The sequence below is a fragment of the Luteimonas soli genome, assembly GCF_042648865.1.
Taxonomy (GTDB): domain Bacteria; phylum Pseudomonadota; class Gammaproteobacteria; order Xanthomonadales; family Xanthomonadaceae; genus Luteimonas; species Luteimonas soli.
Genome location: NZ_JBHRYA010000007.1, coordinates 1,903 through 58,153 on the forward strand (window position 1 = coordinate 1,903; position 56,251 = coordinate 58,153).

The window sequence follows — 56,251 nt, forward strand, 5'->3', positions numbered from 1 at the left end:
GAGCTCGCGGCTGAAGCCGCTCCCACGGGATTCGCGCCCCGCCCCGACACTGCCCCACGGAGATTCCCATGACCCTCAAGCAACGCCTCACCGACGACATGAAGGCCGCGATGAAGTCCGGCGACAAGCAGCGCCTGGGCGTGATCCGCCTGGTCAACGCGGCGATCAAGCAGCGCGAAGTCGACGAGCGCATCGAGCTCGACGACGCCGCGGTGGTCGCGGCCATGGAGAAGATGGTCAAGCAGCGCAAGGATTCGGTGAGCCAGTTCGAGGCCGCCAACCGCGAAGACCTGGCCGCGATCGAGCGCGCCGAGATCGAGGTGATCCAGGGCTACCTGCCCGAGAAGCTGGACGAAGCCGCGATCCTGGCCGCGATCGACGAAGCCATCGCCGCGACCGGCGCCAGCGGCCCGGCCGACATGGGCAAGCTGATGGGCGCACTCAAGCCGAAGCTGGCCGGCCAGGCCGACATGGGCCAGGTGTCCGCGCTGGTGAAGCAGAAGCTCGCCGGCTGATCCGGAACGCCCGCAGGAACGCAGGCGGCATCCGCTGAACGTTTTGTCCACGTTCCACGCTTATCCTGCGGCAATGCATTTCCCCCGCGAACGCATCCGCGCACGCCTGCAGCGCCTGCAGGAAAGCCTGCCCGCCGCGCTGGTCCGCCGCTTCTTCGAGACCGACCTGCTCACGCACGCCGCGGCGCTGTCGTTCTACGCGCTGCTGTCGCTGGCCCCGCTGCTGGTGCTGCTGCTGTGGCTGGCGGCATCGCTGTATCCCACGGCCCAGGACGAACTGATGCGCCAGGTCGGCGACCTGGCCGGCAGCGGCGCGCGCGACGTGGCCACCACGGTGATCGCCAATGCGCAGCGCCGGCCCGATGTCGGCTCGCTTGCCGGCCTCTGGAGCACCGGGCTGCTGTTCATCGGCGCCACCGCGGTGTTCGCGCGCCTGCAGACGGCGCTCAATCTGATCTTCCACAGCGACGCGAAGCAGCTGTCCGGGCTCTGGGCGTGGCTGCGCAAGCGCGTGCTGTCGTTCGGCGTGGTGCTGGCGCTGGGCTTCCTGCTGATCGTCTCGATGAGCCTGACCACGGCGCTGCAGGTGGTGTTCGCCTGGCTGCCGTCGATCCTGCCGGTGCTGGGCAACATGACCTCGCTGGCGCTGTACACGGTCGCCTTTGCCTTCCTCTACCACTACCTGCCCGACCGCCGCGTGCGCTGGCGCCAGTCGCTGCTGGGCGGGCTGATCACGTCCGGCCTGTTCGTGCTCGGCCGCTGGGCGATCGGCCTGTACCTGGCGCAGGCCGCGCCCGGTAGCGCGTACGGCTCGATGGGCACCCTGGTGCTGCTGCTGGTGTGGATGTACTACGCCGCCGCGGTGTTCTTCATCGGCGCGCTGATCACCGCGGTGATCGACGAGCGGATGCTCGCCGCCGACGCGCCCCCGGCGGAACCCGCCCCCGGAGGCTGAGCCGGACGGCCAACCCCGGCCGCCAGATGCGATCATGGCGGCATGGCCCGCCTGTCCGACGCCTTCATCGACGATTTGCTCGCCCGGACGGATATCGTCGAGGTGATCAACGCGCGCGTGCCGCTCAAGCGGCAGGGCAAGGAGTACTCGGCACGCTGTCCGTTCCACGACGAGCGCTCGCCTTCGTTCACGGTATCGCCGACCAAGCAGTTCTACCACTGCTTCGGCTGCGGCGCGCACGGCACGGCGATTTCGTTCCTGATGAACTACGACCGGCTCGAGTTCCTCGACGCGGTCGACGACCTCGCCCGCCGCGCCGGCATCGAGGTGCCGCGCGAAACGCAGCAGCGCAACGAGAACTCCGACGCGAAGGAGCTGTTCGGCGCGCTGGAAGCCGCCGCGCAGTTCTTCCGCAGGCACCTGGCCGCGAGCGAGAAGGCGCGCGCCTACCTCGACCGCCGCGGCGTGGACGAGGCGATCCGCGAACAGTTCGCGATCGGTTACGCGCCCGACGGCTTCTCCGCGCTGCGCGACGCGCTGGGCACCGACGCGCGGCGCATGAACCTGCTCGAGCGCGCCGGGCTGTTCTCGAAGAACGACCGCGGCAACGTCTACGACAAGTTCCGCGACCGGGTGATGTTCCCGATCCACGACCGCCGCGGCCGCCCGATCGCCTTCGGCGGCCGCGTGCTCGACGCCGACGCCTCGCCCAAGTACCTCAACTCGCCGGAGACCGCGCTGTTCCACAAGGGCCGCGAGCTGTATGGCCTGTGGCAGGTGCGGCAGGCGAACTCGCGCATCGAGCGGCTGATCGTGGTCGAGGGCTACATGGACGTCGTCGCGCTGTTCCAGCACGGCGTGACGCACGCGGTCGCCACGCTCGGCACCGCGACCACGCCCGACCACGCCGAGCTGCTGTTCCGCAACGCGCCGGACGTGTACTTCTGCTTCGACGGCGACAATGCCGGGCGCAAGGCCGCCACGCGCGCGATGGAGTCGGTACTGCCGCGCATGCGCGACGGGCGCCAGGCGTTCTTCCTGTTCCTGCCCGAGGGCGAAGACCCGGATACCCTGGTGCGCAGCGAAGGCGCGCCCGGCCTGGACGCGCGCCTGCAGCAGGCCACGCCGCTGTCGCAGTTCCTGTTCGACTCGCTGTCGGCCGACGTCAACCTGTCCACGCTCGACGGCAAGGCGCGGCTGGCCGAGCGCGCGAAACCGATGCTGGCGCAGATCCCCGACGGCGCCTTCGGCGACCTGATGCGCCAGCGCCTGACCGAACTGACCGGCGTCGGCGCCCGCAACAGCGCGCCGGGCACGCACGTTCCGGTGCAGCGCGCGCATGCAGCCCACGCCGGCGCCACGCCCAGGCGAAGCCTGGTGCGCAGCGCGATCGCGCTGTTGCTGCAGAAGCCGGCACTGGCGCTGGAACTGCCGCCGCCCTACCGCTTCGTCGCCCTGCGCCAGCCGGGCATCGAACTGTTGACCGAGCTGGTCGCGCTGGTGAGCGCGCGCCCGGACATCAGCACCGGCGCGCTGCTGGAGCACTTCGCCGAACGCGAAGAATCTGTCGCGCTGCAAAAGCTTGCCAGCCAGACCTTGCCCGGCGACGAAGCACGCTGGCGCGACGAGCTATTCGACACCATCGCCCTGCTCGACCGCCAGGTGCTGCAGCAGCGCGTCGCCGAACTGCAGGCCAAGCAGCGCGAGTCCGGCCTCGACGACGCCGACAAGGCCGAACTGCGCGAGCTTCTGCAGGCGCAACGCGCGCGCTGAAGCCCGCGCCGGGGCCGCCCCTGGCAAACGACTACCAGGCGTACCTGACCTTCCCGTAGACGAAGGCACCCTGGGAGCCGAACGGCGAACTGCTCGGATAGCGGAAGATGCCGTGGAAGTTGCTGCCTTCGGGCGCCAGTTGCGGGTAGGTGTCGAAAATGTTGTCGGCGCCCAGCGTGAACGTCCAGCGATCACGGTAGTAATCAACGGAAGCGTTGAAGATCCACTTGGCCGGGTAGACGTCGTCGTTGTCGGAGCTGGTCGAACTGAATTCGGTCACGCCGCCGTAGCGCAGGGCGGTGCCGGTGAATTTCCAGTTGTTCTTCTTGTACGTGTTGGTCCAGATGAACTTGGAACGGGGCATCTGGTCGGCGAGCAATCCCCTTGTCTGGCTGCGGGTGATGCGGTTGAAGCCGACATCGCCCAGCGCGTCGAGTACCGCGGGGTTGGGACGGACGCTGGTCACTTCGTTCTTGTGGTATGCCCAGTTCACGGTCGTCTCGAACAGCCCGCCGTTGTCGAACTTCCTGAAGTAGTTCGAGACGATCCCGATGCCCCGGATCCGCATGTCCGCGGCGTTGGTGAAGTAGGCAAGGGCCACGTACTGCGGGTTCTCGATGCCGTTCTCGCCCAGGTAGTCCAGGACCGAATCGGCCACCAGCGACATCGAGCTCGACATCACGATGCGGTCCTTCAGGTCGATCTGGTACAGGTCCACCGTCGTGGTGAAGGAGGGGACCGGGTTCCACACCGCGCCGATGGTGTAGCTGCGCGTGGTTTCCGGCTCCAGCGGTTCACTGCCGAGCAGCAGCGCCAGTTCGTTGTCGACCGGCACCAGGCCGCGCAGGTAGATGCCCTCGGGCAAGCCCAGCGAGTTGCCTTCGGGATAGGACACGGAAGTCGTCGCCGAGCCGTGCTGCTGCCCCAGGCCCGGTGCGCGGAACCCGGTGGAGACCGTGCCGCGCAGGGCGAACCCGTTGTCGAAGCCGTAGCGCCCGGATACCGCGTAGGACAGGTTGGTCCCGAAATCCGAATAGTCTTCGTGGCGCAGTGCGATGGACGTGCTCAGGCGATCGGTGATGTTGCCTTCCAGCTGCACGTACTCGGCGATGGAATGCCTCGAGTTGTCGCTCGCGTCCTGGGGCCCCCAGCCGGCGAAGCCCTGGGCGCCGCCCGTGACCCCGGAATTGCCCACGTACCATGAGGCGATGTCGCCCTCCACGATCTGGTATCGCTGGCGCAGGTATTGCGCACCGAAGCCAAGGTGCCAGTTGTCCCCAAGCGACTTGCCGACGTCGACGCCGAACGTGGCCTGCGATGAAGTCAGGGTGCCGTCGTGGATGTCGGTGGGGCTGTAGCCGAAGTCGTTCCAGTAGGCGAAATTGATCGTGTTGAACGTGCCGTAGGACACGCGGTTGGCGCCCCAGGTGGCGCTGACGTCCCAGCTCCAGCCGCTGTCCGTATCACCCCGCACCCCCATGAAGAAGCTCTTGTCCCTGGAATCGCCGTGCTCCACCGGCTGGAAGCCGTCGCCATCCGGGAAGATGTACTGCATCAGGTCGTTCTTCGGCTCCGGCGCATTGGTGCCGTAGCGGTAGAACGCCATGGGCTCGGCCACGAGCCTGCCGTAATGCGCGGAGCCGTAGAGGCTCACGTTCGGCGTGAAGTCGTACCCCCAGTTGAAGAACGTGTTGTAGCTGTACGAGTTCGGGATGCCGACCTGGAATTTCTTTCCCAGCTCGGTAAAGCCGGGCCGGTTGTCCAGGCCGGCGCGGTTGGTGGGCTCCTGGTCGGCCATCTCCGCGGACACCCGCAGCCAGCCGTTGGCGCCCAGCCCGAAGCCGATGTCGCCCTGGATCCGCGACCGGTCGCCATCGCCCGCCGAATACTTGCCGTAGCTACCCACTACCTGGCCGCCTTCGGCGCCCTTTTTCAGGATGATGTTGATGACGCCGGCAAGCGCGTCCGAGCCGTACTGCGCCGAGGCGCCGTCGCGCAGCACCTCGATGCGCTCGATGGCGCCGATCGGGATCGTGCCGATGTTCACGCCCTGGGAGCCTTGGCCGACCTGGCCGAGCGTCAGCATCAGCGCGCTCGAGTGCCAGCGCTTGCCGTCCACCAGGATCAGCACCTGGTCGCTGTTGAGGCCGCGCATCTGGAAGGGTCGCGTGAAAGCGAACGTGTCGGACATCGACGCGAGCGGGAAATTCAGCGAGGGAACGACCTGGTCGAGCGCGCTGCCCAGGTCGATGGCGCCGGACTGGGTCAGCACCTCGGCGGGAATCACGTCGATCGGTACCAGCGACTCGGCATGCGTGCGGTTGCTGATGCGCGTGCCCGTCACGACGACGGCCGACAGGTCCGTGGCCTCCGCGGGCTCCGCATCCTGCGACCCGGCGTCCTGGGCGGCAGGCGGTGCCTCGTCGCGTCCCACGTCCTGCGCGTTCGCCATGCCGGCCAGCGCGAACAGAACCGACGCGGCGAGCAAGGTAGGAATGTTTCGACCCAGCCGTTCGTTCATGCGAAGTCTCCCTCCAGCATCATGTTTCCCAAGGGCCCGTCGCGACCGAACGCTCACTCACCCCGGACATGCAACGGATGTCCCCGACAGTCGGCCATGGATTCCGGTCCACGCAGTGCGCGGACCTGCATGCGACAGCGGCCTTCCCCCGACAGGACACGCGGTCTTCTCCGTGGCACCGCCCGAGCATAGGCACAAGCCGCCGGAGCCCGCCAATCAAAAGATGGGCATGAGCCATAACCGCAGGCTGTGGGTGGTCTTGTCCGGCGGACGGCGTGCAACCGTCCGCCGCGGGCCTCACACGGGCGCGAACTGCAGCCCCGAAGCCGGCTGCAACCACGGCATCAGCCAGTGGTCGAGCAGCAGGAACGCGAACAGCGCCATCAGGTACACCACGGAATAGTTGAACACGCGCATGGCGAAGAACTCGTCCGGCGGGTCCATCAGTTTCCACGCGTACCACAGGAACATCGCGCCGAGCACGACCGCGCCGCCGAGGTAGAACCAACCGCTCATGCCGACGATCGCCGGCAGCATCGTCACAACGAACAGCAGCACGGTGTACAGCAGGATCTGCCAGCGCGTGTACTTCACGCCGTGGGTCACTGGCAGCATCGGCACCAGCGCGCGCGCGTAGTCGGCGCGGCGGAAGATCGCCAGCGCCCAGAAATGCGGCGGCGTCCAGGTGAACACGATCAGCACCAGCAGCAGCGCGTGCGCCCAGTCCCAGCGGCCCTGCATGCCGGTCACCGCGGCCCAGCCCAGCAGCGGCGGCGCCGCGCCGGCGATGCCGCCGATGACGATGTTCTGCGGCGTCGCGCGCTTGAGGAAGCCGGTGTAGATGATCGCGTAGCCGATCAGCGAGGCGAAGGTCAGCGCGGCGGTGAGCGGATTGACCAATGCGATCAGGATCGTCATCGACGCCGCGCCCAGGAACACCGCGAACGCCAGCACCTGCGCCGGCTGCAGCGTCCCGGTCGCCAGTGGCCGGTTGGCGGTGCGCGCCATGACCTTGTCGATGCGCTGGTCGATCAGGTGGTTGATCGCCGCGGCCGAGGCCGCCGCCAGCCAGATGCCGAGCAGCCCGAACACGCTCTCGCGCAGCGGCGGCAGCCCGGGCACGGCCAGGAACATGCCCACCACCGCGGTGAACACGATCAGCGACACCACGCGCGGCTTGGTCAGCTCCCAGTACTGGCCGGCGATACCCTTCATGGCGCCACCATCCACCAAACCCGCAACGCTTCCAACCCGTAGGGCGGGTCTTGACCCGCCACGCCTTGATCCGCCAAGCCAACCGCAGGCATTGCCGTGATGCGGCAAAGGCGACGGCGGGTCAAGAGTTGGCGGGTCAAGACCCGCCCTACGGCAATGCCCTTCATCAGTCGATCGCCCTCAGCCGCGCCAGCAGCGACACCAGCACGAACAGCAGCAGCACGGCGCCGGCGTTGTGCGCCACGGCCACGTCCAGCGGCAGCGACAGCTTGACGTTGGCGATGCCCAGCGCGACCTGGGTGCAGGCCAGCAGCGCCAGCAGCACCGCCCAGCCGCGCAGCCCGGGCGTGCGCAGCAGCCGGACCGCCAGCGCAATAAGCGCGCCGAAAGCGACCACCGCCATCATCCGGTGCACCATCTGGATAGCGATGCGCGAGGCGCCGTCGAGGATGCCGCCCTCGTAGTCCACGCCGATCCCGCGCCAGAGCACGAAGCCCTCGCGGAAATCGTGCGGCGGCCACCACTGGCCGACGCACTTGGGGAAATCGTTGGCGCAGGCCAGCGCGGCGTAGTTGGCGCTGGTCCAGCCGCCCAGCGCGATCTGTACCGCCAGCAGCGCGAGCACCACGACCACCCAGCGCCGCAGTGCCAGCGCATCGGCCAGCCGGATCGGCGAATGCGTCGCCCGCCACGCCATCCACAACAGCAGCGCGAACGTGGTCAACCCGCCGAGCAGGTGGCCCATGACCACGATCGGCTTGAGCAGCCAGGTCACCGTCCACATCCCGAGCAGGGCCTGGAAGATGATCACCGCCAGGGTCAGCGATGCGATGCGCGACAGGTCCAAGTTCGACCAGCGCAGCGCGGCGAACAGCAGGATCGCCTCGCCGACGATCGCGAGCGCGGATGCAGCCGCGTGCTGGCCGCGCATGTACAGCGGGATCGCCAGCGCCACCAGCACCGCGGCCGCGACCACCTGCAGCACGCCGTGCGGGCGTTTGCGCGCGGCCAGCAGGGCCAGCACCAGCACCAGCACGCCGAGCGCGCCGGCGATCATGCGATGCAACTGCTCGCGCCAGGCCTTGTGCACCTCGACCGGGCGGATCGCGGTGGCGGCGTGGTCGACCGCGTCGCTGGCTGCGGTCGGCCAGGCGGCGCGGCCGTAGCAGGTCGGCCAGTCGGGGCAGCTCAGGCCGGCGTTGGACAGGCGCACGAACGCCCCGAACACGATCACGCCCAGCGCCAGCGCCACCGCCAGCCAGGCGATGCGGTGGAAGTGGCGGTACACCGTCGGCTTCGCGTAGCCGATTCCTGTGCCTGCGGATTTCACGTCTGCATTCATGGGCAGCGCATCACATCAGTCTCAGCAGCTTGGCCAAGTCTTCGCGCAGTCCTCCCGGATCGAAGCCGGGAGCGTAACGCAGAATGACGAAGCCATTCGGATCGACCACGTAGACCGGCACGCCGGCCGGGTCGTCGACGCGCGGCAGCTTTGCGCGCAGCGCCGGATCGGCGCGCAGCACCAGCGTGGCGGCATTGCGCGTGGCGCCTTCCGGCGGCGCGCCGAGCCAGAGGATGTCGAGCTCGTCGGCCTTGTTGCCGAACAGGCGCCAGACCAGGTCCAGTTCGCGCGCGAGCTCGCGGCACGGGTCGCCGCAGTCGGCCGGTGGCGCGACCAGCACGCGCCAGCGCCGTGCTTCAGGTTTCCAGGCGTATTCGCCTCCGTCTTCGAGCCGTGGCGCGACGTCGCGCAGGTCGGTCGGCGGCTGCAGCAGTTCGCCATTGTTCTTCATTCCCGACGGCTGCCAGCCGGCAAAGCGCAGCGCGCCTGCCACCAGCATGCCGCCCAGGAAGATCCCGACGATCACGAGGAAGGTCAGCCGGTTGCGGTTGGGCCGCGGTTGCTCGTTGCTCATTGCGTCGTCTTGTCCGGTTTGCGTTTGCGGAAGGTCAGCAGCGCCGCGATCGCCAGCACTGCCAGCGCCAGGGCGAACCACTGCACGGCGTAGCCTAGGTGGCGCTCGGGCGGCAGGGTGTTGGGCAGCACGTCCAGGTCGCGTGCATAGCCCAATGGCAGGGCAGGATCGAGCCTGAGCACCCGCGGCGCCAGCGACGGCTGCCGCAGCCGGTCGCGCAGCGCGGGCGCGTCCAGGCCGGTGGCGAGCAGCTGCCCGGTCGGTTGCTCCGCCACCACCGCGGCGAGGATGCCATGCGACGGCGGCGGTGCGAGCAGGCCGGCGACCTGCACCTCACCGGACGGGCGCGGCACGCCGGGCAGCTGGCGATCACCAGGCAGCGGCAGCCAGCCCAGTTCCACCAGCAGCGGCGCGGCACCGGTCGCGGCCGGCTGGAACACGCGGTACACGCGCACGCCGGGACGGTCGTCGCGCTGCTGGTTGTCGAGCAGCACCGCGGGCGCATCGGTGAAGCGCCCGGCGCCCGATGCCCAGTCGTAATCGCGGGTGCGCGCCACATCGGCGGCGAGCGCCAGCGGCTGCGGCGTGCGCTGGTCGAGCACCTGCTGCACGGCGTCGAGCAGGGCCTGCTTCTGGTGCATGCGTCCGAGCTGCCAGGCGCCGAGCGAGGCCAGCCCGGCCGCCACCAGCAGCGCCAGCAGCCACCATCCGGCGATGCTGCGCCAACTGCTCACCCGAACCGACCCCGCGCCTGCGATAATCCGCTCATGCACCAGGCCCGGAGACCGACATGAACGATTCGCTGAAAACCCTGCTGATCGTTGCCTTCCTGCTGGTCATCCTCTGGAACCTCGGCGCTGGCCTGTACTACATGCTGGTCGACAAGGGCCAGACCAAGCGCACCGTGAACGCATTGACCAAGCGCATCGCGCTGTCGGTAGCGCTGATCCTGCTGGTGATCCTGGCGATCTACATGGGCTGGATCACGCCGCACGGGGTGGGCCGTTGAAGAGCCGGGATTGGGGATTCGGGATTGGGGGTTCGTAAAAGCGCATCCCGTTTCCGGAGACGCAAAAGCGACGGCGGGCCGTCGCTTTTGCATTTCTGACTTTGCGAATCCCGAATCCCGAATCTCGAATCCCAGCTCTTACAGCACGTACACGAACAGGAACAGGCCGAGCCACACCACGTCGACGAAGTGCCAGTACCAGGCCACCGCCTCGAACGCGAAGTGGTCGTCCTTGCTGAAGTGGCCCTTGGCGCAGCGCAGCCAGATGATCGCGAGCATGATCGTGCCCAGGGTCACGTGCGCGCCGTGGAAGCCGGTGAGCATGAAGAACGTCGAGCCGTAGATGCCCGAACCCAGGGTCAGGTTCAGCTCGGTGTAGGCGTGGATGTATTCCTCGACCTGGAAGAACAGGAACGTGCAGCCCAGCAGCACGGTCAGCCCCAGGAACACCAGCAGCTGCTTGCGGTGGCCCGCCTTGAGCGCGTGGTGGGCGATGGTCACGGTCACGCCCGAGGTCAGCAGGATCAGGGTGTTGAGCAGCGGCAGGCCCCAGGCCGGGATGGTCTGGAAGTGGCCGCCGACCTGGCCCGGGCCAGCGGTCGGCCAGGCCGAGCTGAACCCGTCCCACAGCAGGGCGTTGGTCATCACGCCGTCGCCTTCGCCGCCCAGCCAAGGCAGCGCGTACTGGCGGGCGTAGAACAGCGCGCCGAAAAACGCACCGAAGAACATCACCTCGGAGAAGATGAACCACACCATCCCCATCCGGAACGAACTGTCGACCTGCTTGTTGTAGTAGCCGGAGACCGATTCGAGGATCACGTCGGCGAACCACTTGAACAGGATCACGATCATCCCGGCGATGCCGACGAAGAACATCGTCTTGCCGTAGCTGGCCTCGTTGAACCAGCTGGCCAGGCCGGCCATCGTGACGAACAAGGCCACCGACGCGAACAGCGGCCAGCGGCTGTGGTGCGGCACGAAGTAGGCGTTGGGGTCGTGGGCGGCTTGGGCTTGGGCCATGGTCGGTCTTCCGTTCGGATCCAGCAGTGTCGGTGTCAGGGTGCCGCGCGCGCGCCGACGGACGAACCCGCCGGTGCCTCGAGCTGCGCGGTCAACTCGTTGTTCTTGAAGAACGTGTAGGACAGGGTGATGGTATGGATGTTCTCGGGCAGGTCCGGCGCGACGATGAAGCGCACCGGCATGTCGCGCGCCTCGCCTGCGGCGAGCGTCTGCGCGGTGAAGCAGAAGCATTCGGTCTTGCTGAAATACCCGGACGCGCGCGCCGGCGCGATCGAGGGCACCGCGTTGCCGACGATGGCGCGCTTGCCGTCGTTGCGGGCGTAGAACATGGTGTCGTACTGCTGCCCGGGACGGACCTTCATGGTGGCCTGTTCCGGCCGGAACGACCACGGCAGCTTCGAGTTCACGCCACCGTCGAACTGCACGGTAATGACGCGGTCGGACTTGCCTGCCCCGAGGGCGACAGCGCGATCGCTGCCGATCGCGCTGTTCTCGACGCGGATGCCGAACACCTTCTCGCAGGCGATGCGGTACATCGGCACCAGCGAGAAGGTGAACGCGAACGCGGCAAGCGCCACGCCCACCATCTTCACCGCGCCGCGGCCGTTGCCGCTCTTGCGGTCGTCGGTCTTGCGCTGCTCGTCCTGCGCGCTCACGTCGCCAGCACCCCGCTGAGGATGAAGCCGATGTAGATCACCACCGCGATCGCCGCCACGACCAGTACGGTGCGACGCACGCCCGCGCGGCGCGCGGCTTGTTCGTCATCGCGGTGGTCGGGGGACGTCATGGCCAGGTCGCTCGTCACGCCGGTCAGTGGGTGATGTCGCCGTGCGCCAGGTCGCCGTCGCGAATGACCGGCGGCGTGGTGAACGTGTGGTGCGGCGCCGGCGACGGCACCGTCCACTCCAGGCCCTTGGCGCCTTCCCAGACGCGGTCGGTGGCCTTGGCGCCGTGGCGCTTGGAATGCCACAGGATCGCGAACATCAGGAACGGCGTGATGAACATGCCGAACGCGCCGATCGAGCTGACCAGGTTCCAGTCGGCGAACACCACGTTGTAGTCGGGGATGCGGCGCGGCATGCCGGCCAGGCCCAGGAAGTGCTGCGGGAAGAACAGCAGGTTGACGAACACCAGCGTCCACCAGAAGTGGAACTTGCCCCAGAACTCGCTGTACATGCGGCCGGTCCACTTCGGCCACCAGTAGTAGATCGCGGCGATGATCGCGAACAGCGCGCCGGTGACCAGCACGTAGTGGAAGTGCGCGACCACGAAATAGGTGTCGTGGTACTGGAAGTCGGCCGGGACGATCGCCAGCATCAGGCCGGAGAAGCCGCCGATCGCGAACAGCACCACGAACGCCAGCGACCACAGCATCGGCGTCTCGAACGTCAGCGAGCCGCGCCACATGGTGCTGACCCAGTTGAAGATCTTCACGCCGGTGGGCACGGAGATCAACATCGTGGCGAACATGAAGTAGATCTCGCCGCCCAGCGGCATGCCTACGGCGAACATGTGGTGGGCCCAGACGATGAAGCTCAGGAACGCGATCGAGGCCAGCGCGTAGACCATCGCCTGGTAGCCGAACAGCGGCTTGCGCGAGAACGTCGGGATGATCTCGCTGACGATGCCGAACGCCGGCAGGATCATGATGTAGACCTCGGGGTGCCCGAAGAACCAGAAGATGTGCTGGTACATCACCGGGTCGCCGCCGCCGGCCGCGTTGAAGAAGCTGGTGCCGAAGAACTTGTCGGTCAGCAGCATGGTCACCGCGCCGGCCAGCACCGGCATCACCGCGATCAGCAGGAAGGCGGTGATCAGCCAGCTCCAGGAGAACAGCGGCATCTTCAGCAGGTCCATGCCCGGCGCGCGCATGTTGAGCACGGTGGCGATGATGTTGATCGCGCCCATGATCGAGCTGATGCCCATCATGTGGATGGCGAAGATGGTGAACGCGACGTTGGCGCCGCCCTGCAGCATCAGCGGCGGGTACATCGTCCAGCCGCCGGCAGGCGCGCCGCCGGGCAGGAACAGCGTGCCCAGCAGCATGATGAAGGCGAACGGCAGGATCCAGAACGACCAGTTGTTCATGCGCGGCAGCGCCATGTCCGGCGCGCCGACCTGCAGCGGGATCATCCAGTTACCCAGGCCGACGAAGGCCGGCATGATCGCGCCGAAGATCATCACCAGCGCATGCATGGTGGTCATCTGGTTGAAGAACTCGGGATCGACCAGCTGCAGGCCCGGGATCGTCAGCTCGCTGCGGATCACCACCGAGAACGCGGCGCCGATGATGACCATCGTGAAGCTGAAGAGCAGGTACAGCGTGCCGATGTCCTTGTGGTTGGTCGAGAAGAACCAACGGTCGATGAAACCCTGCTTGTGGCCGTGGTCGTCGTGGACCTGGGCGCTGTCTGCGGCTGCGGGATACGTGGACATGTGCTGCCTACCTCGGGTGTGCTTGTCTGTACGGCGTGTGGTTACGGCGGGCGGGCGGCCGGTCAGCCGGCCGCGGGCGCGGCGGGCTGCGGGTCCAGCCGCGCGGTGGCAGGCGCGGCATCGGTTTCTTCAGCCGCCGGGGCGACTTCGGCCGGTGCCGTCGGCGCAGGCGCGGCGGCGGGAGCCGGCGCCGGCGCGTTGGCGGCCTTCTGCGAAGCAAGCCATTGGCGGTACTCGGCCTTCGGCACGGCCTTGACCACGATCGGCATGAAGCCGTGGTCCTTGCCGCACAGCTCGGCGCACTGGCCGCGGTAGATGCCGGGCTCCTGGATGTCGGCCCAGGCCTCGTTGACGATGCCGGGGATGGCGTCCTGCTTCCAGCCCAGCGCCGGCACCCACCAGGAGTGGATGACGTCGTCGGCGGTGATCACGAAGCGGACCTTGGTGTCGACCGGCAGCACCAGCACGTTATCGACGTCGAGCAGGTAGTGCGGGTTGGCCTCCACCGTCGGCCGCTCGCCGCTCTGGCGCATGCGGTCGCTCTCGCGGTCCAGGCGGCTGGTGAACGCCACGTCCTCGCCCAGGTATTCGTACTTCCACATCCACTGGTAGCCGGTGACCTTGACCGTCATCTCCGAGTCGCGGGTGTCGTACATCGCGATCAGCTTGGTCGTGGCCGGCCAGGACATGCCGATCAGCAGCAGCACCGGGATGATCGTCCAGATCACCTCGGCCGTGGTGTTGTGGGTGAACGTGGCCGCCACCGCGCCCTTGGACTTGCGGAAGGCGAAGATCGCGTAGGCCATCGCCGCGAAGACCACCACGCCGATGCCGACGCAGATCCACAGCGCCATCATGTGGGCGTCGTAGGCGTGCTTGGACAGCGTGGTGACGCCGCGGCCCATGTTGAGCTGCCATTCCACCGGGTCGGCGGACTGCGCGAACGCGCTGGCGGACAATCCGAGCATGCCCAGGCCCATCCCGTATCGGGGCATGGCCCCCCGCTTGGTGCGCAATTGTTTCAGCTGACCGGCTTGCATCACATCGAACCCCGAATGCCTCGTTGGCGTCATGGCTGGCGAGTCCGCAACCGGGCCCGCACGCGGCCCGGGAACGGGCCAGGAAACGTGCGCAGGAACGATGGCGAGCTACGGATAACCTGCAAATGGTAGCTGCGACGGGCGTTGGGCGGCAAGCAACGCCGGCCGGGATCGGGCGCGCACGGCTGTTCGCGCGCGCGCACAAGGCCTAGAATCGCCGGCCTTACGTGCCTGGGTGCCCCGTGACCGCCATCCTGTCCCCCGAACTGCCGCCGCAGCCCTCCGCGCTGCGCGCGGCCATCACTGCAGCCTGGGCCCGCGACGAGACTGAACACGTCCACGAACTGCTGGAGCAGGCGCGCCTGCCAGGCGCCGACCGGGAGGCGATCCGCACCACCGCTGCCGACCTGGTGCGCCGGGTCCGCGCCCGCGCCGCCGACCAGGGCGCGATCGAGGCCTTCATGCGCCAGTACGACCTGGGCAGCGAGGAAGGCGTGCTGCTGATGTGCGTGGCCGAGGCGCTGCTGCGGATCCCGGACGAGGAAACCACCGACAAGCTCATCCGCGACAAGCTCGGCGAGGCCGACTGGAAGCGCCACATGGGCCAGTCGGACTCGGTGCTGGTCAACGCCTCCACCTGGGGCCTGATGCTCACCGGCCACCTGGTGGACCTGGCCGACGACACCCGGCGCGACGTGCACAACGCCTTCAAGCGCCTGGTCGGGCGGGTCGGCGAGCCGGTGGTCCGGCTGGCCGTGCGCCAGGCGATGAAGATCATGGGCCACCAATTCGTGATGGGCCGCACGATCGCCGAAGCGCTGGCGCGCGGGCGCAAGGGCGACAACGCCCGCTACCGCTACTCGTTCGACATGCTCGGCGAGGCCGCGCTGACCCAGGACGACGCCGACCGCTACCTGCGGGCCTACCACGACGCCATCGCCGCGATTGGCCGCAGCGGCCCGTTCGAGGACGAGATTCCGGCGCCTTCGATCTCGGTCAAGCTCTCGGCGCTGCATCCGCGCTACGAGCACGCCAAGCGCGAACGGGTGCTGGCCGAGCTGGCCCCGCGGGTGCTCGACCTCGCCCGGCGCGCGAAGCAGCACCGCATCGGCATGACCATCGACGCCGAGGAAGCCGACCGCCTGGAGCTGTCGCTGGACGTGTTCGAGGCCGCGTGGGCGGACCCGTCGCTGGCCGGCTGGAACGGCTTCGGCATCGTCGTGCAGGCCTACCAGAAGCGTGCGCCGTACGTGATCGACTGGGTCGCCGACCTCGCCCGCCGCCACGGCCGCCGCATCCCGCTGCGCCTGGTCAAGGGCGCGTACTGGGACAGCGAGGTCAAGCGCGCCCAGGTCGACGGCGTCGAGGGCTACCCGGTGTTCACCCGCAAGCCCAGCACGGACGTGTCCTACCAGGCCTGCACGCGGCGCCTGCTCGACGCCACTGACGCGATCTACCCGATGTTCGCCACCCACAACGCGCAGACCATCGCCGCCGTCCACCACATGGCGCGGGCGACGATCGGCGGCACACGCGACGCCGACGGCCGTTTCCGCTACGAGTTCCAGAAGCTGCACGGCATGGGCGACGACCTGTATGCCGAGGTGATCCCGGCCGACCGCCTGGACGTGCCCTGCCGCGTCTACGCGCCGGTGGGCTCGCACGAGGACTTGCTGCCGTACCTGGTCCGGCGCCTGCTCGAGAACGGCGCCAACTCCAGCTTCGTCAACCGCATCACCGACGAGGGCGTGGCGATCGACGACCTGGTCCGCGACCCGGTCGAGACCGTGGACGCGTTCGACGCCATCCCGCACCCCCGCATCCCCCTGCCGCGCGAGGTCTACCGCTCGCAGGGCCACGACCGAGACAATTCCATGGGCATCAACCTCTACAACGACGAGCAGCTGCGCGAGCTCGCCGAACAGGTCAACGCGGCCGTGCGCGACGACTGGCGCGCGGGTCCGCTGGTGCCGGGCGCGAAACCCTCGACCGCGGACACGGTGGAAGTCACCAACCCCGCCGACCGTCGCCAGATGGTCGGCCACTGGCAGCCCGCGGACAGCGCGGTGATCGCACAGGCGATGGACAACGCCGTGGCTGCGCAGCCGGCCTGGGACGCGACTCCGGTCGCCAGCCGCGCGGCGATCCTCGAGCACGCCGCCGACCTGCTGGAGCAGCGCACGCCGGCGTTCATGGCGCTGTGCACGAAGGAGGCCGGCAAGACCATCCCCGACGGCGTCGCCGAAGTACGCGAGGCCGTGGACTTCCTGCGTTACTACGCCGGCCAGGCCCGCACCCTGGTCGCACCCGAATCCCTGCCCAGCCCCACCGGCGAAACCAATACCCTGCAGCTGGCCGGGCGCGGCGTGTTCGCCTGCATCTCGCCATGGAATTTCCCGCTGGCGATCTTCATCGGCCAGGTCGCCGCCGCGCTGGTCACCGGCAACAGCGTGCTGGCCAAGCCGGCCGAGCAAACCGCCCTGGTCGGCTTCGAGGCGGTCAAGCTGCTGCACGAGGCCGGCGTGCCGGAGGCGGTGCTGCAGCTGTTGCCCGGCGACGGCGCAACCGTCGGCGCCGCCCTGACCGGCGACCCGCGCATCGCGGGCGTGGTGTTCACCGGCTCCAATGGCACCGCGCTGGCGATCAACCGCGCGCTGGCCGCGCGCGACGGCGCGATCGGCACCCTGATCGCCGAAACCGGCGGCCAGAACGCGCTGGTCGCCGACTCCTCGGCCCTGCCCGAGCAGCTGATCAAGGACGCCATGGCCTCGGCCTTCACCTCCGCCGGCCAGCGCTGCTCGGCCGCGCGCGTGCTGTTCGTGCAGGACGACATCGCCGACAAGGTCATCACCATGCTCGCCGGCGCCATGGCCGAGCTCAAGGTCGGCGACCCGGGCCAGCTGTCCACCGACGTGGGCCCGGTGATCGATGCCGATGCGCTGGGCATGCTCGACAGGCACGCCGAGCGCATGCAGGACGAGGCGCGCCTGATCGCGCAGGCCGCGACGGGCGAGGACACCGCCCACGGCACGTTCTTCGCCCCGCGCGCCTGGGAACTGAAGTCGCTGTCGCAGCTGGACCGCGAGAACTTCGGCCCGGCGCTGCACGTGATCCGCTGGAAGGCCGACGAGCTCGACCAGGTGATCGACGCCATCAACACCACCGGCTACGGCCTGACCCTGGGCATCCACTCGCGCATCGACGAAACCGTCGACTACATCGCTTCGCGCGCCAAGGTCGGCAACGTCTACGTCAACCGCAACCAGGTCGGCGCGGTGGTGGGCGTGCAGCCGTTCGGCGGCCAGCGGCTCTCGGGCACCGGCCCTAAGGCCGGCGGCCCGCACTACCTGCCGCGCTTCGCCACCGAGAAGGTCATCACCATCAACACCACCGCCGCCGGCGGCAATGCGAGCCTGCTGACGCTGGGCGAATAGGCGCCGCTTGCGCGGCACCTGCGACCGTCCCGCGCTTTGCCGTAGGTCGGGGCTACGCCCCCGACGACCGCGTCCGCGGCGGGTTTCGTCGCGACGGTCGCGGCTACACTCCTGATCGGTGCGTGCGCCCCGCGTCGGGGACGTAGCCCCGACCTACGGCCAAAAAAAACCCCGCCGAAGCGGGGTTTTTTTGTGGTGCCTGAAACGACGGATCAGAAGCGGAACTGCGCCGAGATGCCGTAGTTGTCCGCGCCACCGTCGTACTCGCCGCTCAGGTACGAACCGCTCGACGAGGCGATGCCCACGACCGGCGTATCGACCAGCTGGATGCGCGAATAGCTGGCGGTGATGTCGAAGTTGTCGCTCACCGCCCAGGTCGCGCCCAGCGAGTACCACATGCGGTCCTGGTCGGGCATGCGCGGGGTGCGGTGCGGCAGGCTCACCGGCGAGTCGTCGCGGGCAACGCCGCCGCGCAGGGTCCAACGCTCGTTCAACTTGTACTCGGCGCCGATCGAGTAGAACCAGCTGTCCTCCCAGCTGTAGTCCTCGGCCGAGTCGGGCTGCGCCGGGTTGTCGAACTCGATGCGGATCTCCTTCAGCGAATCCCAGCCGGCCAGATTGGCTTCGGCCATCAGCGCCAGCTTCTCGTTGACTTCCCAGGTGGCGCTGAAGGAGTCAATGCTGGGCAGGGTCAGCTTGGCGCCCGCGGGGCCGGTGACGTAGGCGCCGCCGGCGGTGACGAACGCGGCGGTGCCGGGCACGTCGAACGTCGCCGTGCCGCGGATGTCGTGCTTGATCTCGGATCGGCGCGAATAGCCGAACGACAGGTTGTCGGTCGGGCGCCAGTTCATGCCGAAGATCCAGCCGAAGCTGTTGTCGGTGCCGTTCACCGACACCTTGCCGTCGTTCTTCTGCGGGCCGTACGGGCCGGTCACCGGGTTGGGCATGAAGCACAGCGGCTGGGTCTGCGGGTTGGCGCAGATGCCGCTGCCGAAGTCGATCGCGTTCGACAGGGTCACGTCGGAATGCTCGTACACCAGGCCGACGCCGACCGAGAAGCGCTCGCTCAGGTCCAGCGAGGCCGCCAGGGTCAGGTCGATGATCTTCACGTCCGAGTCGATCGCGTGGTAGCGGCCGGCCCAGGTGTCGTCGTATTCGGTCTTCAGGCCGAACGGTGCGCTGATCATTGCGCCGAGGGTGACGTACTCAAGTTGCCCGCTGAGCGGCTTGATGAACGACATCGCCGGGACGACGTTCAGGCCGCCGGCGTCGCCGCCGGCGCCACCGGTCAGCGGCTGGGCGAGCGGCGAACCGGCCGCGGCACTGCCGCCGCCTTCGAACTGGAACGACAGGTCGATCGCGGTGACGTCGGCCTGGAAGGTGTTCTTGTCGAAGGTCGACATCACGGCCGGGTTGTTGGCCACGACCGAGGCATCGCCCTTGGCCGACGCGGCACCGGCCATCGAGCGGCCCTGGGCCTTGACGCTGTTTTCCTTGAGCAGGAAGGCCGCGGCGTGGGCCTGGCTGAAGGCCATGGCGCCGGCGATGCCGAGCGCAAGGGCGGTAATTTGAACGAGGCGGGGATGGGTGTGCATTGCTGGGTCTCTCTCCGTAGGCAGGTTTTTCGGGCGCGTCGTGCGGCTTGGGCGATGTCCCCCGCCCTGGCCATTCCTGCCGGAAGCCCCCTCCCGACTGACGACGCGGACGCACTATACCGTGGCGTGTGGTATCGCGCGCAAGCCGGGCCGCGGCTGCCGCCCCGGGAGGCGGAGCAGGTATCTTGGCCTCCGGCCGCTGCCACGGAACCGTCAATGTTCGTCTCCATTCCCTCCCGCCAGCGGCAGCAGTTGCGCTGGGCTACGCCGACCCTGGTGGCCGTGCTGTGGCTGGCGTTCCTGTGGGCCAGCACCCGCCCGGGCGGCCAGCAACGGGCGCTGCTGCTGGAATGGGGCGCGCTGAGCGGCGGCCAGCTGCCCGCGGACATCCTGCGCTCCTGGGCCGACGGCGAGCACTGGCTGCGCCTGCTCACCGCGCTGTTCCTGCACGCCGACTGGGCCCACCTGCTGGGCAACCTGGTGTTCCTGCTGATCTTCGGCCTGCCGGCGGAGCGGGTGATGGGGCCGTGGCGTTTCCTGCTGCTGTTCCTGCTCGGCGGCTGCCTGGCCAACTTCGTCGCAGTGCTGGCGATCGGCGCCCCGGACCGCCTGATCATCGGTGCCAGCGGCGCGGTCTCGGCGGTGATCGGCGCCTACCTGGCGCTGTTCCCCAATGCGCGCCTGGGCGTGGTGCTGCCGTTGGGGCTGTTCCTGGAGTTCGTGCGCGCGCCGGCCTCGCTGCTGATCGGCATCTGGGCGCTGCTGCAGGTGGTGTTCGCCTACATCGGCCCGGCCTTCGGCGCGGTGGCCTGGGCGGCGCATATCTCCGGCTTCGTGTTCGGGATCGTGTTCGCGCTGCTGGCACGGCGCGGGATCGCGCAGCGGTTGCGGAAGTTGAAGGGGTATTGAGGGGCTGGGGGCTGGGGGCTGGGGGCTGGGGAAAGCGTAGTTCCATGGATCCGTCATTCCCGCGAAAGCGGGAACCCAGTGTCTTGACCGGAAACCTCGTCGAAAAGTCTCTGGGTTCCCGCTTTCGCGGGAGTGACGGCAAGAAAGCCTTTCGGCCCCCGTCCCTGGCCCCCAGCCCCCAGATCCCAGCCCCCCGTACAATCCCCCCATGCCCAAACCCCTCTACAAAGTCGTCTTCCACAACCACGGCAAGGTCTACGAGCTGTACGCGCGGCGCGTGGCGGCGAGCGCGATCTGGGGCTTCACCGAGGTCGGCGAGCTGGTGTTCGACGTGCACGACGGCCTGGTGGTCGACCCCACCGAGGAGCGCCTGCGCGACGAGTTCGGCAACACCCGCGTGCTGCACCTGCCGATGCAGAGCATCGTGCGCGTCGAGGAAGTGGAGAAGAAGGGGCAATCGGCGATCCGCGACGCCGAGTCCGGCGAACGCGTGGTGACGCCGTTCCCCTTGCCGGCAAAGCCACGCTGAAGACGGCTGCTGGCGCACGCACGCGGCGCCTGTAGATCGCAGCTCCGCGTTTCCGCTGTGCGCCTTGCGCTCTTGACGCTAAAGATCCCGCCGAATGACGCAGCCTGCAGACCCGGAGGGCGCCGCACATGGATGTTCGCGCGCGCTCCTGCGCGCGCGGTGACGCTCATCGAAGAAGTGAACTCGGCCGCGCAGCGGGCGAAACGCTCTTGATCTATTTGCGCACCGGGGCCGGGGCCGCGGCCGCAGCAGCCGGCACGACCGGCTTCTTGAGCTCCGCCAGCGCCGCCGTGATCGGCGCGTCGCCTTCGAGCACGTCGCCGGCGTTGCTGCCGGCGATCTCCTCGTCGCCACGCAGGTGGCCTGGCAGCAAGGCCTCGGCGTAGTCGGCGTGGCTGTCCTGGCCTTCCTTGCCTTCGGGCTTGAGCACCACGTCCGGGTCGATGCCGCGCGCCTGGATCGACTTGCCGCTGGGCGTGTAGTAGCGGGCGGTGGTGAGCTTGACCGAGTCGCCGTTGTCCAGCGGTAGCAAGGTCTGCACCGAACCCTTGCCGAAGGTGCGGCTGCCGACGATGCGCGCGCGGCCGTTGTCGTGCAGGGCGCCGGCCAGCACCTCCGAGGCGCTGGCCGAACCGGCGTCGACCAGTACCGCCACCGGCGCGCCGTGCATCAGGTCGCCGGGGGCGGCCGAGAACTGCGCATCGCTGATCGGGCTGCGGCCGCGGGTGCTGACGATGCCGCCTTCGTCGAGCAGGTCGTCGGCGATCTGCACCGCCGTGGTCAGCAGGCCGCCGGGGTTGCTGCGCAGGTCCAGCACCAGGCCGCGCAGCTTGTCGCCGGAACCGGCCTGCAGGCGCTTGAGGGTCGATTCGAAGTCGGCGGCGGTGTCGGCCTGGAACGCGCTGATGCGGATGTAGGCGTAGCCGGGTTCGAGCATGCGGCCACGCACGCTGGCCAGCTTGATGGTGCCGCGGGTGACGCTGATCTGCAGCGGCTTGGGTTCGCCTTCGCGCATGATGGTCAGCTTGAGCGTGCTGCCCGGCTCGCCGCGCAGCGGGCCCTGGCCTTCGGCGCTGGCCGGGGTCAGCGGCTTGCCGTCGACGGCGACGATGAGGTCGCCGGCCTTCACGCCCGCGCGCGCGGCCGGGGTGTCGTCGATCGGCGCGATCACCTTCACCTTGCCGTCGGGCAGCTGCTGGACTTCCACGCCGATGCCGTCGTAGGCGCCGCTGGTGTCCTCGTCGAAGGCCTCGGCGTCGTCCTTGTCGAGATAGGCGCTGTGCGGGTCGAGGTCGAGCAGCAGGCCGCGGATCGCCGAGTCCATCAGCGCCTTGTCGTCGACCGGCTCCACGTAGGCCTCCTTGACCGCCATGAAGACCGACACGTAGCGCTTGATCTCCTCCAGCGGCACCGCGCTCGCCGCGCTCTCGGCGGCCTCGGGGTCGTCGCCCGGCTCGGTCACGGCGGCGGGCGGCTCGTCGCCCCGCGCATCGACCGGCAGTTCCTGCGCAAGCGCCGGGCGGGCCAGCAGCAGGGCAAGGGCGAGGATCGGAAGGCAACGGCGCATGCAGGACTCCGCGGGAGCGTGGCGTGGATCGCGCATTGGACCACGGGGCCGCGCGCGGGTTCTCGGGATTATGGGGTGTGGCGCCGGCCATTCACCAAGGAAGTCCTGAATGGCTGCCGCCATCCCCTCAAGGCGGGAACGACGGGTAAAAGCACGGCGACCCGTGACAGGCGCAGCATCAGCGCTTCTGCAGCCAGCTGCCCGGGTTGACCGGATTGCCGTTGCGGCGCAGTTCGAAGTACAGCGCCGGCCGGCCCTGGCCGCCGGAATTGCCGACGCTGGCGACCGGGTCGCCGCGCTTGACCTGCGCCCCGGCGTCCTTGAGCAGGGCGTCGTTGTAGGCGTACAGGCTCATGTAGCCGTTGCCGTGGTCGATGATCAGGATCAATCCATAACCGGTCATCCACTCCGAGAACACCACGGTGCCGTCGGCAACCGCCTTGACGGTGGTGCCCGCCGGCGCGCCGATCAGCACGCCGGCGCTCTTGCTGCCGTCGGGCATGGGCGCGCCGTAGCCGGCGACCAGGGTGCCCGACACCGGCCAGCCGAGTCCGCCAACCTTGATCGGCGCGGTCTTGGCCACCTCGATCGGCGGCGGCGGCGCCTTGTGGCTCGTGCCGCCTTCCTTCGCACGCGCGGCGGCCGCGGCTTCCGCGGCGCGACGCGCGGCGGCGGCCTTCGCCGCGGCTTCGCGCAGCCGGGCCAGCAGTTTCTCCAGCGACCTGGCGTCCTTGCCCAGCGCCTTCTCGCGGTCGCGCCGGTCCTGGTAGCGCTCGTCGAGCGTGGCGACGGTGGCGCGGCGCTCACGGCGGTCGCTTTCGAGCTCGGCCAGCTGCGCGCGCTGCCTGGCCTTGGCCGCATCCAGCGCCGCCTGGCGCTGCGTGATCTCGGCTTCGACGCGCTCGAGTTCGGCCAGCTCGGCGCTGAGCGCCTCGATGCGCTGCATGCGGTCGCGCTGCAGGTAGCGGTGGTAGGCCAGCGCGCGCGCGGCCTCGGCGACCTTGTCCTGCGACAGCATCAGCTTGAGCGGCGCATCTTCGCCAATGGCATAGGCCGCGCGCAGCAGCGCGCCCAGCTCATCGCGGCGGGCGGCGAGCGAAACCTGCATCGTGTCGCGCCTGTCGCGCAGCTCGGCCAGCGCCGCCTGCTGCCGGGCAAGCTCGGCCTCGGTCTCGCGCAGGTTGCGCGTGGACGCGCCGACCTTCTCGTCGACCTCGCGCAGCTGCCGGCTGGCATCGCCGCGCCGGCCTTCGATCCTGCGCCGCTCGGCGGCGACTTCCTTCAGTTCGCGGTTGACCTTTTCCAGCTTGCGCTGCGTTTCGCCGGTGCTCTGCGCCTGCACCGCCACCGGCGCCAGCATCGCGACGAGCACCCCGGCAAGCACGGCCGCGGGCAGGCACCACGGGCGGCGCGCGCGCGGCATCAGCCGGGGGCGAACAGGCTGCGGCCGCTCATCGCGTCCGGCTTCGGTAGGCCGAGCAGGTCGAGCACGGTCGGCGCGACATCGCGCAGCGAGCCGCCTTCGCGCAGCGCCACGCCGGCGCGGTCGCCCACGTACACCAGCGGCACCGGGCCGACGGTGTGCGCGGTGTGCGGCTGGCCGGTGGCCGGGTCGCGCATCATCTCCAGGTTGCCGTGGTCGGCGGTGACTACCAGCGCGCCACCGGCTTCGCGCACGGCCGCGTCCACGGCGCCGAGCGCGACGTCGACCGCTTCGGCCGCCTTGATCGCCGCCTGCAGGTCGCCGCTGTGGCCGACCATGTCGGGGTTGGCGATGTTGCACACGACCAGGTCGAAGCGGCCCGAGCCGATCGCGTCGACCAGCTTCGCCGTCAGCTCCGGGCAGCTCATCTCCGGCTGCAGGTCGTAGGTCGCGACCTTCGGGCTGGGGACGAGGATGCGCTCCTCGCCGTCGAACACGTCCTCGCGGCCACCGCTGAAGAAGAAGGTGACGTGCGCGTACTTCTCGGTCTCGGCGATACGCAGCTGCTTCAGGCCTGCTTCGGCGGCCAGTTCACCGAGCGTGTCACGCAGGTCGTCGGGCGGGAACGCGACGGCCGCCGGCAGCTTCGCGTCGTATTCGGTCAGGCAGACGTAGGCCGCAAGCTTCGGCCGGCGTGCGTCGAAGCCATCGAAGCCGGGCGACACGAACGCCGAGCTCAGCTGGCGCGCGCGGTCGGCGCGGAAGTTCATGAACACCACCGCGTCGCCGTCGGCCATCGGCGCGGCGCCGTCGATCACGGACGGCAGCACGAACTCGTCGTTCTCGCCGCGCGCATAGGCGTCCTCGAGCGCAGCGGCGGCGGTCGGTGCGTGGTGGTCGGACTTCGCCTCGACGATCGCATCCCACGCCAGCCGCACCCGCTCCCAGCGCTTGTCGCGATCCATCGCGTAATAGCGGCCGCCGACGCTGGCGATGCGTGCGTTGCCGAGCGCATCGCACCTGGCCTGCAGCGCGTCCAGGCTCGCGGCCGCCGAGCGCGGCGGGGTGTCGCGGCCGTCGAGGAAGGCGTGCACGGCCACCCGCGGGACGCCGGCGCGCTGCGCGAGTTCCAGCATCGCGAAGACCTGCGCCTCGTGGCTGTGCACGCCGCCGGGCGAGAGCAGGCCCATGACGTGCAACGTGCCGCCGTCGGCCTTCACCGCATCGCAAGCGCCGCGCAGCTGCGCGTTGTCGAAGAAGCTGCCGTCCTCGATCGCCGCGTCGACCCGGGTCAGGTCCTGGTAGACGATGCGGCCGGCGCCCAGGTTCATGTGGCCGACCTCGGAGTTGCCCATCTGCCCGTCCGGCAGGCCCACGTGGCGGCCTTCGGTGTGGATCAGCGTGTGCGGCGATCCGCTCCACAGGCGTCGCCAGTTCGGCAATTGCGCCTGCGCGAGCGCGTTGTCGGCGGGGTCGTCGCGGTGGCCCCAGCCGTCGAGGATCAGCAGGACGACCGGTTTCGGGCGGGCGGCGCGGGCGGCTTCAGGCACGACGGAGGGACCAGTGACTAAGGACAGATGCGATTGTAGCGAAGCCCGTGCAGGCTGGACCCGTCGGGCACGCGCCCTTCCGAAGTCCTATCCTCGCCGCATCGTTCCACCCGGAGTCCACGCCATGCCCGCCTTGCCGCGCCTTCCACTCGCCTTCGCCCTGTCGCTGCTGCTGGCTTCCGGCGCCGTGGCCGCGGCGCCCGACGGCGCCGACATCGACAAGGTGAACGGCAGCATCACCGCCGAGTCCGGCCAGGTGTACGGCGACCTGGACACCGTCAACGGCAGCATCCGCCTGGAGGACGGCGCGCACGCCAAGGACGCGGAGACCGTCAACGGCAGCGTCAAGGCAGGCAACGACATCGAGGCCGAGGACGTGGGCACCGTCAATGGCGAGATCCACATCGGCGAGCGAGCGCGCATCGGCGGCCGCATCGAAACCGTCAACGGCGGCGTCTTCGTCGGCCGCGGCGGCAACGTCGCCAAGGGCATCGAAACGGTCAACGGCGCGATCGGCATCGTCGCCACCGAGCTGGGCGGCAGCATCGTGACCGTCAACGGCGACATCACCGTCGGCGTCGATTCGCACGTGCGCGGCGGGCTGAAGGTCCACAAGCAGAACTCGACCTGGCTGCCGATCCAGTTCGGCAGCAACCGCAAGCCGCGCATCGTGATCGGGCCCAATGCGGTGGTGGAGGGCGACCTGGTGTTCGAGCGCGAAGTCACGCTGTACGTGCACTCCAGCGCCCGCATCGGCAAGGTCATCGGCGCCACGCCGGTCGCGTTCGACACGCCGCGCGCGCCGCGCGACTGAGGGCCGCGGGGCGCCCGCTTCAAACGGGCATTCCGGGCGGCGCGCGCCACGAGCGCTAGAATCCGTGGGGTTCCCACCGCACAGGGCCTCCCGGATGCAAACCCGACACCTCCTGTTCTGCCTGCTCGCCGGCACCGCGCTGGCCGCGTGCAACCGCGAGCCGACTCCAACCGACACTGCGCCGGCAGCAACCACGCCCGCGCCCGACGCTGCCGCCACGGCTCCCGCGTACGCCTTCAGCGACGACATCACCGCCGGCGACTTCAGCGAACTGGTGAAGACGCTGTCCTCCGACGAATTCGAGGGCCGCGGCCCCGGCACGCCCGGCGGCGAGAAGACCGTCGAATACATCAAGGCGCAGTTCGTGCGCATCGGCCTGCAGCCCGGCAACGACGGGTCGTGGTTCCAGGACGTGCCGATGGCCGAAACCACCGCTGACGAATCGGCCACGCTCGCGATCGACGTCGCCGGCAAGACCACCGAACTGAAGTTCGGCCCCGACATGGTGCTCAACACGCGCACCGGAAAAACCGAGGTCAAGGTCGAGGACAGCCCGCTGGTGTTCGTCGGCTACGGCGTCGACGCGCCCGAGCAGGACTGGAACGACTACGCCGGCGTCGACGTCAAGGGCAAGACCGTCGTCATCCTGGTCAACGACCCCGGCTTCCACGCCGGCGACGAGAGCCTGTTCGAAGGCAAGCGCATGACCTATTACGGGCGCTGGACGTACAAGTTCGAGGAGGCTGCGCGCAAGGGCGCGAAGGCGGCGATCATCATCCACGACACGCCCGGCGCGTCCTACGGCTGGGACGTGGTGGAAAGCTCCTGGTCCGGCCCGCAGTACGACCTGCGCGCCGCCGACGACCCGGCGCCGCGCCTGCCCGCGCAGGGCTGGATCACCGGTGACGCGGCAAAACAGCTGTTCGCCGACGCCGGGCTCGACCTGGACGAGATGTACGCGGCCGCCGGCAAGCGCGGCTTCAAGGCCGTGCCGCTGGACGCGACGGTGTCGTTCGACCTCAAGAGCACGGTCACCGAGAAGTCCTCGCGCAACGTGATCGGCGTGCTGCCCGGCACCGAACGCCCGGACGAGGCGGTGGTGTACATGGGCCACTGGGACCACCTGGGCAAGCACGACGGCGAGGAAGGCGACAACATCTACAACGGCGCGGTCGACAACGCCACGGGCGTGGCCGGGATCATCGAGATCGCCGGCAAGTTCGCGCGCACGACGCCGGCGCCGAAGCGTTCGCTCGCGTTCATCGCGGTCACGCTGGAGGAATCCGGGCTGCTCGGTTCGCAGTACTACGTCGCGCACCCTGCGTTCCCGCTCGACAAGACCGTGGGCGTGATCAACATCGACGCGATGGGCGTGTACGGCAAGTCGCGCGACCTGGTGGTGGTCGGCAAGGGCAACTCGGAACTCGAAGACCTGCTCAAGGCGCAGACCGACAAGCAGGGCCGCACGCTGGAGGAAGAGAGCACGCCGGAAAGCGGCTTCTACTTCCGCTCCGACCACTTCAACTTCGCCAAGGCCGGCGTGCCGGCGCTGTATACCGAGAGCGGCGAGGACCTGGTCGAAGGCGGACGCGAAGCCGGCGAGGCCGCGGCACGTGACTACAACGCCAACCGCTACCACAAGCCCGGCGACGAGTACTCCGACAGCTGGAAGCTCGACGGCGTGGTCGAGGACCTGCAGGCGCTGTACGGCGTCGGCCGCGTACTGGTCGACGGCGACCAGTGGCCGAACTGGTACGAAGGCAACGCCTTCCGCGCCGCGCGTGACGAGATGATGGGCGATGGCGACTCCCCCGACAGCGGGGAGCAGGAGGCGGAGACCGGCGCAAACTGACGTCGGCACACGATCGTTGTGGAAACGGCGCCGGTTGGCGCCGTTTCCTTTTGACGGGCCAGCCGGCTGCCACGCCTTGTCCGCGCGCCGGCCGCAGCGTCGTCGGTGCAGCGGGATTCTGTGGATGTCGTCACGCCATCAGACGCACGCAGGCACCAGATCACAGCCTGCCAGGATCGCTTCTTCCACGAGACACGGAATTCACCCGCAATGGATTGCACCGATCATCGTGCCGCATCATCCGGGCCCGGACGAAGGCGCGCAGCGCCGCCGCCCGACACGCCTGACCGCGTCCTCGCGCGGCCACGGCCGCCATGTTTCCGGTCCGCGCCCGATCTGTGTTGTATTGGCGGCGATCCCGCCACGCCCGGAGAAAACGCATGTCCATCGCCTACTGGTGCATCCTCGTTGCAGCGCTGCTGCCGTATGTCTGGGCCTTCATCGCCAAGCGTGGGCCGCGTTACGACAACCACGATCCGCGTGGCTGGCTGGCGAAGCAGGACGACCCGCGCGCGCGTCGCGCCAACGCGGCGCACCTCAACGCTTTCGAAGCGTTCGCGCCGTTTGCCGCGGCGGTGCTGATGGCGCAGGCTGCGGGTGTCGACCCGACCCTGGTGGCGACGCAGGCGCTGATCTTCGTCGGCCTGCGCGTGCTGCACGGGATCTTCTACGTCACCGACCTGCACCTGATGCGCACCTTCGCCTGGACGGCGGGCTTCGCCTGCGTGCTGTGGATGATGGTCGCGGCCGCACTGCAGGTCGGCGGCTGAGGTCAGCCCTCGCGCGACGCGTGCCGGCGCGTGCCGGCGCGGCGTTCGGCCCAGGCCAGGATCAGCAGCACCACCAGCGTCAGCACAGTGGTGCCGAACGCCAGCAGGTGCGCGTGCACGCCCACGGCGATGCCGATCGCGGCGACCATCAGCAGCGAGGCCGCCGTGGTGATGCCGGTGACCCTGTCGTCGCCGCTGCGAAAGATCGCGCCGGCGCCGAGGAAGCCGACCGCCGCCACGACCGCTTCGATCAGGCGCAGCGGATCGACGCGCACCAGCTCGCGGTAATGCTCGCCGCTGTAGCGCACCGCCAACAGGTCGGCCAGCCCCACCAGGAGCGCCGCGGCGCCGGCAACCAGCATGTGCGTGCGGAACCCGGCCGGCCGGTCCTTCATCTCACGCTCGAAGCCGATCACCCCGCCCAGCACCATCGCGTAGGCGGTGGCGACGAGCACGTTCAGCTCCACGGACCAGTGATCAAAGAGTGTGTCCATGAAACGAGCCTGCGAACGTCGGCGTCATGACCGCGTCATGGGGCCGAAGGCCGCACCCGACGTCCAGCGGAGTTCACCGACGCCGCTTCCCTTCAGGAAAAATCAGGTTCTTCCCTCAAGTGAGGGAGAGTCGCGACGCAAGCGGACGGTCGGTGCGCGGGCTTCGGACACCGCGTCGTCCCGACCGGGGGATGCGGAAAGCAGGCCATGGATGGCCTGCGGCGGCGAGTCAGGCATGGATGCTGACTGAGCCGGGGAGCATGCCCCGGTCGGGACGACGCATCGGCGATTCGCTGTCATGGCTTCTTCATCGGCAACCGAAGACCAAAAGCCGTCGGGGACGTAACCCCGACCTACGCGGCTTCAACCGAAGCGATGAAGGTCACGTCAAGGTGAGCCGTGTCCTGGCGGGCGGGAGCCGCGTCAAGCGCGCCATGGATGGTGCGCGCCCTCGTCAGGACAGGATGAGCACGGGCTACTTGCGCGGCATTGCCGCGCGCCCGTGCGAATGCCCGGCGCGCTGCGCCGGGCCGGGGGAGCCGCGCAGCGGCGTTCCTGCCGAGGGAAAAGCGGCTCCCGGCCGTCAGGACACGGCGACCCACCGGAGCCCGCATGAGCGACCGGTCGGTCGTGCCTCCCCTCACTTGGGAGAAGAACCAAGAATCAACCCTTGGCGGCGACCAGCCGCACCCGCGCGAAGTTGCGCCTGCCCACCTGCAGCACACCCTCGAAGCCCGGCGCGAACGCGGTGCCGGCATCCTCGACCACGTTGCCGTCGACCTTCACCGCGCGCTCCTTCAGCTTGCGGTTGGCCTCCGAGTTGCTGGGCGTGATGCCGGCGGCGGTGAGCAGCGCGGCGATGCGGATGCCCTCGGCCGGGATCGCCACGTCCTGCAGCGGCAGCAGCGCGGTGTCGCCCTGCCCGGTCACGGCGACGTGCCAGCCGGCGATGGCGGTTTCGGCGGCGGTCGTGTCGTGGAAGCGCGCGGCCAGCTCGCGCGCCAGGCGCAGCTTGACGTCGCGCGGGTTCAGGCCTGCGGCGACGTCAGCCTGCAGCTGCTTCGCCTCGTCCACGCCGATGTCGAAGCTCAGCAGCTCGATCCACTTCCACATCAGCTCGTCGCCGATCTTCATCGTCTTGTTGACGATGTCGATCGCCGGCTCGTCGATGCCGATGTAGTTGCCCAGCGACTTGCTCATCTTCTGCACGCCGTCCAGGCCTTCGAGCAGCGGCATCGTCAACACCACCTGCGGCTTCTGCCCGTAGTGCTCCTGCAGGCCGCGGCCCATCAGCAGGTTGAACTTCTGGTCGGTGCCGCCAAGCTCGACATCGGCCTTGAGCGCGACCGAGTCGTATCCCTGCACCAGCGGATACAGGAATTCATGGATCGCGATCGACTGCTGCGCCGCGTAGCGCTTGGCGAAGTCGTCGCGCTCGAGCATGCGCGCGACCGTATGCTGGCCGGCAAGCCGGATCATGTCCGCGGCGCTCATCCTGCCGAACCACTCGCTGTTGAAGCGCAGCTCGGTGCGCTCGCGGTCGAGCACCTTGAACACCTGGTCGGCGTAGGTGCGCGCGTTGGCCTCGACGTCCTCGCGGGTGAGCGGCTTGCGGGTGGCGTTCTTGCCGGTGGGGTCGCCGATCATCCCGGTGAAGTCGCCGATCAGGAAGACCACCTGGTGGCCGAGGTCCTGGAACTGCCGCATCTTGTTGAGCAGCACGGTGTGGCCGATGTGCAGGTCGGGCGCGGTCGGGTCGAAGCCGGCCTTGATCCGCAGCGGCCGGCCATCCTTCAGCCGCGCTTCGAGCTCTTCGCGCTTGAGGATCTCGTCGGCGCCGCGCGCGATGAGGTCCATGGCGTCGGATTCGGGGGCTGCGGGCAGGTCGGTGGCGTGGGGCACGGGCGGATCCGGGTGACGGTGGCGGGCAGGAAGTGACAATTGCCGTGACGGCGTTTGTAACGCGAAGTTAACACGCGGTTAAAGGGGCTTTTCGGGAAATCCCTGCCCGCTCAAGTGTTTGACGCACACTTTTCGCGTGACTATGGTAACGCCCTGACGGGCCCTTCACGCCGGGCCGGGACTGCTTTTGATGACCGAGCCCACCTCGCCCCAGGACCCCGGTCGCGGGCGCCTGATCCGGATCCGGAACCTCCGCGCCGCGGCCCTGAATGCCAAGGGGCTCGGTGCCGCGCTGCCGGCCGGCTTCAACGGCCGCTGGACCCGCCGCCACTGGATGCATGCCAGCCTGTTCGCGATGCTCGGCACGCTGGTCATGGCCATCGTCCCCGGCTTCTCCAACGCGATGACCTCCAGCCAGGCGCAGGCCTCGGCCGCCACGCCGCTGACCACGCTGTCGCTGCTGCTGCCGCCGCTGCCGGCGTCGGCCAGGCAGGCGGCGCACGTGGAACGCAACAACTGGCAGCTGGTAAGCGTGGCCAAGGGCGAGACCCTCAGCCACGTGTTCGAACGCCTGCAACTGTCGAAGTCGGACCTGCAGCGCGTGCTCGACCAGCCCGGCGCGCGCGACACGCTGCGCCGGCTGCGCCCCGGCACCGAGCTGGCGTTCGACATGCAGCCGGCCGCGGGCGGCAAGCCGGCGGCGCTGCGCGCGTTCCGCTACGACCGCGACGACATCCACCGCGTCGAGATCCACGTCGACGGCGACAAGGTCACCGAGAAGGTGATCGAGCGCCCGACCGAGGTGCGCACCGCGGTGGTCAGTGGCGAGGTCGGCCGCTCGCTGTTCCACTCGGCGCGCAAGCTGGGGCTGTCGGGCAACAACATCCGCAGCCTGACCGACGAAATCTTCAAGTACGACATCAACTTCAACACCGACGTCGCCGCCAGCGACCGCTTCTCGGTCGTGGTCGAGCAGACCTGGCGCGAGGGCGAGATGATCAAGAGCGGGCCGATCCTGGCCGCCACGTTCACCGCGCACGGCGACATGCACAGCGGCTTCCGCTTCGAACGCGGCGACAAGGCCGAATACTTCAGCGCCGACGGCCGGCCGCTGAAGAAGGCCTTCATCCGCATGCCGGTGCAGTACACCCGGATCAGCTCGCGCTTCACCAGCGCGCGCAAGCATCCGATCCTGGGCCGCACCCGCGCGCACCAGGGCGTGGACTTCGCCGCGCCCACCGGCACGCCGGTGATGGCCGCGGGCAACGCGCGCGTGGCGTTCGTCGGCTGGAAGGGCGGCTACGGCCGCGCGGTGATCCTCGACCACGGCCGCGGCTACACCACGCTGTACGGGCACCTGTCGGCGTTCGGCAAGATCAAGAAGGGCCAGCGCGTGGCGCAGGGCACGGTGATCGGCCGCGTCGGCAGCACGGGCCTGGCGACCGGGCCGCACCTGCACTACGAATTCCGCGTCAATGGCGTGCACCGCAACCCGCTGGCGGTGACGATGCCGCCGCCGGAGCCGCTCAAGGGCAAGCAGCTGGCCGAGTTCCGCGCCCAGACCGGTCCGGCACTGGCTCGCATCCGCGAGTTCGAAGACATCATCTACGCCGAGGTCGGCGACGATACGAAGGACAAGCGCGTGGCGAGCGCGGCGAAGCCGGGTTCGAAGAAGGGCTGAGAAAGACGAGTCCCGCCCGCGCGATTCGCGGGCCGCGGCATTGCCCATCGCGCCCGGGTGCGCTCCTACAATGGCGGCATGCCAGCCAACCTCTACCTCGGCCTGATCTCCGGCACCAGCGCTGACGGCATCGACGCCGCGCTGGTGGAATTCGGCGATGCGAACGATGCACGCTCGACGGCGCGCCTGGTCTTCGGCCGCACCTATCCCTGGCAACCGGCGCTGCGCGCGCAGCTGGTCGAACTGGGCCAGCAGTCGGCGCGCGTCCCGCTCGACGCGGTCGCCGGACTCGACGTGCGCATCGGCCGCGCCTTCGCCGACGCCGCGCTGCAGGCGCTGGCCGACAGCGGCAAGGCGGCCGCCGACGTCGCCGCGATCGGCTCGCACGGGCAGACGCTGCGCCACCGGCCCGACGGAGACGCCCCCTACACCCTGCAGCTGGGCGATCCGAACACCATCGCCGAGCGCACCGGCATCTGCACCGTCGCCGATTTCCGCCGCCGCGACGTGGCGGCCGGCGGCCACGGCGCGCCGCTGCTGCCCGCGCTGCACGCCGCGCTGCTGCAGTCACCCGGCGAGGATCGCGCGGTGCTCAACCTCGGCGGCATCGCCAACCTCACCCTGCTGCCGCGCGCAGGGGATGTGCGCGGTTTCGACACCGGCCCGGCGAACGGATTGATGGACGCCTGGTGCCTGCGCCACCGCGGCGAGGCCTTCGACCGCGACGGCGCGTTCGCCGCGGCCGGCCGCGTCGACGACGCGCTGCTGGTGCGCCTGCTCGCCGAGCCGTGGTTCGCGCTGCTGCCACCGAAGTCCACCGGCCGCGACCAGTTCCACCTGGGCTGGGTCGAGTCGCGGCTGCACGGCGACGAGGCGCCGCAGGACGTGCAGGCCACGCTGCTGGCGCTGACTGCGCGTACCGTCGCCGACGCACTGCGCGCGACCCAGCCGGCCACCGCGCGCGTGATCGCCTGCGGCGGTGGCGTGCACAACGGCGCGCTGATGGATGCACTGGCCGAAGCAATGCCCGGCTGCACGGTGGAATCGAGCGAGGCGCACGGCCTGGACCCGGACGCGGTCGAGGCGATGGGATTCGCCTGGCTGGCGCGGCAGGCGCTGCTGGGCCTGCCGGGCAACCTGCCCTCGGTCACGGGCGCGAAGGGCTACCGGGTGCTGGGGGGCATCTATCCGGCATAGCGGCATCGCCGGCGCGGGCTGCGAGCCCCTGTGGGAGCCGCAGGTCGGGGCTACGCCCCGGACGCTTCACGACCGACACACATGTCCGCGCCGTAGGTCGGGGCTATGCCCCCGACGGCTTCGGTAGGTGCACAAGCGTCGGGGGCGTAGCCCCGACTTGTGGGAGCCGCAGGTCGGTTCATGCGTCCGGTTCGTCGGACGGCAGCTTGCCGATCATCGCGAAGCCGCCGTCGTCGGGGATGTCCTGCAGCGCGGCCAGCGCGGCTTCGAGCACGTCGTTCTCGCTACTGTCGAAATGCACGCTGCCGTCGCCCTCGTAGACATGCAGGCCCTGTTCGAGCAAGTGCAGCAGGGTTCGCGGCAGGGTCCAGCCGCGTGTGTCGGCCACCCGCTTGATGCGGTCGACGAGCACCTGGTCGATGTCGTGGAGGACGATCTCGGTCATATCCTGTTCCCGGGCTTCCCGCGCCGGCACGTCGTCGGCCGGCGCGGCCCCTTGATACCCTTCGCGCGGGGCGCAGGCAAGTCCATGCGGATCGCAGGCGGCGCAGGCGTCTTCAGTTAGCATGCCGCCATGACGACATCGCACTCCGCCACGCGCGGCGACCCGCTGGCCTGGATCAGGCCCTACCTCGAACGCGCACCGCTGGGCGCGCTGCTGCTCGGGATCTCGTCGGGCTTCCCGTACGCGATGATCGGCGCCACCCTGACCACGCGGCTGGCGCAGGACGGCATCGACAAGAAGAGCGTCACCGCGTTCGCGCTGGCGTTCCTGGTCTACAACATCAAGTTCCTGTGGGCGCCGCTGGTGGACCGCTTCCACCTGCCCCTGCTGGGCCGGCTGGGCCAGCGCCGCTCGTGGCTGTGGCTGACAGCGGCCTGTGTGGCCGCGGCAACGATCCACCTGGGCGCGCTGGACCCGAACGCGAACCTGGCGCGCGTCGCGTTCGCCGCTGTGGCGCTGGGCGTGGCCGGCTCGACCTTCGACATCGTCATCGACGCCTACCGGATCGAACTGCTGCGCCCCGAGCAGCTGGGCGTGGGCTCGGGCATGTCGCAGTACGGCTGGCGGCTGGGCGCGGTCGGCGCCGGCGCACTGGCGCTGCTGGTGGCCGAGCCGCTGGGGTGGGCCGCGGCCTACGCCATCTGCGCCGCGTTCGTGCTGCCGGCCGCGTTCGTCGGCCTGTGGCTGGGCGAACCGGCGCGCCACCGTGAACCGGCCGTGCGCCGCGGCCTGGCCGCGGCCTGGGCGGCCGTCGCCGGGCCGCTGGGCGAGTTCTTCCGCCGCAAGGGCGCGATGCTGGTGCTGCTGTTCGTGCTGCTGCACAAGATCGGCGACACCCTGGCCAACCTCACGTTCCGCCTGCTGCTCAACGACCTGGGCTTCAGCAACGCGGAGATCGCCACCTACGACGTCGGCGTGGGTTTCGCGACGATGCTGCTGGGCATCTTCGTCGGCGGCATCCTGTACGCGCGCATGGGCCTGAAGGCGTCGGTGCTGCTGAGCCTGGTGCTGATGGCGGTGTCGAACCTGTCGTTCGCGGTGCTGGCGCACGTGGGCCACAGCAACGAACTGCTGGCGTTCACGATGGGATTCGAGAACTTCGCCAGCGGCATCGGCGGCGTGGTGGTGGTGGCCTACCTGTCGGCGCTGTGCAACCTGTCGTTCACCGCGACCCAGTTCGCGCTGCTGTCGGCGGCCGCCTCGATCGTCGGTCGCTTCGTCACCGGCACCACCGCCGGCGGGCTGATCGAGCAGATGGGCTACGTCAACTTCTACCTGCTGACCACGGTGCTGGCGCTGCCGGGCGTGGCGCTGTTCGCGTGGATGATGAAGGCCGGGCTGGTCGACGCGTCGATCGCCGAGAGCGACGTGCGGCGCGCCACGGAGCACGCCGGCGACGGCTGACCCCGTTCGAATCAGTCGGCGTAGTCGACCGTGAACGGCGCGTGGTCAGAGAAGCGCGGCTCGCGCAGGATCGAACACGCCTGCAAGCGCTCGCGCAGCGACGGCGTCACGAACTGGTAGTCGATGCGCCAACCCACGTCGTTGGCGCGCGCCGCGCCGCGGTTGCTCCACCAGGTGTAGTCCTGGCCTTCCGGGTTGAGTGCACGGTAGGCGTCGACCCAGCCGCCTTCGCGATGCAGCGTGCCGTCGCTGCCGCCGTCGTCGCAGATCCTGCCGTTGAGCCAGGCGCGCTCGGCCGGCAGGCAGCCGGAGTTCTTCTGGTTGGACTTCCAGTTCTTGATGTCGAGCGCCGAGCGGACGATGTTCCAGTCGCCGCACAGCACGTAGTCGCGGCCGCTGGCCAGCCACTGGTCGAGGATCGGCCCGAGCCAGTCCATCGCCTCGAACTTGAAGCCCTGGCGCAGCTCGCCCGACGAACCGGACGGGATGTAGAACGACACCACGCTCAGGTTGCCGAAGCGCGCTTCGATGTAGCGGCCTTCCTCGTCGAACGACTCGCGGCCCAGCGCGGTGCGCACCTCGTCGGGCTCGTTGCGGCTGTAGATCGCCACGCCGCTGTAGCCCTTCTTCGTGGTCGCGTCGCGGAACCAGGCCTTGTAGCCGGCCGGCAGGAAGTCGGCGTGCATCCCGTCGGTGCCGGCGAGCTGGTGTTCCTGGGCCTTGGTTTCCTGCATGCACAGCAGGTCGGCGTCCTGGTCGGTGAACCAGTCGAAGAAACCCTTGCGGGCGGCGGAACGCACGCCGTTGGCGTTGAAGCTGATGATGCGCATGGACGGGGAGCCGGGTATGGGGAGCGGGGGTTGGGGAAGAGCTTAACTGCTCCGATTCCGTCATTCCCGCGAAAGCGGGAACCCAGTGACTTGCGTTTCGGGTCCAGCCGCGCCTGCACGGGAGCGAAGACGCTGGGTTCCCGCTTTCGCGGGAATGACGCGTCGGTACAACGATCAGGTCCCGGCCCGCCGACGCGCAGGGCACGCGCGCCTCTATGATGCCGGCATGTTCGCCAGACCCGACCTCCACGTCGCCCCCGTCACGCCCGAACGCATCGACGCCGTGCGCGCATTGCGGGTGGCACCGGAGCAAGAGCCCTTCGTCGGCGACACCGCCTTCAACCTCGACGACGCGCTGCGCGACGAAAACAGCGAGGCGATGGCGATCCTCGTCGGCGAAACGCCCGTGGGCTTCTACCGCCTCGACTTCAGGCCGACCATCGTCGCGCGCCGCTCCATCGGCGAGGCCAGCGTCGGCCTGCGCGCGTTCTTCATCGACGTCGACTGGCAGGGCCGCGGGCTGGGCACGCGCGCGGTGCAGGCTTGCTGCGACGACATCCGCGCCCGCCACCCCGATCGCCGCCTGCTCGCGCTGAACGTGAACGTCCGCAACGTCGCCGCGATCAACGCCTACCGCAAGGCCGGCTTCGTCGAAACCGGCGAGCTATACCTGGGCGGCAGCGCCGGGCCGCAGTATTTGATGGTGCGCAAGCTCTGACGCTCGCGCCCGCGACTCTTGCAGGTGCGGCTTCAGCCGCGGGCTTTTGCTGTTACCCCTCCCCCTGCGAAGGCAGGGGGAGGTTGGGAGGGGGTTGCGTCGGCGCAGATGCAATTGTCCGCAGGCATCGCTTGAGCCCACGCAACCCGTCCCCAACCCGTCCGGCCATCGAGCACAGCTCGATGGCGTTCGTCAGGCCGCGAACCAGTGGTTCGCAAACAGCCTTCCTCACCCCCTGCCTTCGCAGGGGAGGGAGCAAAGAGCTCGCGGCTGAAGCCGCTCCCACAAGAACGCGGGCGGGGCTGGCATCATGTGCGCGCCGCCACGCCCGCCAGCCCGATGCCCACCGACCACCGCCAGCGTTTCCTCCAGCTCGCCCTCGACGCCAACGCGCTGCGTTTCGGCGAGTTCACGCTCAAGTCCGGGCGCAGCAGCCCGTACTTCTTCAACGCCGGGCATTTCGATTCCGGCGCGGCGCTGGCCGGGCTGGCCAGCTGCTACGCCGACGCCATCGACGCGGCCGGGGTCGAGTTCGACCTGCTGTTCGGCCCCGCCTACAAGGGCATCCCGCTGGCCACGGCGCTGGCCTGCGAGTACGCGCGCCGCGGGCGCGACCTGCCGGTGGCGTTCAACCGCAAGGAGGCCAAGGACCACGGTGAAGGCGGGAACCTGATCGGTGCGCCGCTGGCCGGGCGCCGGGTGCTGGTGGTCGACGACGTGATCACCGCCGGCACCGCGATCCGCGAGGCGCTGGCGATCATCGCCGCTGCCGGCGGCACGGCGGCGGCGATCGCGATCGCGCTCGACCGCCAGGAGCGCGTGGCCGACGGCGACGACCGCTCCGCGGCGCAGGCCGTCGCGGATGAACAGGCAATCCCGGTGATCGCCATCGCCGGGCTGTCGGACCTGTTGGCGTTTGCCGGCGAAAGCGCGACACTGGCGGCCGAACGCGACCGCCTGCTCGCCTACCGCGCGCGCCATGGCAGCCGCACGGACTGATCGACCGGCCGGGGGGACGGAACGATGAAGACAATGATCGCGGGATTGGCCTGCGTACTGCTCCTGGCAACGGCGACCGCCGCTGCCCAGGACAAGGCCGCCAAGAAGATCTATTGCTGGGAAGAAGACGGGCACAAGGTCTGCGGCGATGCGCTGCCGGCCGACGCCGTCGACGCGGCGCGCACCGAGATCAGCGCCCGCACCGGCATCGCGGTGCGCTCGCTCGAACGCGCGCCCACCGACGAGGAGCGCGCCGCCGCCGCGGACGCCCGCAAGCAGGCCGCGCGCGACGCCGAGGCCGAGGCCGCCGCCAAGCGCCGCGACCTGGCGATGGTCGAGTCCTATGCGACCGAGGACGACCTGCGCCGCGCCTACGGCGAGCGCATCACCCTGGTCGAGGAATCGCTCAAGACCTCGCGCCTGGGCCTGGTCAACCTGCGCCAGAGCCTGCTCAGCCTGCTGCGCCAGGCCGCCGACCTGGAGTTGCAGTCCAAGCCGGTACGCAAGGCGCTGAGCGACAACATCCAGCGCCAGCACGGCGACCTGCTGCGCCAGCAGGCCATCCTCGAACAGCAGGCCCGTGATCGCGCGTCGCTGGGCAGCGACCTGGAGCAGGCGCTGGAGCGTTACCGCTCGCTGAAGACCCCGGACCAGGTCGCGGGCCGCTCGTAGGCGGGTCTCGACCCGCCGCTTCACGCCCATCGCCGGTGATGGCGGGTCGAGACCCGCCCTACGCGCTCCGGCCATCCGCATTCACCCTTGCCGCCGCCACCGCCGGCCGCCACGGCACGCTCGCTATACTTCCGGCTTTACCCGCAACGGACGTCCCTCGCGTGCCGCAAGTGCAACCGTCGCCGACCACGCCGGCATTGGCGATCACGGCCTACACCGCCACCACCGCGCTCGGCCGCGGACGCGACGCCCAGGCTTCGGCGCTGCGCGAACGCCGCGGCGGGCTGCGCCGCAACGACTTCGGCACCGGCGCCGTGGGCGAACAGCGCCTGGACACCTGGATCGGCCGCGTCGACGGGATCGAGGACGTGGCGCTCCCGCCGGCGCTCGCGTCCCTGGATTGCCGCAACAACCGCCTGGCATGGCTGGCGTTGCAGTCCGACGCGATGGCCGAACAGGTCGCCGACCTGCGCGCGCGCCATCGCCCGGAACGCGTGGCCCTGGTGCTCGGCACGTCGACCTCCAGCATCGGCGCCACCGAGGAGGCTTATGCGCGCCTGTCCGACGACGGCCTGCGCTTCCCGCCCGACCTCGACGCGCCGATCCTGCACACGCCGCATTCGCTGGGCCACTTCGTGCAGCAGGCCACCGGCCTGCGCGGGCCCTGCATCACCGTCGCCACCGCCTGCTCGTCGAGCGCCAAGGTCTTCGCGCAGGCCGCGCGGCTGATCGGCGCCGGCGTGGCGGATGCCGCGCTGGTGGGCGGCGTCGACACGCTGTGCGGCAGCGTGCTGTTCGGCTTCAACTCGCTGGGGCTGGTGTCGGCGACGCCGTGCCGGCCATTCGATGCCGGCCGCGACGGCCTGTCGCTGGGCGAAGCCGGCGGGTTCGCGATCGTCGAGCGCGTCGATCCGGACACCCCCGGGCTGCGCCTGTGCGGCTACGGCGAGTCCAGCGACGCCCACCACATGTCCACCCCGCATCCCGAGGGCCTGGGCGCGCAGCAGGCGATGCGCGACGCGCTGGCGCGTGCCGGCATCGACGCCGCCGATGTCGGCTACCTGAACCTGCACGGCACCGCGACCCCGGCCAACGACGCGGTCGAGGCGCGCGCGGTAGCGGCGCTGTTCCCGGACACGCTGCACGCGGGTTCGACCAAGGGCTGGACCGGCCACACGCTCGGCGCGGCCGGCATCGTGGAATCGGTGTTCGCGCTGATCGCGCTCGAAGACGGCCTGCTGCCGGGCACCCTGAACAGCAAGGCCCGCGACGCGGCCTGCGGCGCGCAGATACATTTCGACAACGCGCAATCGGGCAGCCTGCGCTACGCGATGAACAACTCCTTCGGCTTCGGCGGCAACAACTGCTCGCTCGTGTTCGGGACCGCCTGACGTGCCCCGGCGCACGGCGACCATCGAGGGCATCGGCTTCTGGACCGACGGGCTGCCGTCGTGGCAGGCCGCGCGCGACTTCATCGCCGGCGGCGCGCCCGTCGCCGACGCGCCGCGCCGGCCGTCGCCGCAGCTGCTCGCGCCCAACGAACGCCGGCGCGCGCCGGAAACCGTCGCGGTCGCGCTGGAAGTCGCGCTGGCCGCCTGCACGGCCGCCGGCCGCGACCCGGCGTCGCTGCCGTCGGTGTTCGCCTCCACCCACGGCGACCTGCCGATCATGGACTACATGTGCGCCACGCTCGCCAACGAACCGCGCGCGATCTCACCGACGAAATTCCACAACTCGGTGCACAACGCCGCCGCCGGCTACTGGACCATCGGCAGCGGCTGCATGCACGCCAGCACCGCGCTCAGCGCGTTCGACGCGACGTTCGCCCAGGGCCTGGTCGAAGCGCTGGCGCAGCTGGCCGAAGGCGCCGAGGCGGTGCTGCTGGTCGCCTACGACGGCCACGCGACCGGCCCGCTGGAAACGATGTCGCACAGCCGCGGCCTGCTCGGCGCCGCGCTGCTGCTTTCGCAGAACCCGGGCGACCTGCGCCTGCGCGCGACCCTGGTCGACGGCCAGGCGCCCGAGGCGACCGGGCCGCTGTCGCGGCACGCCGCCGGCAACGCGATGGCGCCGATGCTGCCGCTGTTCGAATCGCTGGCCGGCGGCGACGACGTGGTCCTGCTCGAAGCCGGCCCGGGCCGTGTGCTGCGCGTGGAGATCGCGCATGGCTGAGCCGGCCGCCGCCGGTACTGCACGCCAGCGCCTGCATCGTGGCAACGTCGCCGTGGTCATCCCGGCGCTCAACGAGGCGCTGCGGATCCGCGAGGTGGTGCTCGACGCGCGCGCGCACTGCGACCACGTCATCGTCGTCGACGACGGGTCCGACGACGACACCACCGACTGCATCGCCGACCTCGACGCGACCGTGCTGCGCCACCCGCGGCGCATGGGCAAGGGCGCGGCGCTGCGCAGCGGCTTCGCCCAGGCACGGCGCGTCGGCGCGCAGGCCGTGGCGACGATGGACGGCGACGGCCAGCACAGCGGCGCCGACATCCCGCGCCTGGTCGCGGCGGCCAACCGGCATCCGGGCTGCGTGATCGTCGGCGCGCGGCTGCGCAAGCGCGCGGCGCAGCCGGTGTACCGGCGCATCGGCAACGACTTCGGCGACTGGGGCATCGGCTGGGGCTGCGGCTTCCGCGTGGTCGACAGCCAGAGCGGCCAGCGCCTGTACCCGCACGCGGTGTACACGCTCGACGACGTGCCCGGCGAGGGCTTCGTGTTCGAGGCGCAGATGCTGATCTCGGCCGCGCGCCGCGCCGGCGCGGGCGTGGTCGCGGTGCCGATCGAAACGCGCTACGCCGGCGCCGGCGCGCCGGCGCTGATGCGCAAGAGCCATTTCCGCCTGTTCCACGACCTGCGCAGGATCACCACGCACGTGGTCGCCCAGGTCTGGAACCATGGCGACGTGGTCACCGAGTACCGCCGCTGCCGCGCGCGGCCGCCGGTGATCGACGACCCGGACGGCGAGTTCGCCGCATTGCCCACCAGGACCCCAGGAGCGGAACGCGCAGGATGAGCACGCAACCGGACACCACCGACACCGACGTCACCATCCTCGGCGGCGGCCTGGCCGGGCTGACGCTGGCGATCCAGTTGCGACGCCAGGACCCGGCCCTGCGCGTGACCGTGATCGAGCGCAACGCGCATCCAGTGCGCGAGGCGGCGTTCAAGGTCGGCGAGTCGACGGTGGAGATCGGCGCGCACTACTTCGCCCACGTGCTCGGCCTGCGCGACCACCTCGATCGCGCGCAGGTGCGCAAGTTCGGCTTCCGGTTCTTCTTCTCCGAAGGGCGCATGGACGTCGACCGCTGCACCGAACTGGGCGTGAGCAAGCTGCTGCCGACGCCGTCGTGGCAGATCGACCGCGGCCGCTTCGAGAATTTCCTGGGCAAGCGCGCGCTCGCGCTCGGCGTCGACTTCCGCGACGCCGCCATCGTGCGCGCGGTCGAACTGGGCGAAGGCGACGACGCGCACCGGGTTGCGTTCGAACGCGACGGCACGCAGCAGGCGCTGTCTTCGCGCTGGGTGGTCGACGCCAGCGGCCGCGCCGCGCTGCTCAAGCGCAAGCTCGGCCTGGCGCAGGACAACGACCACGACGCCAACGCGGCGTGGTGGCGGGTCGAGGGCAGGATCGATCCCAACACCTGGTCCGACGACCCGCAGTGGCTGGCGCGCTGCACGCCGCCGGACCGCTGGCGCTCGACCAACCACATGTGCGGCCCGGGCTACTGGTTCTGGCTGATCCCGCTGGCGTCGGGCGCGCATTCGCTGGGCATCGTCTGCGACGGCAAGGCGCATCCGCTGGAGACGATGAACACCCACGACAAGGCAATGGCCTGGCTGCGCGAGCACCAGCCGCGCGTGGCCGCGTCGCTGGAGCAGCCCGGGCACGAGGTGTGCGACTTCCGCTTCATGCGCCACTTCTCGCATGGCTGCACGCAGGTGTTCGGCAACCGCTGGGCGCTGACCGGTGAGGCGGGGCTGTTCCTGGACCCGTTCTATTCGCCGGGCAGCGACTTCATCGCCATCTCCAACACCTACATCTGCGACCTGGTCGCGCGCGACCGCGCCGGCCGCAACTGGACGTCGTACGCCGAGATCTACCAGCAGCTGTACTTCTCGTTCTACGAGACCACGATGACCCTGTTCCAGGACCAGTACGCGCTGTTCGGCGACGCGCAGGTGATGCCGGTCAAGATCATCTGGGACTACACGTTCTACTGGGCGCTGCTGGCGCCGGCGTTCTTCTCCGGGCGCATCGCCGACGTGGCCATGTTCGGCCGCCTGCGCGAGCAGTTCGAACGTGGCAGCACGCTCAACGCGAGCATGCAAGCGCTGCTGCGCGAGTGGGGCGAACGCAATGCCGGGCGCGCGCTGCCGATCGATTCGCGCCTGCTCGACCAGTACCACATCGACTGGTTCCACGAGCTCAACCGCGCGCTGTCCGACCAGCTGGATGACGACGCCTTCGCCACGCGCATCACCGGCAACGTCGCGCGCATGGGCTGGCTGGCGGCCGAGATCCTCGCCCGCGCGCGCGGCGAGCATGCGGATATCGGTGACCATGGACTCGACGCGCTGCTCGCGGATGCCGACGCGCCGCCGTCGCTGTCAGCGCCCTGGTACGCCAGCGCCGCCTGAGCGCTCCGAGTGAGCGCCGCCATGCGACATCGCGTGCTGCGCATGCGGCGCGGCGGCGTCCTCGCCGCCGGCGTGCACGAGTGCGCGGCTCAGCGCTGCGGTTCGGACACGGGCGCCGGAACCGGCGCAGGCGGGGTTTCGTCCACCGCGGCCGGGTTGGCGACGTAGATGGCGATGCCGCGCGCGTACTTCTGCCGCGGGCTGATGTTCACGCCGATGCCGCCGCTGCTGAAGCTGCTGCCACCGACGCGGCCGCCGCCCGCGCCCACGCTCACGCCGCTGCCGCCGTAACCGTCGGCGGTGCCGCGGAACAGCACGCCGTTGGCGCCGAGCTTCGCGGCCTCCTTGCGCAGCTTGGCGACCACCGAGTTCATCTTGTTCTGTTCGCCGTAGGTGAACGCGCCGCTGTTGCTTTCCAGCAGCGCGATTTCCTCGTAGCCGCCGGGCGGGGCCTGGAAATACACGCGCACCTGAGACGGGTCGATCGGTGCGCGCGGGGTACCGGTGACCAGCGCGGAGCTGGCGCAGGCCGACAGCGCCAGGCCGAGCAATGCAGTCAGGAACAGGCGCATGGCGCTCTCCTCGGGCAGTTTCGATGCGGCCGATGCTACGCCGCCGCCGCGGACCGGTGCATGAAGACGCCGTAGGTCGGGGCTATGCCCCCGACGGCTCTTGATCCACGACGAAACGCCGCAGGACGACACGCGGGGCGTCGGGGGCGTAGCCCCGACCTACGGCGGAAGAGGGCATGGTCCCGGCCTACGGCGAGCGATGCAGCTCAGGCCATGCCGCCGTTGGCGCCGATCACCTGCCCGGTCACGTAGCTTGCCGCGTCCGAGCACAGGAAACGCACCACTGCGGCGACCTCGTCCGGCGTGCCGGCGCGTCCCGCGGGCACGATCTGCTTCACCATCTCGGGCGGGAACGCGTCTTCGGCCATGCGCCCGGCGATCACGCCCGGTGCAACCACGTTCACGGTGATCCCGCGCGAGGCCATTTCGCGCGCCAGCGACTTCGATGCGCCGTGCAGCGCCGCCTTGGCCGCGGCGTAGTTGGCCTGGCCGCGGTTGCCGAGCACCGCCGCCACGCTCGACACGCTGACGATCCGCCCCCAGCGCGTGCGCGCCATCGGCAGCAGCAGCGGCTGGGTAACGTGGAAGAAGCCGTGCAGCGACACGTCGACCACCCGCTTCCACTGCGCGGCCGACATGCCTGCCATCGCCGCGTCGTCGTGGATGCCGGCGTTGTTGACCACGACCTGCACCGGACCGCCTTCGAGCAGCGCGACGATGGCGGCGCCCGTGGCATCGCCATCGGCGACGTCGAACGCGACCGCTTCGGCGCTGCCACCGGCCGCGACGATCTCCGCCACCACGCCTTCGGCGCGCGCGCGGTTGCCGTTGGCGTGGACGATCACGTGCAGGCCGTCGGCGGCGAGCTGGCGGCAGATCGCGCCGCCGAGGTCGCCGCTGCCGCCGGTGACGAGGGCGCGGCGCGGGGTTGTCGATTGCTTGTCCATGCGCGGGATTATCGCCGGTCTCGCTTGGCCGGGGCTTTTGTAGGAGCGGCTTCAGCCGCGAGCTCTTGCCTTGGCCCCTCCCCCTGCGACGGCAGGGGGAGGCTGGGAGGGGGTTATCACGGTTCGGGCAGACCCCAAGGTCACCCCTCCCCAGCCTTCGCAGGGGAGGGAGCAAAATCTCGCGGCTTCCACCGCTCCTACGAGTACGAGGCCAACATCACCGCGGCGCGCCCTTCGGCCAGCAGACTGCCGGCGTGGTGGATGCGGAACGCGTACTGCTGGCTGGCCTCCGCCTCGACCAGCACTTCAGCCTCGCATTCGAGCGCCTCCGGCAAGTCGTCGATGCGGGCGACATGCAACTGCACGCCGCGCAGCGCGACCAGCAGACCGGGTTTCGCCGCTCCGCCGGCTTCGCGGGCGCGCAGGCCGCCGTGCACGGCCATCGCCTGGGCGCCGTACTCGCACAGGTGGATCGCGCGCAGGCGGTCGTTCGAGCGCAGCGGGTGCGCGGGGTCGCGATGGCTGTGCGCGCGCAGGCGGATGCGCCGTGCGTCCCAGTCAACGACCTCGTCCCACAGGCACATCGCGCCCTGGTGCGGGATGAGGGCGAGGATCTGGTCGCGGTCGATCATGGTATCGGCGAAGGCTGCATGGCCCGCAATTGTAGGAGCGGCGGGAGCCGCGATGCGCGCGGGTCTTGGTCGACAGAAGTGGCCGTCGGGGACGTAGCCCCGACCTACGGCTTCGCGGGCTGGCGCGAGACCAGCAGCGCCAGCACGAAGTTGAACACCACGCCCAGCGTGACCGTGCTGCCAATCGCGCGCAGCACCGGGATCGACGACAGCGCGAGCAGGAAGAACACCAGCAGCGTCATCAGGCTGCACGTGATCAGCGCGTGCAGGGTGCGCAGCTGGTCGGCCTGGTCGTCGCCGGCGTGGTCGAAGAACAGGGCGTAGTCCAGGCCCAGGCCGGCGCCGAGGATCAACGCGACCAGGTGGAACAGGGTCAGCTCGACGCCGCACAGCCGCAGCACGGCCAGGACCAGCAGCGTGGTCAGCGCCATCGGCAGCAGCACGCGCGCGGTACGGAGAGCCGTTTCGCGCGCCACGCCGGTGCGCGGCGACGGTGCGGCATCGGCGTCGGCGTCGGCGGTGGCGTCGGCGGCGACCGCGACAGGGGAGGCGCGGCGATGGGCCAGCACCGACATGCGCATCGCGAGCCACACCGTCAGCGCCAGCAGCGCCGCCGCCACGGCGAGCGCGGCCAGCACGCGGCCCCGATAGGCGACGACCAGCGATTCGGATGCGGCCTTCATGTCCAGCAGCGCCGCGCCGTTGAGCCGCGCCACGCGCGCGACGGCGGCCGGATCGTGCAGGCCGGTCAGCGAGACCAGCGCGGTCGCGCGGCCTTCGCCGCCCAGCAGCAGGCCACCGACGCCGGCTTCCAGCGGCGTGCCGGACAGGTCGGCCGGAGTCAGCGGCGGCAGCGCCCGGGCCGTCGCAACGTCGTCGACGAACCCGCCGAACACGTCGGCACGGAACGGGCTGTCGGCCAGCGCCGCGTCGAGCGCGGCCTGCAGCGTCGCGGCATCCGGCAGCGCCTGCTGCCGCGCGCGCTGCACCGCGGCGCTGGGCAGGTAGCGCGCGGCCATGTCGTAGCCGTCGAGCGCGCCGCCCCGCACGAGCGCGTCGAGTCCGGGACGCAGGCGCTCGGAGGCCCGCAGCACCGCTTCCTCGTCGTCGCCCTGCAAGGTGAGCACGTAGCGCACGTCCGGGGCGCCGAGCTCGGCGCGCAGGTCGGCGTCGCGCGCCAGCGCGTCGGCCGGCACCGGGGTCAGCTTCGACAGGTCGTCCTGCCAGAACGCCCCCGGCGCGAGCGCGGCCGCGGCGATCGCAGCCAGCGCCAGCAGCGCCAGCGACCAGCGCGGCCGCGGCAGGTGCCGCGTCCACGACCACATCCGCGCCAGCACCCGCGAGTCGGCGAAGTCGCCCGGCGCCGGATCGATCAGCCGCGGCAGCAGCAGCCGCGTCGACAGCGCGGCCACGGCCAGCCCGGCGATCGTGAACACCGCCAGCTGCTGCAGGCCGTCCACGCCGGAGAACAGGAAGGTGACGTAGGCGATGCAGGTGGCGACCACGCCGGTGGCCAGCGTCGGCCACAGCGCGCGCGCATTCTCGCGCGGCGTGACGCCCGGCCGCTGGTGGCTGAACAGGTGGATCGGATAGTCCTGCACCACCCCGATCAGGGTGAAGCCGAAGGCGACGGTGATGCCGTGCACGCCGTCGAACAGCAGCGCCACCGCGCCCAGGCCCGCGAGCCCCGCGCTGGCAAGCGGCAGCACGCCGAGCACCGGGATCTTCCAGCTGCGGTAGGCCACGAGCAGCAGCAGGACCAGGCCGATGGTGTCGATCGTGCCGATCCACTTCGCCTCGGCCTCGGTGCGGCCGCCGATCTCGACCGAGAACGCACCCGGGCCGCTGAGCACGATGTCACCCGCGCCGTCGCCGCGCGCCCGCGCGTACGCGGCGTGGATCGCGTCGACCGCCAGCTGCTGGCCGCTGGGATCGAAGCCGGCCGCGCGCGTCTGCACCGCGAGCAGCGCGCGCTTGCCGGCGCGGTCGAACCAGACGTCATGCAGGCGCCGTGGCGCGTTCGCCGGCTGCAGCGCCTCGGTGACCTTGAGCGTTTCCAGGGTCGGGTCGCTGCCGATCAGCGGTTCGACCAGCGCGCCGGCGGGCGAGCCCAGGTCCTGCACGCGCTCGTCGAGCTGCGCGGCGAGGTAGTCGGCATCCAGCGGCTGGCCGTCAAGCGTGGGCGAGAGCAGGTAGCGGTACGGGCGCAGGTTTTCGGGGATCGCGTCGAGGCCGACGTCGCCGTTGGCGACCAGGGTGAACTGCCCGTCGCCGGCCAGCGCCGCGCGCAGCGCCTTCGACTGCGCCGCGAGCGTGGATGCATCGGCGCCCGACAGCGCCACCAGCAGCAGGCGCGAGCCGGGGCCTTCGCCAAGTTCGTCGATCAGCAGCTTCTGCTCCGGGGTTTCCGGGGCGGGCATGAACTTGCGCAGGTCGCCGGTCAGCTGCAGGTGCGCGCTGATCCACCAGCCGGCGAGCAGCAGCGCGGCCAGCCACAGCAGGGCGAAAGTGATGCGCAGGCGGGCATTCATGGGCGGGTGTCCATGCAGCGCGGGCATTGCGGTTGCCGATACGGTTGCTGCTCCCGCTCGTCATTCCCGCGAAAGCGGGAACCCAGCGGCTTCCGCTCTTCGCTGGCCAAGACACTGGGTTCCCGCTTTCGCGGGAATGACGAACTGCCATTTCGCGGGAATGACGAAACAGTCCCCTTCGACGACACGGCCATCGCGCGCCGCGCTACGGCTTCTGCTTGCCGCGGCACAGCGCGACCAGCCCGTCGACGCTGTTGATCTCGTGCGCCGTGCGCGCCGCGCCCGCGAGCAGGGTGCGCTGGATGTCGCCTTCCACCGGCCGCGTCTCGATGCAGCGCAGTTCGATGCCGCGCCCGTACAGCGCGATGTCACGCAGTTTCTCCGCCAGCGGTTCGGCCTTCGGCGTCAGTGTCATCTTCCACTTGCGCCGCGTGCCCTCGGCGTGGACGGCGTAGTGCCGTTCGAGCGCGGCGCGGTCGCCCGACAGCAGCGCGCCGAAGCTCGCCTGCAGCCGCGCCAGCTCCGGCACGCGCGACAGCGCGAAGCTGCGCGGCGCCTTGCCCTCGCGCGCCACCGTCGCCTGCCCGGCGCCGGACGCGTCGGTGGTGATGGTGGTGGTTTCGACGTACGGCACGCGCACCTGGCGCACCAGCGTGTCCTCGTCCGGGCGCTGGTACTCGCCGGACAGGCGCAGCGGCGCCTTGAGCAGGCGCGAGGCGCGCAGTTCGACGAAGTTAGTCCGCATCGGCGCCGGGCGCGCGAGGATCCGCAGCACCCAGTCGCTGTCGACCGGCGCGCCGGGGTCAGCCGCCTGCGGCGCCGCCGACGCCGTCACGGCGGCCAGCATCAGCGCCGACAGCAGCATCGGCAGCCCCTTCGGGCGCGGGTTGCGATTGCTCATGGACATTCCAGAAATCATAGAAGTTGAACCAGTTGTACGGCGCCAGCCGCGCGTGATGTTCCAGCCTGGCCGCGTAACGCTGGATGAGCGCGGCCAGGCGCGCGCGGCGCTGCGCCCGGGGCAGGTCGAGGCCCTGGTCCTCGAACGTCTCGAACACCAGGTCGTAGCGGTTGCCGCCACGATACAGGCCGAAGGCCAGCGACACCGGCAGCTTCAGCACCGCCGCGATCAGCCACGGCGCCACCGGGAACCGCGCCGGCGCGCCGAAGAACCGCGCTTCCTGCGTCGCCGCGCCGGGCTGGGTGCGGTCGACCAGCAGCGCGATCAGCGCGCCCTCGTCGGCGGCCTGCTTGATCGCCAGCATCAGGCTCGGGCCGTCCTGGCCGGCGTCGATCACGCCGGCGGCGATCTCCGGGTTGAGCGCGTCGAGCAGGTGCGTCATCGCCGGGCTGTGCGCCTTGTCGAGCACGACGCGGATGCGGTAGTCCGGGCGTTTGCGCGCGATCACCCGCAGCACCTCGAAGCTGCCCAGGTGCGAGCCGAACAGCAGCACGCCCTGGCCGCGATCGAGCTGGGCGTGGACCTGCGCGACGCCGTGCACGGTGACGTCGAAGCGTTCGATCTGCCCACCGAGCAGGAACACCCGGTCGAGGATGGTCGCGGCGAAAGTGTGGATATGACGCGCGACGTCGCCCAGCGTTGCCGGCCGTCCGAGGATGCGGGTCAGGCTGGCGCGCGAGTCGCGGCGTTCATCGCTGCGGCGGAGCAGGAAATACGCAGTGATCGGATACAGGCACAGCCGCGCCAGCGCGCGCCCGCCGTAGCGGCCGATGCTGCGGATCAGCCAGATCGCGAACCAGCCGCCGCCTTCGCGCCGCTGCTTCCAGGTGCTGTTCATTGCGCGACGACCTCGCCGCTGGCCAGCAGCTGTCCATCGTGTTCGACGCGGAAGCGCCAGCGCGACGCGGGCGCATCGGGCCGTGGCGACGCAACTGCCTCGATCGCAACCTGCGCCGCCTGCCCCGGCAGCAGCGGCCGCAGGAATTTCACCTGCGGCAAGCGCAGCGCGCCCAGCGGACCGTGCGCGGCCTCGATCGCGTCGAGCACGCGGTCGAGGATCACCACCCCGGGCACGATCGGCCGGCCGGGAAAGTGCCCCGGCAGTGCCGGATGGTCGTCGCCGATCACGAACCCGCTCATGCCTGGCCTGCGCGGCGCCCCAGCATCGCCAGTACCGCAGCGCGCGCGTCGTCGGCCAGCGCCTGGCGTTCGACCGGGCGGTCGCCGTCGCGCGTGGCCAGCGGCGCGCCGAAGCGCACCCGGATCGTGCCCGGCCGCACGCGGAAGAAGCCCTCCGGGTACAGCACCGCGCCCGAGCCCTCGATCGCCACCGGCACCACGTCCACGCCAGCGTCGATCGCGGCCTGGAACGCGCCGCCCTTGAACCCGGCCACCACGCCCGTGCGGCTGCGCGTGCCCTCGGGGAAGATGCACAGGCTGCCGCCTCCGCGCAGCAGTTCGGCCGACTGGCGCATGAAGCCCAGCGCGGCGCGGCGGTTGCTGCGGTCGATGAACACCATCCCCATCGCCCTGGCGTACCAGCCCACGAACGGCACCTTCGTCATCTCCTGCTTGAGCAGGAAGTGCAGCGGCACCGGGATCGCGCGGAACAGCGCGCAGATGTCGATGGTCGACTGGTGGTTGGCGACGAAGACGTGGTTGCGGGACCAGTCCACCTGCTCCAGCCCGCTCACCTGCAGGCGCGCGCCGGCGCCCCACAGCAGGCCCGGCGCCCAGCAGCGCGCGGCCATCCGCAGCGGCCAGTGGCGGTCGCGCAGCACCGCGTGGACCAGCAGCGCGGCGCTGATCCAAGCGGCCGTCCACGCCAGCGTGAAGGCGAACTGCACCGCGTTGAACGCCGTCCAGGCGAGGTTCCGATCGGAGCGCCGGGGCGGCGACGATGGCATGTCCATGGTGTCTTCTTGCGGTTGCACGGGGCGAAGGATACCGGAGGGCCGGGATTGGGGACTGGGAGCTAGGGGCTGGGGTCCGGGGATGTCGCGCTTCGACTGTCAGCTTGATCGCAGACAGGATCCGGATAAGCGAAGCAAACTCTCATCGCGCCCACATGACGGCATCGAAGCGGCCGCGAGCCGCTTCTCCCAGCCCCCAGCCCCTAGCCTCCAGCCCCCGTCCCATCACGGCTTCAAAAAATCCCGCCAGAACGCCGGTCCCAGCGCGGCGAGCTTGCGCAGGAAGTGCAGGAAGCTGTCGTAGCGGCCGGGGAAGCGACGCTTGCGCAGCTGGTATTCGGCGATGAAGAAGCCGCCGATGACGCCGTAATTGGAAATGTTGGCGAACCACGACCACTGCGTGCGCGTGATCGGCAGCGGCGACGGCGCGCCGAGCGTGGCGAGCAGGCCGTCGGGCACCGCGACCACCGACAGCAGCAGGTTCAGCAGCGCCAGCACGGCCAGCAGCCAGGCCCAGGCGGCGGTGAGACCGCGGGTGTAGCGCCGCAGGTCCGGCGCCAGCGCCTCCGGGGCGACATCGTCCATCCGCGCCACGATGCGCGTGATCAGCGGCACGCGCCCACCGCGCAGGCTGCGCCCGAACCACCACGCCACCAGCGCCACGAACGCCACCGGCACCAGCAGCATCGGCGCCCGCACCAGCCCCGCCTCGTGCAGGGCCCGCACGCCCAGCAGCAGCAGCGGCAGCGCCAGCCACGCCCACCAGCGCCCGCGCGCCATCGGCGCCAGCAGCAGCATCAACGCCAGCAGCGCCAGCGCGATGGCGCCCAGCGCCGGGCGGTCGAGCGCGTTGGACAGGTGCGCGAGCACCGTGTACGCCAGCGCCAGAAGCGCCTGGAAAGCGAGGGTCATTCGGTCGTGGCCGGGAGGGATGACGCAGGCATCACGGCCATGGCCGCTCCCGCAGGCTTCGCCGCTCAGGCCGCCTTGTTCTGCTCGACGTGCGCGGACAGCGCGCGCAGCGAGGCAAAGATGCGGCGGTTCTCGTCGTTGTCCGAGCGCAGCTGGAAGCCGTAGCGCTTGCTGATCGCCAGCGCCAGTTCCAGCGCGTCGATCGAGTCCAGGCCCAGGCCGGTGTTGAACAGCGGCGCTTCGGGGTCGATCGAACCGGGTTCGACCTCTTCCAGGTTCAGGCTTTCGACCAGCAGCTGGGCCAGTTCGCGTTCGGCGTCGGTTTGCGGGGACATCGGGCTTCCGTTCGGTTGGACGGGCGCAGGCGGCAATCGCGTCGCGCCGGGGGCTGCAACGATCCAGCATCGCGCCCCGGCGCGCAACCGGGTCGCGGGTGCAGCCGCTATCATGTTCGGCCACCCCGCCAGACAGCGCCCGTATTCAGGATGACAACGAATCGCGTCCAGCCCGAAGCCGCCGCCGACGCCGCGGCACCGGCAACGCCCGACGTTACCGACACCGACGTGCTGGTGATCGGCGGCGGCCCGGCGGGCAGCACCATCGCCACGCTGCTGGCGCGCAAGGGCTGGCGGGTGACGCAGCTGGAAAAGGACCGCCACCCGCGCTTCCACATCGGCGAGTCGCTGCTGCCGATGAACATGCCGATCCTCAAGCGCATGGGCGCGTTCGAGAAGGTCGACGCGATCGGCATGCTCAAGCTCGGCGCCGACTTCCCGCGCGACGAGGGCGGCTACAACACCTTCGACTTCGCGCGGGCGCTCGATGCCAAGTGCGACCACGCCTACCACGTCAAGCGCGAGCAGTTCGACCAGGTGCTGTTCGAACACGCGCGCGAGAACGGCGTGGACGCGCGCGAGCAGGCCAAGGTCGAGCGGGTCGAGTTCGGCGCCGACGGCCGCCCGTCGCTGGTTCATGCGCGCGACGCCGGCGGCAACGCACTGGCCTTCCGCCCGCGCTACGTGGTCGACGCCAGCGGCCGCGATGCGTTCCTCGGCGGCAAGCTCAAGCTCAAGCGCAAGAACCCGCGCCACCAGTCGGCGGCGGTATTCAGCCACTACCGCGGCGTCGAGCGCCGCCCCGGCCGCGACGCCGGCAACGTCAGCATCTACCGCCACGAGCACGGCTGGGCGTGGCTGATCCCGCTGGCCGACGGCGACATGAGCGTCGGCGCGGTCTGCTACCCGGAATACCTCAAGACCCGCAAGGGCGACAGCGAGGGCTTCCTGCTGCGCACGCTGGACACGATCCCCGAGGTCGCGCGCCGCATGCAGGGCGCGCAGCGCGTCGCGCCGGTGCACGTCACCGGCAACTACGCCTACGAGTGCGCGCGCATGGCCGGTCCCGGCTGGCTGCTGGTGGGCGACGCCTGGAACTTCGTCGACCCGATGTTCTCCTCCGGCGTGTACCTGGGCATGCACGGCGCCGAGCAGGGCGCGCAAGTCGTCGACGGCGCGTTGCGCGAACCGACGCGCGAGGCGGCGCTGCAGCGCGACCTCGAGCGGCGGCTGGTGAAGGGCCTGGACGAATTCAAGTGGTTCATCTACCGCTTCACCTCGCCGACGATGAAGTACCTGTTCGCCAATCCGCGCAACACGCTGCAGATCGAGCAGGCGGTGGTGGCGATGCTGGCCGGCGATGTGTTCGACAGCCCGCGCGTGCGCCGGCGGCTGCGCATGTTCCGCGCGCTGTATGCCGCCGCCGCGCTGCGCATGGCGCCGCGCGCCGCGCGCGACTGGTGGCGACGCCGGCGCCAGCCGGGCGTCGGCTTCGACGGCGACACCCTGCACACGGGCAATCCATGAGCCGGCCGCTGCAGTCCCTGCCCGGCGGCGACACGCCGCGGCTGCAGGTCGAATATGTCCACGCCGCGTCCCCTGCAACGCCGCTGGCCGGCGGCGACGTCCTCGCCGTGCTCGGTTTCGGCGGCGCGCCGCTGCACGACGACCCGCGTTACCTGCGCGTGCCACTGATGCCGCACGGCGACGCGCCGCTCGAGGTCTGGCACGCCAACGGCCCGGTCGAGTGCGGCCGCGATGGCGACATCCAGTGGGCGACCGACGGCCAGCTGCTGTTCGGCGCGATCGAGGTCGACGAGGCGCGGCTGGACGGCGTCACCGCCGCCGCCGAGCACGCCTACGCGCGCATGACCGCCTTCGTCGGCGCCAGCGACACGCCGCACCTGCTGCGGGTCTGGAACTACCTCGACGCGATCACCCTCGGCGACGGTGACTCAGAGCGCTACCGCGAGTTCTGCATCGGCCGCGCGCGCGGACTGGGCGATTTCGACGTGCGCAGCCTGCCGGCGGCCACCGCGATCGGCCGCTGCGACGACGCGCGCGTGGTCCAGGTCTACTGGCTGGCCGCGCGCACGCCCGGCACGCCGGTGGAGAACCCGCGCCAGGTCAGCGCCTACCGCTATCCGCGCCAGTACGGCCCGCAGCAGCCGAGCTTCGCCCGCGCGATGCTACCGCCGCCGGGCAGCGCCATGCCGCTGCTGCTGTCGGGCACCGCCAGCGTGGTCGGCCACGCCACCGCGCACGTGGGCGAACTGCTGGCCCAGCTCGACGAAACCTTCAACAACTTCGACGCCCTGGTCGGCGCCGCGCGCGCACGCCGGCCCGACCTGCCGGCGCAGTTCGGCCCCGGCACGCGATTGAAGGTGTACGTGCGCGACCGCGACGACATGGCCACCGTCGCCGAAGCCCTCGACCGGCGCCTGGGCGACAGCGTGCCGCGGGTGCTGCTGCACGCGGCGATCTGCCGGCGGGAGCTGGCGGTGGAGATCGACGGGGTGCATGGCTGAGGGGCCGGGATTCGGGGCTGGGGGCTGGGGATTGGGGATTGGGGATTGGAAAGAGCAGCCGACGGCGCTATTTTCAGGACGCGTGATCGCTTTTTCGAATCCCGAATCCCTTCCGCAAGGAACCCACGCATGGGACTGATCAGCCTGCTCTGGGGCATCGTCGCGATGATCTGGATGATCGTCGCCCTCATCCCGCTGCTCGGATGGGGGAACTGGTTCCTGATCCCCTTCGCCGCGGTCGGCGCGATCATTGCCGCGATCGGCGTGCTGTTCACCGCGCCGGGCAACCGCGGCCGTGCCAAGACCGGGCTGGTGCTCAACGGCCTGGTGATCGTGGTGGCCGTGGGGCGGCTGGTGCTGGGCGGCGGGGTGATCTGAGCCACGCTTCCCTGTGGGAGCGGCTTCAGCCGCGAGCTTTCCCCACGCGAACAAGATCAAGAGCTCGCGACTGAAGCCGCTCCCACAAGGGCCTCGAGGACGACCTCCATGCGGCCGCAGGCGTAAAATGCGCGCATGACCTACCCCTACCTCCGCCCGCGGCGCATGCGCCGCGACGAGTTCTCGCGCCGGTTGATGCGCGAGTCCGTGCTCACCGCCGACGACCTGATCTACCCGGTCTTCGTGCACGAGCCGGCCGGCCGCGCCGCGGTACCCTCGATGCCGGGCATCGAGCGCCTGTCGATCGACGAGCTGCTGAAGGTCGCCGAGACCGCCAGCGAGCTGCGGATCCCGGCACTCGCCCTGTTCCCGGTCACCGCGCCGGAGGCCAAGTCGCTCGACGCGGCCGCGGCCTGGGACGACGACGGCCTGTGCCAGCGCGCCGTGCGTGCGCTGAAGCAGCGCTTCCCCGAGCTGGGCGTGATCACCGATGTCGCCCTCGACCCCTACACCTCGCACGGCCAGGACGGCATCGTCGACGACGCCGGCTACGTCATCAACGACGTCACCGTCGAGGCGCTGGTGCAGCAGGCGCTGTCGCACGCACGCGCCGGTGCCGACGTGGTCGCACCCAGCGACATGATGGACGGGCGCAT

Annotated in this window: 52 protein-coding genes (1 of these 52 cut by a window edge); 24 read left to right on the forward strand and 28 right to left on the reverse strand. The window is 70.1% G+C overall.

The features are described 5' to 3' along the window. The first annotated feature begins 68 nt into the window (after positions 1-68). The 3 genes from ACFONC_RS07410 to dnaG all read left to right on the forward strand — a co-directional run bounded on the left by ACFONC_RS07410 (position 69) and on the right by dnaG (position 3,243). Complete coding sequence (locus ACFONC_RS07410) at positions 69-515, forward strand: GatB/YqeY domain-containing protein (RefSeq protein WP_386743103.1); 447 nt, start codon at positions 69-71, stop codon at positions 513-515. 73 nt (positions 516-588) lie between these two features. Continuing rightward, positions 589-1,470, forward strand: a complete 882-nt coding sequence (locus ACFONC_RS07415) for a YihY/virulence factor BrkB family protein (RefSeq protein ID WP_386743104.1) — start codon at positions 589-591, stop codon at positions 1,468-1,470. Between the two features lie 42 nt (positions 1,471-1,512). Further along, on the forward strand, positions 1,513-3,243 hold the full coding sequence (dnaG, locus tag ACFONC_RS07420) for a DNA primase (protein WP_386743105.1): 1,731 nt from the start codon (positions 1,513-1,515) through the stop codon (positions 3,241-3,243). A gap of 31 nt (positions 3,244-3,274) precedes the next feature. On the opposite strand, the gene ACFONC_RS07425 is transcribed toward dnaG, so the two are convergent. From ACFONC_RS07425 to ACFONC_RS07445, 5 genes are all read right to left on the reverse strand, one after another. Further along, positions 3,275-5,764 (reverse strand): TonB-dependent receptor plug domain-containing protein, encoded by a 2,490-nt coding sequence (locus ACFONC_RS07425; protein ID WP_386743106.1) that lies wholly within the window; start codon positions 5,762-5,764, stop codon positions 3,275-3,277. A gap of 297 nt (positions 5,765-6,061) precedes the next feature. Further along, positions 6,062-6,979, reverse strand: a complete 918-nt coding sequence (gene cyoE / locus ACFONC_RS07430) for a heme o synthase (protein WP_386743107.1) — start codon at positions 6,977-6,979, stop codon at positions 6,062-6,064. Between the two features lie 166 nt (positions 6,980-7,145). Next, positions 7,146-8,288: a COX15/CtaA family protein gene (locus tag ACFONC_RS07435; protein ID WP_386744595.1), complete on the reverse strand. Its 1,143-nt coding sequence runs from the start codon at positions 8,286-8,288 to the stop codon at positions 7,146-7,148. A gap of 43 nt (positions 8,289-8,331) precedes the next feature. Continuing rightward, positions 8,332-8,895: a hypothetical protein gene (locus ACFONC_RS07440; RefSeq protein ID WP_386743108.1), complete on the reverse strand. Its 564-nt coding sequence runs from the start codon at positions 8,893-8,895 to the stop codon at positions 8,332-8,334. Next, positions 8,892-9,629 carry an SURF1 family protein gene (locus ACFONC_RS07445; RefSeq protein WP_386743109.1) on the reverse strand — a complete coding sequence of 246 codons (738 nt, stop codon included), beginning with the start codon at positions 9,627-9,629 and terminating at the stop codon, positions 8,892-8,894. The genes ACFONC_RS07440 and ACFONC_RS07445 overlap by 4 nt, the downstream gene beginning before the upstream one ends. A gap of 56 nt (positions 9,630-9,685) precedes the next feature. Here ACFONC_RS07445 and ACFONC_RS07450 point away from each other — a divergent pair, with 56 nt between their 5' ends. Further along, positions 9,686-9,904, forward strand: coding sequence for a twin transmembrane helix small protein (locus ACFONC_RS07450; protein ID WP_386743110.1), 219 nt, complete (start codon positions 9,686-9,688; stop codon positions 9,902-9,904). 138 nt (positions 9,905-10,042) lie between these two features. Here ACFONC_RS07450 and ACFONC_RS07455 read toward each other — a convergent pair whose 3' ends face one another. The 5 genes from ACFONC_RS07455 to coxB form a co-directional block, all read right to left on the reverse strand. Further along, positions 10,043-10,924 carry a cytochrome c oxidase subunit 3 gene (locus ACFONC_RS07455; protein ID WP_386743111.1) on the reverse strand — a complete coding sequence of 294 codons (882 nt, stop codon included), beginning with the start codon at positions 10,922-10,924 and terminating at the stop codon, positions 10,043-10,045. 35 nt (positions 10,925-10,959) lie between these two features. Continuing rightward, positions 10,960-11,511 (reverse strand): cytochrome c oxidase assembly protein, encoded by a 552-nt coding sequence (locus tag ACFONC_RS07460; protein WP_386744597.1) that lies wholly within the window; start codon positions 11,509-11,511, stop codon positions 10,960-10,962. A gap of 65 nt (positions 11,512-11,576) precedes the next feature. Next, a complete protein-coding gene (locus ACFONC_RS07465) occupies positions 11,577-11,711 on the reverse strand; it encodes a hypothetical protein (RefSeq protein WP_386743112.1) in 135 nt (44 codons plus the stop codon). 23 nt (positions 11,712-11,734) lie between these two features. Next, complete coding sequence (gene ctaD, locus ACFONC_RS07470; protein WP_386743113.1) at positions 11,735-13,360, reverse strand: cytochrome c oxidase subunit I; 1,626 nt, start codon at positions 13,358-13,360, stop codon at positions 11,735-11,737. A gap of 62 nt (positions 13,361-13,422) precedes the next feature. Further along, on the reverse strand, positions 13,423-14,355 hold the full coding sequence (gene coxB, locus ACFONC_RS07475; RefSeq protein ID WP_386743114.1) for a cytochrome c oxidase subunit II: 933 nt from the start codon (positions 14,353-14,355) through the stop codon (positions 13,423-13,425). 296 nt (positions 14,356-14,651) lie between these two features. Between coxB and putA the strand changes: the two genes are divergently transcribed. Beyond that, complete coding sequence (gene putA / locus ACFONC_RS07480; protein ID WP_386744599.1) at positions 14,652-17,834, forward strand: bifunctional proline dehydrogenase/L-glutamate gamma-semialdehyde dehydrogenase PutA; 3,183 nt, start codon at positions 14,652-14,654, stop codon at positions 17,832-17,834. A 212-nt stretch (positions 17,835-18,046) separates the two neighbouring features. Here the strand turns inward: putA and ACFONC_RS07485 are convergent, their stop codons facing one another. Beyond that, positions 18,047-19,429, reverse strand: a complete 1,383-nt coding sequence (locus tag ACFONC_RS07485; RefSeq protein ID WP_386743115.1) for an OmpP1/FadL family transporter — start codon at positions 19,427-19,429, stop codon at positions 18,047-18,049. A 216-nt stretch (positions 19,430-19,645) separates the two neighbouring features. On the opposite strand from ACFONC_RS07485, the gene ACFONC_RS07490 reads away from it, so the two are divergent. Together ACFONC_RS07490 and ACFONC_RS07495 are read left to right on the forward strand one after the other, a co-directional pair. Further along, positions 19,646-20,338: a rhomboid family intramembrane serine protease gene (locus tag ACFONC_RS07490; RefSeq protein WP_386743116.1), complete on the forward strand. Its 693-nt coding sequence runs from the start codon at positions 19,646-19,648 to the stop codon at positions 20,336-20,338. A gap of 208 nt (positions 20,339-20,546) precedes the next feature. Then, positions 20,547-20,867 (forward strand): DUF1820 family protein, encoded by a 321-nt coding sequence (locus tag ACFONC_RS07495; protein WP_386743117.1) that lies wholly within the window; start codon positions 20,547-20,549, stop codon positions 20,865-20,867. 214 nt (positions 20,868-21,081) lie between these two features. Here the strand turns inward: ACFONC_RS07495 and ACFONC_RS07500 are convergent, their stop codons facing one another. From ACFONC_RS07500 to gpmI, 3 genes are all read right to left on the reverse strand, one after another. After that, the gene (locus ACFONC_RS07500; protein WP_386743118.1) at positions 21,082-22,434 is read right to left on the reverse strand and encodes a S41 family peptidase; all 1,353 of its coding nucleotides are present in this window, start codon (positions 22,432-22,434) and stop codon (positions 21,082-21,084) included. A gap of 178 nt (positions 22,435-22,612) precedes the next feature. Next, on the reverse strand, positions 22,613-23,857 hold the full coding sequence (locus ACFONC_RS07505) for a murein hydrolase activator EnvC family protein (RefSeq protein ID WP_386743119.1): 1,245 nt from the start codon (positions 23,855-23,857) through the stop codon (positions 22,613-22,615). Further along, positions 23,857-25,407, reverse strand: a complete 1,551-nt coding sequence (gpmI, locus tag ACFONC_RS07510) for a 2,3-bisphosphoglycerate-independent phosphoglycerate mutase (RefSeq protein WP_386743120.1) — start codon at positions 25,405-25,407, stop codon at positions 23,857-23,859. Before gpmI ends, ACFONC_RS07505 begins: the two co-directional genes overlap by 1 nt. A 124-nt stretch (positions 25,408-25,531) precedes the next feature. On the opposite strand from gpmI, the gene ACFONC_RS07515 reads away from it, so the two are divergent. From ACFONC_RS07515 to ACFONC_RS07525, 3 genes are all read left to right on the forward strand, one after another. Next, positions 25,532-26,221 (forward strand): hypothetical protein, encoded by a 690-nt coding sequence (locus tag ACFONC_RS07515; RefSeq protein ID WP_386743121.1) that lies wholly within the window; start codon positions 25,532-25,534, stop codon positions 26,219-26,221. A gap of 94 nt (positions 26,222-26,315) precedes the next feature. Then, complete coding sequence (locus ACFONC_RS07520) at positions 26,316-28,073, forward strand: M28 family metallopeptidase (protein WP_386743122.1); 1,758 nt, start codon at positions 26,316-26,318, stop codon at positions 28,071-28,073. A gap of 380 nt (positions 28,074-28,453) precedes the next feature. Continuing rightward, positions 28,454-28,843, forward strand: a complete 390-nt coding sequence (locus tag ACFONC_RS07525) for an MAPEG family protein (protein ID WP_386743123.1) — start codon at positions 28,454-28,456, stop codon at positions 28,841-28,843. A gap of 2 nt (positions 28,844-28,845) precedes the next feature. On the opposite strand, the gene ACFONC_RS07530 is transcribed toward ACFONC_RS07525, so the two are convergent. Beyond that, complete coding sequence (locus ACFONC_RS07530) at positions 28,846-29,337, reverse strand: MgtC/SapB family protein (RefSeq protein WP_386743124.1); 492 nt, start codon at positions 29,335-29,337, stop codon at positions 28,846-28,848. A 663-nt stretch (positions 29,338-30,000) separates the two neighbouring features. Continuing rightward, complete coding sequence (gene tyrS / locus ACFONC_RS07535) at positions 30,001-31,194, reverse strand: tyrosine--tRNA ligase (RefSeq protein ID WP_386744601.1); 1,194 nt, start codon at positions 31,192-31,194, stop codon at positions 30,001-30,003. 235 nt (positions 31,195-31,429) lie between these two features. On the opposite strand from tyrS, the gene ACFONC_RS07540 reads away from it, so the two are divergent. Then, positions 31,430-32,920 (forward strand): M23 family metallopeptidase, encoded by a 1,491-nt coding sequence (locus tag ACFONC_RS07540; protein WP_386743125.1) that lies wholly within the window; start codon positions 31,430-31,432, stop codon positions 32,918-32,920. A gap of 78 nt (positions 32,921-32,998) precedes the next feature. After that, entirely contained in the window at positions 32,999-34,117 is a 1,119-nt protein-coding gene (locus ACFONC_RS07545) for an anhydro-N-acetylmuramic acid kinase (RefSeq protein ID WP_386743126.1), read from the forward strand. A gap of 178 nt (positions 34,118-34,295) precedes the next feature. Here the strand turns inward: ACFONC_RS07545 and ACFONC_RS07550 are convergent, their stop codons facing one another. After that, positions 34,296-34,562 (reverse strand): hypothetical protein, encoded by a 267-nt coding sequence (locus ACFONC_RS07550; RefSeq protein WP_386743127.1) that lies wholly within the window; start codon positions 34,560-34,562, stop codon positions 34,296-34,298. A 129-nt stretch (positions 34,563-34,691) separates the two neighbouring features. Between ACFONC_RS07550 and ACFONC_RS07555 the strand changes: the two genes are divergently transcribed. After that, positions 34,692-36,026, forward strand: coding sequence for an AmpG family muropeptide MFS transporter (locus tag ACFONC_RS07555; RefSeq protein ID WP_386743128.1), 1,335 nt, complete (start codon positions 34,692-34,694; stop codon positions 36,024-36,026). 11 nt (positions 36,027-36,037) lie between these two features. Here the strand turns inward: ACFONC_RS07555 and ACFONC_RS07560 are convergent, their stop codons facing one another. Then, on the reverse strand, positions 36,038-36,856 hold the full coding sequence (locus ACFONC_RS07560; protein WP_386743129.1) for an exodeoxyribonuclease III: 819 nt from the start codon (positions 36,854-36,856) through the stop codon (positions 36,038-36,040). A 226-nt stretch (positions 36,857-37,082) separates the two neighbouring features. Between ACFONC_RS07560 and ACFONC_RS07565 the strand changes: the two genes are divergently transcribed. From ACFONC_RS07565 to ACFONC_RS07595, 7 genes are all read left to right on the forward strand, one after another. Next, positions 37,083-37,574: a GNAT family N-acetyltransferase gene (locus tag ACFONC_RS07565; protein ID WP_386743130.1), complete on the forward strand. Its 492-nt coding sequence runs from the start codon at positions 37,083-37,085 to the stop codon at positions 37,572-37,574. Between the two features lie 339 nt (positions 37,575-37,913). Continuing rightward, positions 37,914-38,573 (forward strand): orotate phosphoribosyltransferase, encoded by a 660-nt coding sequence (pyrE, locus tag ACFONC_RS07570; RefSeq protein ID WP_386743131.1) that lies wholly within the window; start codon positions 37,914-37,916, stop codon positions 38,571-38,573. A gap of 24 nt (positions 38,574-38,597) precedes the next feature. Continuing rightward, complete coding sequence (locus ACFONC_RS07575) at positions 38,598-39,245, forward strand: hypothetical protein (protein ID WP_386743132.1); 648 nt, start codon at positions 38,598-38,600, stop codon at positions 39,243-39,245. Positions 39,246-39,442: 197 nt separating this feature from the next. Beyond that, positions 39,443-40,636, forward strand: coding sequence for a beta-ketoacyl-[acyl-carrier-protein] synthase family protein (locus ACFONC_RS07580; protein WP_386744603.1), 1,194 nt, complete (start codon positions 39,443-39,445; stop codon positions 40,634-40,636). 1 nt (position 40,637) lies between these two features. Next, positions 40,638-41,417 carry a beta-ketoacyl synthase chain length factor gene (locus ACFONC_RS07585; RefSeq protein ID WP_386743133.1) on the forward strand — a complete coding sequence of 260 codons (780 nt, stop codon included), beginning with the start codon at positions 40,638-40,640 and terminating at the stop codon, positions 41,415-41,417. Beyond that, on the forward strand, positions 41,410-42,261 hold the full coding sequence (locus ACFONC_RS07590) for a glycosyltransferase family 2 protein (protein ID WP_386743134.1): 852 nt from the start codon (positions 41,410-41,412) through the stop codon (positions 42,259-42,261). The genes ACFONC_RS07585 and ACFONC_RS07590 overlap by 8 nt, the downstream gene beginning before the upstream one ends. Next, positions 42,258-43,886 carry an NAD(P)/FAD-dependent oxidoreductase gene (locus ACFONC_RS07595; RefSeq protein ID WP_386743135.1) on the forward strand — a complete coding sequence of 543 codons (1,629 nt, stop codon included), beginning with the start codon at positions 42,258-42,260 and terminating at the stop codon, positions 43,884-43,886. Before ACFONC_RS07590 ends, ACFONC_RS07595 begins: the two co-directional genes overlap by 4 nt. An 89-nt stretch (positions 43,887-43,975) precedes the next feature. Here the strand turns inward: ACFONC_RS07595 and ACFONC_RS07600 are convergent, their stop codons facing one another. From ACFONC_RS07600 to ACFONC_RS07645, 10 genes are all read right to left on the reverse strand, one after another. After that, on the reverse strand, positions 43,976-44,458 hold the full coding sequence (locus tag ACFONC_RS07600) for a hypothetical protein (RefSeq protein ID WP_386743136.1): 483 nt from the start codon (positions 44,456-44,458) through the stop codon (positions 43,976-43,978). 206 nt (positions 44,459-44,664) lie between these two features. Further along, positions 44,665-45,405 (reverse strand): 3-oxoacyl-ACP reductase FabG, encoded by a 741-nt coding sequence (fabG, locus tag ACFONC_RS07605; RefSeq protein ID WP_386743137.1) that lies wholly within the window; start codon positions 45,403-45,405, stop codon positions 44,665-44,667. A gap of 197 nt (positions 45,406-45,602) precedes the next feature. Next, positions 45,603-46,037 carry a phosphotransferase gene (locus tag ACFONC_RS07610; protein ID WP_386743138.1) on the reverse strand — a complete coding sequence of 145 codons (435 nt, stop codon included), beginning with the start codon at positions 46,035-46,037 and terminating at the stop codon, positions 45,603-45,605. Positions 46,038-46,141: 104 nt separating this feature from the next. Beyond that, complete coding sequence (locus tag ACFONC_RS07615) at positions 46,142-48,568, reverse strand: MMPL family transporter (protein WP_386743139.1); 2,427 nt, start codon at positions 48,566-48,568, stop codon at positions 46,142-46,144. Positions 48,569-48,773: 205 nt separating this feature from the next. Next, a complete protein-coding gene (locus tag ACFONC_RS07620) occupies positions 48,774-49,439 on the reverse strand; it encodes a LolA-related protein (RefSeq protein ID WP_386744604.1) in 666 nt (221 codons plus the stop codon). Beyond that, complete coding sequence (locus ACFONC_RS07625) at positions 49,372-50,367, reverse strand: LpxL/LpxP family acyltransferase (protein ID WP_386743140.1); 996 nt, start codon at positions 50,365-50,367, stop codon at positions 49,372-49,374. The genes ACFONC_RS07620 and ACFONC_RS07625 overlap by 68 nt, the downstream gene beginning before the upstream one ends. Next, on the reverse strand, positions 50,364-50,669 hold the full coding sequence (locus tag ACFONC_RS07630; RefSeq protein ID WP_386743141.1) for a hypothetical protein: 306 nt from the start codon (positions 50,667-50,669) through the stop codon (positions 50,364-50,366). Before ACFONC_RS07630 ends, ACFONC_RS07625 begins: the two co-directional genes overlap by 4 nt. Then, the gene (locus tag ACFONC_RS07635; protein WP_386744605.1) at positions 50,666-51,436 is read right to left on the reverse strand and encodes a lysophospholipid acyltransferase family protein; all 771 of its coding nucleotides are present in this window, start codon (positions 51,434-51,436) and stop codon (positions 50,666-50,668) included. The genes ACFONC_RS07630 and ACFONC_RS07635 overlap by 4 nt, the downstream gene beginning before the upstream one ends. A 231-nt stretch (positions 51,437-51,667) precedes the next feature. Next, the gene (locus ACFONC_RS07640; RefSeq protein ID WP_386743142.1) at positions 51,668-52,354 is read right to left on the reverse strand and encodes a ketosynthase; all 687 of its coding nucleotides are present in this window, start codon (positions 52,352-52,354) and stop codon (positions 51,668-51,670) included. 65 nt (positions 52,355-52,419) lie between these two features. Beyond that, the gene (locus tag ACFONC_RS07645) at positions 52,420-52,689 is read right to left on the reverse strand and encodes a phosphopantetheine-binding protein (RefSeq protein ID WP_386743143.1); all 270 of its coding nucleotides are present in this window, start codon (positions 52,687-52,689) and stop codon (positions 52,420-52,422) included. A gap of 150 nt (positions 52,690-52,839) precedes the next feature. Here ACFONC_RS07645 and ACFONC_RS07650 point away from each other — a divergent pair, with 150 nt between their 5' ends. The 4 genes from ACFONC_RS07650 to hemB all read left to right on the forward strand — a co-directional run. Further along, positions 52,840-54,216 (forward strand): NAD(P)/FAD-dependent oxidoreductase, encoded by a 1,377-nt coding sequence (locus ACFONC_RS07650; RefSeq protein WP_386743144.1) that lies wholly within the window; start codon positions 52,840-52,842, stop codon positions 54,214-54,216. Further along, a complete protein-coding gene (locus tag ACFONC_RS07655; protein WP_386743145.1) occupies positions 54,213-55,217 on the forward strand; it encodes a chorismate transformation enzyme, FkbO/Hyg5 family in 1,005 nt (334 codons plus the stop codon). The genes ACFONC_RS07650 and ACFONC_RS07655 overlap by 4 nt, the downstream gene beginning before the upstream one ends. 129 nt (positions 55,218-55,346) lie before the next feature. After that, the gene (locus ACFONC_RS07660) at positions 55,347-55,595 is read left to right on the forward strand and encodes a hypothetical protein (protein ID WP_386743146.1); all 249 of its coding nucleotides are present in this window, start codon (positions 55,347-55,349) and stop codon (positions 55,593-55,595) included. Between the two features lie 135 nt (positions 55,596-55,730). After that, on the forward strand, positions 55,731-56,251 hold the 5' portion of the coding sequence (gene hemB / locus ACFONC_RS07665; RefSeq protein WP_386743147.1) for a porphobilinogen synthase. The gene runs 472 nt beyond the window's last position; the window shows 521 of its 993 coding nt (coding positions 1-521); its start codon is at positions 55,731-55,733; its stop codon lies off the right edge, out of view.

Coding starts and splice junctions, on each gene's coding strand:
- ACFONC_RS07410 (WP_386743103.1), top strand. CDS start 69: ATGACCCTCAAGCAACGCCTCACCGACGACATGAAGGCCGCGATGAAG.
- ACFONC_RS07415 (WP_386743104.1), top strand. CDS start 589: ATGCATTTCCCCCGCGAACGCATCCGCGCACGCCTGCAGCGCCTGCAG.
- dnaG (WP_386743105.1), top strand. CDS start 1,513: ATGGCCCGCCTGTCCGACGCCTTCATCGACGATTTGCTCGCCCGGACG.
- ACFONC_RS07425 (WP_386743106.1), bottom strand. CDS start 5,764: ATGAACGAACGGCTGGGTCGAAACATTCCTACCTTGCTCGCCGCGTCG.
- cyoE (WP_386743107.1), bottom strand. CDS start 6,979: ATGAAGGGTATCGCCGGCCAGTACTGGGAGCTGACCAAGCCGCGCGTG.
- ACFONC_RS07440 (WP_386743108.1), bottom strand. CDS start 8,895: ATGAGCAACGAGCAACCGCGGCCCAACCGCAACCGGCTGACCTTCCTC.
- ACFONC_RS07450 (WP_386743110.1), top strand. CDS start 9,686: ATGAACGATTCGCTGAAAACCCTGCTGATCGTTGCCTTCCTGCTGGTC.
- ACFONC_RS07455 (WP_386743111.1), bottom strand. CDS start 10,924: ATGGCCCAAGCCCAAGCCGCCCACGACCCCAACGCCTACTTCGTGCCG.
- ACFONC_RS07460 (WP_386744597.1), bottom strand. CDS start 11,511: ATGGTGGGCGTGGCGCTTGCCGCGTTCGCGTTCACCTTCTCGCTGGTG.
- ACFONC_RS07465 (WP_386743112.1), bottom strand. CDS start 11,711: ATGACGTCCCCCGACCACCGCGATGACGAACAAGCCGCGCGCCGCGCG.
- ctaD (WP_386743113.1), bottom strand. CDS start 13,360: ATGTCCACGTATCCCGCAGCCGCAGACAGCGCCCAGGTCCACGACGAC.
- coxB (WP_386743114.1), bottom strand. CDS start 14,355: ATGCCCCGATACGGGATGGGCCTGGGCATGCTCGGATTGTCCGCCAGC.
- ACFONC_RS07485 (WP_386743115.1), bottom strand. CDS start 19,429: ATGCACACCCATCCCCGCCTCGTTCAAATTACCGCCCTTGCGCTCGGC.
- ACFONC_RS07490 (WP_386743116.1), top strand. CDS start 19,646: ATGTTCGTCTCCATTCCCTCCCGCCAGCGGCAGCAGTTGCGCTGGGCT.
- ACFONC_RS07495 (WP_386743117.1), top strand. CDS start 20,547: ATGCCCAAACCCCTCTACAAAGTCGTCTTCCACAACCACGGCAAGGTC.
- ACFONC_RS07500 (WP_386743118.1), bottom strand. CDS start 22,434: ATGCGCCGTTGCCTTCCGATCCTCGCCCTTGCCCTGCTGCTGGCCCGC.
- ACFONC_RS07505 (WP_386743119.1), bottom strand. CDS start 23,857: ATGCCGCGCGCGCGCCGCCCGTGGTGCCTGCCCGCGGCCGTGCTTGCC.
- ACFONC_RS07515 (WP_386743121.1), top strand. CDS start 25,532: ATGCCCGCCTTGCCGCGCCTTCCACTCGCCTTCGCCCTGTCGCTGCTG.
- ACFONC_RS07520 (WP_386743122.1), top strand. CDS start 26,316: ATGCAAACCCGACACCTCCTGTTCTGCCTGCTCGCCGGCACCGCGCTG.
- ACFONC_RS07525 (WP_386743123.1), top strand. CDS start 28,454: ATGTCCATCGCCTACTGGTGCATCCTCGTTGCAGCGCTGCTGCCGTAT.
- ACFONC_RS07530 (WP_386743124.1), bottom strand. CDS start 29,337: ATGGACACACTCTTTGATCACTGGTCCGTGGAGCTGAACGTGCTCGTC.
- tyrS (WP_386744601.1), bottom strand. CDS start 31,194: ATGGACCTCATCGCGCGCGGCGCCGACGAGATCCTCAAGCGCGAAGAG.
- ACFONC_RS07540 (WP_386743125.1), top strand. CDS start 31,430: ATGACCGAGCCCACCTCGCCCCAGGACCCCGGTCGCGGGCGCCTGATC.
- ACFONC_RS07545 (WP_386743126.1), top strand. CDS start 32,999: ATGCCAGCCAACCTCTACCTCGGCCTGATCTCCGGCACCAGCGCTGAC.
- ACFONC_RS07550 (WP_386743127.1), bottom strand. CDS start 34,562: ATGACCGAGATCGTCCTCCACGACATCGACCAGGTGCTCGTCGACCGC.
- ACFONC_RS07555 (WP_386743128.1), top strand. CDS start 34,692: ATGACGACATCGCACTCCGCCACGCGCGGCGACCCGCTGGCCTGGATC.
- ACFONC_RS07560 (WP_386743129.1), bottom strand. CDS start 36,856: ATGCGCATCATCAGCTTCAACGCCAACGGCGTGCGTTCCGCCGCCCGC.
- ACFONC_RS07565 (WP_386743130.1), top strand. CDS start 37,083: ATGTTCGCCAGACCCGACCTCCACGTCGCCCCCGTCACGCCCGAACGC.
- pyrE (WP_386743131.1), top strand. CDS start 37,914: ATGCCCACCGACCACCGCCAGCGTTTCCTCCAGCTCGCCCTCGACGCC.
- ACFONC_RS07575 (WP_386743132.1), top strand. CDS start 38,598: ATGAAGACAATGATCGCGGGATTGGCCTGCGTACTGCTCCTGGCAACG.
- ACFONC_RS07590 (WP_386743134.1), top strand. CDS start 41,410: ATGGCTGAGCCGGCCGCCGCCGGTACTGCACGCCAGCGCCTGCATCGT.
- ACFONC_RS07595 (WP_386743135.1), top strand. CDS start 42,258: ATGAGCACGCAACCGGACACCACCGACACCGACGTCACCATCCTCGGC.
- ACFONC_RS07600 (WP_386743136.1), bottom strand. CDS start 44,458: ATGCGCCTGTTCCTGACTGCATTGCTCGGCCTGGCGCTGTCGGCCTGC.
- fabG (WP_386743137.1), bottom strand. CDS start 45,405: ATGGACAAGCAATCGACAACCCCGCGCCGCGCCCTCGTCACCGGCGGC.
- ACFONC_RS07610 (WP_386743138.1), bottom strand. CDS start 46,037: ATGATCGACCGCGACCAGATCCTCGCCCTCATCCCGCACCAGGGCGCG.
- ACFONC_RS07615 (WP_386743139.1), bottom strand. CDS start 48,568: ATGAATGCCCGCCTGCGCATCACTTTCGCCCTGCTGTGGCTGGCCGCG.
- ACFONC_RS07625 (WP_386743140.1), bottom strand. CDS start 50,367: ATGAACAGCACCTGGAAGCAGCGGCGCGAAGGCGGCGGCTGGTTCGCG.
- ACFONC_RS07630 (WP_386743141.1), bottom strand. CDS start 50,669: ATGAGCGGGTTCGTGATCGGCGACGACCATCCGGCACTGCCGGGGCAC.
- ACFONC_RS07635 (WP_386744605.1), bottom strand. CDS start 51,436: ATGCCATCGTCGCCGCCCCGGCGCTCCGATCGGAACCTCGCCTGGACG.
- ACFONC_RS07640 (WP_386743142.1), bottom strand. CDS start 52,354: ATGACCCTCGCTTTCCAGGCGCTTCTGGCGCTGGCGTACACGGTGCTC.
- ACFONC_RS07645 (WP_386743143.1), bottom strand. CDS start 52,689: ATGTCCCCGCAAACCGACGCCGAACGCGAACTGGCCCAGCTGCTGGTC.
- ACFONC_RS07650 (WP_386743144.1), top strand. CDS start 52,840: ATGACAACGAATCGCGTCCAGCCCGAAGCCGCCGCCGACGCCGCGGCA.
- ACFONC_RS07655 (WP_386743145.1), top strand. CDS start 54,213: ATGAGCCGGCCGCTGCAGTCCCTGCCCGGCGGCGACACGCCGCGGCTG.
- ACFONC_RS07660 (WP_386743146.1), top strand. CDS start 55,347: ATGGGACTGATCAGCCTGCTCTGGGGCATCGTCGCGATGATCTGGATG.